Source organism: Chitiniphilus eburneus, from assembly GCF_005048205.1.
Classification (GTDB): Bacteria; Pseudomonadota; Gammaproteobacteria; order Burkholderiales; family Chitinibacteraceae; genus Chitiniphilus; species Chitiniphilus eburneus.
The window spans coordinates 1-56,640 of record NZ_SUMF01000007.1 but is presented as its reverse complement, the minus strand read 5'-3'; the positions used below and the strand labels follow the sequence as shown (position 1 = coordinate 56,640).

Genomic DNA, 56,640 nt, shown 5'->3' with positions numbered 1-56,640 from the left:
TCAGGCGCCCACTTCCACCCGGTTCTTGCCGGCCTGCTTGGCCCGATACATTGCTTCGTCGGCGCGGGTGATGACCTTGAAGCGGTCCTCGCCCGGTTTGGCGAGCGTCACGCCCGCGCTGAAGGTGATCAGCAGCTTGCGGTTTTCGTGCAGGAAAAAGCGACGCGTCAGCTCGCGTTGCAGGCGTTGCAACACCTGTACGGCGGCGTCGAGGTCGGTATCGGGCAGCAACAGCACGAATTCCTCGCCACCATAACGTGCCACGATATCGGTGGGGCGTAGCATGTCGGTGATGACGCGCACCAGGTGCACCAGCGCGCTGTCGCCCGCTGCGTGGCCCTGTACGTCGTTGAGCTGCTTGAAGTTGTCCAGATCCAGCAACGCCACCGCGAGCGGGCTGCCGGTGCGCTCGATGCGCGCAGCCTCCACTTCGAAGCTCTCCTCCAGGCCACGCCGGTTCAGGGCGCCGGTCAACTGGTCGGCGCGGACCTGCTCGCTGATCCGGCGCAGTTCACGCTCCAGTTCCTTGGCGCGTGCCTCCGATTGATCCGCCTGCTGCCGGGCCAGCAACAGTTCGTCCCGGCTGCGCTGCACGTCCAGTTGCATCGAGCGGGTATCCTGGATCAGATGCTCCATCACGTTGCGCAGGCTGGAGAGATTCTTGGCCTGCTGGATTTCTTCGGCATAGCCGCTGATACGGCTGTGGTACTGGCTGGTGGAATCGGAAAGAAACCCCAGCCGATCGACGAAGGTGGCGATCATGCTCTTGAGCGCGCTTTGGGCTTCCAGCAGGTTCTGCTTGAGCAGGCTCTGCTTGTAGATCACTTCCTTCAACCCGATTTCGGCGTCGTAGATCAGGTTCATGTCGAGCGGGCGGGCCATGATGTGCTGCAACACCGCGATCTGGCCCCGCAGCCAGTCATCCTCGACCACCAGTTCGCCCATGTTGTCGGCCAGCAGCCGCAACAGGCTGAGCAGGCCATCGCACAGGCGTTGCTCCTGATCGTTGGCCAGTTCCAGCCGCAACCAGAATTTCTTCAGCCGCGGTAACAGCAATTGCAGGTCGGCCTCGCTGGCCACGGCGCGGTTTTCGTTGGCCAGGGTCAGCGTTTCGGCTGCGAGATCGGGATAGGCGGTCAGCCGGCCGGCTACGCCGATTTCCAGCGTACCCGCCAGGGCATCGCGCCAGTCCGCCCAGGCAATGCTGCCTTCGGGCACCATGTCGGCGCCACCGCCCATCATGGGGCCACCCAGCGCCTCGGAAAAACTGCTGTCCGGGGTAGACTGGCTCCAGGCCTGAACCAGGCTATCCAGCTTTTCGTTCAAATCCTCGGCGTTGTTACTGAAGTTGATCAGCACCCGTTGCAGCGACTCGCGCTTCTGCCCGAGCGTATAGCCCCCGCTGCGCGCATCCCATTGCCGGATCAGTTCACGGATCAGATCCGCCCACCCCCGTGCCAGATGCGCTTGCCCATTCTGCTGCTGCATGGCGCGAAGCAGCAGTTCGGGCACCTTGTCCCAGTTGCCTTCGCGAGTGGCTTCGCGCATTGCGTCCATGCAGCGCCGCAGTTCGGGCGTCTGGCGGGGCAGGGCGAGCAGCATTTTCTCCAGCGAAGGCAGCAAGGGATGCAGCCGTTCCGCTTCCGGGGTGCCGGCGATCGCGTGGTAGATCTCCCCGTAATGATCCGGCGTGGGCACCATGCGACGCATCGCAAGCTGCTTGAGCGTCTCGCGGGCGATTTCGGTTGGATTGCTTTGTGTAGGCATTGCGGGCGGCGATGTGGGATTTTTGATGCTTTAGCCGTTGATTATAGGGCCGTGGCGTCGCGCTGCCGCGTGCGTCAATAAAAAAACGGAGGAGTCCAGGGACTCCTCCGTTTCGGGTGGTGCAGCAGCGATAACCGATCTGGATCAGGCTTCGCCAACCACCACCACGCGCACTTCGACGTTGACGTCGTGATGCAGCGACAGGGTGATGTTGTATTCGCCGATGGCCTTCAGCGGGCCTTCGGGCAAACGCACTTCGAACTTCTTCACGGCCACGCCGGACGCGGTCACTGCTTCGGCGATGTCGGCGGTGGTCACCGAGCCGAACAGACGGCCATCGACACCCGCTTTTTGCGAAATGGTGATCTCGGCGTCCTGCAGCTTTTCAGCACGGGCCTGGGCAGCAGCGAGGATATCGCCCTGACGGGCTTCCAGCTCGGCGCGGCGAGCTTCGAATTCCTTCAGGTTGGCTTCGTTGGCACGCTTGGCCTTGCCTTGGGGGATCAGGAAGTTGCGGGCAAAGCCGTCCTTGACCTTGACCACGTCGCCCAGGGAACCCAGGTTGGCTACTTTCTCGAGCAGAATGATTTGCATGTTCTTGTTCTCCCCGGATCAGTGCAGGTCGGTGTACGGCAGCAGGGCCAGGAAACGGGCGCGCTTGATGGCGGCGGAAAGCTGGCGCTGATAGCGAGCCTTGGTGCCGGTGATGCGGGCCGGGATGATCTTGCCGTTTTCAGCAATGAAATCCTTCAGGATACCGATGTCCTTGTAGTCGATTTCCTTGATGCCTTCGGCGGTGAAGCGGCAGAATTTTTTCCGCTTGAAGAGATTGCGAGACATGGTAATTACCTCAATTCAACAATTCGTATTCGTCGATGTGCAACACGATACGGTCCGGGTAGCGCTGGCTGAATGCGGCCAGAAAGCCTTTCACGACCAATGCCTGACCTGGTTTCAGACGACTGAGCGCCATGCCCGTCTGTCCGACCGCTACAGCCTTTACCGTTGCCAGAACCCGGCGCTCGGCGCCGTTTTCCTGCTGCTGCGATTCATGGCTGATCGCCAGTTCCTGGATCGCAACGCCGGCCGGGGTATAACGCAGGGCAGGCAAATCGCTCAGCGTGCCGCCCAGAACCACTCGGTTGCGTGACAGCACTTAGGCCGCGACCTGACCTTCCAGGGCCGGGGACGTCAGCGACTTGGACTTTTCTTCCTTCATCATCGGGGACGCGTCGGTCACGGCGTGTTCCATCTTGATGGTCAGGTGGCGAAGTACTGCGTCGTTGAACTTGAATGCGTGTTCGAGTTCGTCCAGGGTTTCCTGGCCGATCTCGATGTTCATCAGCACGTAATGGGCCTTGTGGATCTTCTGGATCGGGTAGGCCAGTTGGCGGCGGCCCCAGTCTTCCAGGCGATGCACGCTGCCGTTGCCGGCGGTGATGATGGCCTTGTAGCGATCGATCATGGCGGGCACTTGCTCGCTTTGATCGGGGTGTACGATGAACACGATTTCGTAATGTCGCATGGATGCTCCTTGTGGGTTACAGCCTGCCGTCAGCGACGCCGGTCAGGCAAGGGAAGTAAGCCCGCGAGTATAGTACGTTTTCGCGAGCCGCCTCAAGTGGGGGCCAGATTCATGGCGCGGTGCCGTGGCCCGGGGCGGTTTGCCGGCGGGATCAGCGTTCCACCAGGTGAATCTTGCCGGTCACCCCCGACCATTCCTCGTGGTCGGCGAGCGGATCCTTCTTCTCGACGATGGTGGGCCATTCCTTGGCAAGCTCGGCGTTCAGCGGGATATAGTCGAGCATGTTCTCAGGCACGTCGTCCTCCGCGTAGATCGCCTCGACCGGGCATTCCGCGACGCACAGCGTGCAATCGATGCATTCGTCCGGATCGATCACCAGAAAATTGGGGCCTTCGTGAAAGCAATCGACGGGACAGACATCCACGCAATCGGTGTACTTGCACTTCACACAGGCGTCGGTGACTACGTAGGTCATGAAGGAAATCCTTTCTGAAGAACGGGCGAATGCCGGAAAATAGCCCGCTATTTTATCAAAGCCTGCCGCAACAAGAGTAACAACGTGGGAGCCAGTTCCGTTTCGAGTCACATGCCGCGCTATCGAGGCCGTTTTGCGCCCAGTCCCACCGGTGCACTGCATCTTGGTTCGCTGATGGCCGCGGTCGCCAGTTATCTGGAGGCAAAGGTGCGAGGGGGCGATTGGTTGCTGCGCATCGAGGACCTCGATCCGCCCAGGATGATGGCGGGTGCCGCGGCCGGCATCATCGCCGTGCTGGAGCAGTATGGCTTTCAGTGGGATGAGGAGCCCATCCGGCAAAGCGACCGCATTGATCGATACGAAGCGGCGCTGGCACGCCTGATGGCATCCGGGGCCGTGTATCCATGCAGTTGCTCGCGCAAGGAGGTGGCGGCGATTGCCCATGCCGGCATAGAGGGGCCGGTCTATCCTGGCACCTGTCGTACCGGGATGGCGCCAGGCCGGCCATTGCGGGCCTGGCGGGTGCGGGTCGACGACGAGCCGGTCGTTTTCCCCGATGCGGTGCAGGGCGAATGCGGCCAGCGTCTGCAAAGCGATGTCGGGGATTTCGTCGTACGCCGCGGCGATGGACTGTTTGCCTATCAATTGGCAGTGGTGGTCGATGATGCCGAGCAGGGAGTCAACGCCGTGGTGCGGGGTGCCGATCTGCTGGATTCCACGCCGCGACAAATCCACTTGCAGCGTCTGCTGGGTTTCCCGCAGCCGCACTATGCGCATATCCCCGTGCTGGTCAATGAAGCCGGTGAGAAACTCAGCAAGCAGACCCTGGCTGCACCTTTGGACCCGGATCGGGTGAGCGAGACGCTATATAGAGTGTTGGTGCTGCTGGGGCAGCGACCGCCGGTTACGTTGATACGGGCAAGTGCCGCCGACTGCTGGGACTGGGCGTTTTCCCACTGGCAACTGCAATCTGTTCCTTCCCGACGGCAAATTGAATGCTAATTAGCAGATGTTCGGTATTCTTTTCGGATTGGTCGTGCTTGACTAAGTAATTGTTGTGTTGTTGGGGGTTGCCCTGTCGAAATTGAGGGTCTTTGCCATATCTGCAACACCGCGCGCCGAGCCCTTGCTCTGCCTTGCGTGGCCGTTGTGGCAGATGATATGTTCACCACCCGATGTAAGCTGCGTATATCGGCCGTAATAAATGAGCCAACTGGGGGAAATCGTGCTGAGCAAACCAAAGATCAAGGCCTGCGTTTTGGCCATGATGCTGGCCACGCCGTTTTATTTGAATGCGGCAGGGCTGGGTCGGCTGAACGTGCAGTCCGGCCTGGGGCAGCCGTTTCGTGGGGAAATCGACCTCGTGTCCGTTGCGGCTGAAGAGGCCGACTCGCTGGTCGTCAGCCTGGCTTCGCCGGCGGCATTTTCCACCGCTCAGATCCAGTACCCGCCACCATCGCTGGGCCTGCGCCTGAATATCGAAAAGCGGGCGGGTGGACAGTACTACGTTGCGGTCAGCTCGGCTCAACCCATCAGCGAGCCGTTCCTGGACCTGCTGGTGGAGCTCAATTGGGCCAACGGGCATATCCAGCGTGAATACACCGCGCTGATCGACCCGGTCGATTACAGCGCCGCGCGTGCCACCGCGCCGACCGCGTTGCCCGGCCGATTGTCCGGCAAGGCCGGTGCAACTCCCGCACCTGCGGCCGCCGCGCGCCCCGCCGCAGAGCCCACCCGCTCCTCGCGCGCCACTGCGGCGCCGCAAGCCAGTGCCGGCGAGCAGGCAGGCGCCGACCAATATCGCGTCAAGGCCGGGGATACCTTGTCGTCGATCGCCGGCGCGGTCCGCCCCGAGGGCGTCAACCTCGATCAGGTGCTAGTCGCGCTCTACCGCAATAATCAGGATGCTTTTGCCGGCAACATGAATCGGCTCAAGCGCGGGAAGATCCTGCGCGTGCCGGGCCGCGAAGAGATCGAGGCCGTTCCCCGCGCCGAAGCCGCGAAGGAAATCCGGTTGCAGGCCGAAAACTGGCGCGCCTATCGCCAGCGCGTCGCCGATGCCGCAACCACCGGCCCGAGCGCCGAGCAAGGCCAGAGCGCATCGGGCAAGATTTCCGCCCAGGTCGAAGACAAGGGCGCCGCCCAGGCCGAAAATCGCGACACCTTGCGGCTTTCGAAGGGGGTCGACAAGGGTGGCAAGGGCGATGCCCAGGCCCGCATCCGCAGTCTTGAAGAAGAGGCCGTGGCAAGGCAGAAGGCCTTGACCGAGGCCAATCAGCGCGTTGGCGAACTGGAAAAGACGGTTCGCGACATGGAGAAGATGCTGGCGCTGAAGGGCCAGGGCAAGGCAGTGTCGACACCGGCTGCCGCCAAACCGACTCCGACCCCGACGTCTGTGCCAACGCCGACACCGACTGCTGTCCCGACCCCCGAGCCGACGCCGGTGGTGGCATCCAGCGCTGCGGCAGTGACCGCGTCGGCCGCTTCGGCAGCCGTCGTGGCCCCGGTGGCAAGCGAGCCCGCCTCGGCGCCGAAGAAGCGACGCCGCGCCCCGGTGCAGATCGAGGCGCCGGCGGAAGAGGAATCCTTCCTCGACAGCCTGCTGAGCAACTCGATGCTGCTGGTGGGCGGCATTGCCGTGCTGGCGCTCGGTGTTGGTGGCCTGATCTGGGCACGCCGCCGTCGTCCGGCGGTGTTCGAGGACAGCATCATCACCGGTGGCGACCTCAAGCCGAACACGGTGCTGGGCAATACCGGCGGCGCGGTGATCAGCACCCAGCCGACCGAGAATTCCTTCCTGACCGACTTCAGCCGCCAGGGTTTGGGCACCATCGATACCGATGAGGTCGACCCGATTGCCGAGGCCGAGGTCTACATGGCCTATGGTCGCGATACCCAGGCGGAGGAAATCCTCAAAGATGCGTTGTCCAAGGATCCGTCGCGCAACGAAATCCGCATGAAGCTGCTGGAAATCTACTCCGCGCGCAAGGATCGGACCTCGTTCGAGGAAATCGCCGCCGATCTGTTTGCCAATACCAATGGCCATGGCCCGGTCTGGGAGCAAGCGTCTTACCTGGGTCGCAACATCGATCCGGAAAACCCGCTCTATGCCCGCAAGGACGGCCATGGCGGGGCGGATGCACAGGGCTTTGTCGATACCACGCCTGCTGCCAGCTTTGCGCCGGCAGCAGCGGGGACAGCCGCTGCCGCCGCATCGGCGGCAGCGCTGGATCTGGACCTGGGCTTCGACGAACCCGCGCAGCCACAGCAGGTTGCCGCGCCAGAGCCGGCGCCCGCGAAGGCTGCCGATCTCGACTTCGATCTGGATGCCTTCGTGGTGCCGGAGGTGGCCGCGCCGGCCGCACCGGAAGCACAATTCGCTCCGGATGCGCTGGAGGAGCCGCTGGATCTGGCCGCCCCGGCTCCGGAGCCCGCCGCCGAGCCGGATGCATTCAACGACCTTGACTTCAACCTGGACCTGGATCGTCCGACGTTGGCCGACCCGGTGGCCGAAACAGCCGCTGCGCCGGCCACGGCTGGCGACTTCGATCTGGATCTTTCCGCCTTGTCCCCCGTTGAGCAGGCGCCGGCAGGCAGCGAAGGCATCGACCTCGACTTTGATTTCAACCTGGACGATACCTCCGTGCCGACTGCTACCCAAACGCCAGCACCCACACCGATCAACCTGGATCAGGATACGGTCAACGAACTCGACTTCTCGGCCGAGGACCCGGTTCAGACCAAGATCGATCTGGCGCGCGCCTATATCGACATGGGCGATGTGGAAGGCGCACGGGAAATCCTTCAGGAAGCGCTGGCGGAAGGAAATGCAATGCAGCAAGGGGAGGCCCGCAGCCTGCTCGATTCGCTGTGATGAAAAGCGGCGGCGCCTGGGCCCATCCGGCCCAGCGCATGCTGTGCTGGTTCTGGGTGGCGTGTGGCGTGCAGTGGATGCGGCCCACGCCACTTTGCTTTGGGGTCGCAGCCTGTGCGGCGTGGCTGGCATGGCGTTCACCGCATCGGCTGCTGCACGCGTTGCGTCGAATGCGGATGCTGCTGCTCGCGCTGGTCCTGGTGTATGGCTGGAGTGTGCCAGGCCAGTATCTGTGGCCTCATGGCTGGTCGCCGACGCAGGAAGGGTTGCTGGCCGGGGGTATCCAGGCATTGCGCCTGGTGGGTATCGTGCTCAGCCTGCAATGGCTGCTTGGTGGGATGGCGCGAGAGGCCTTGTTCGAAGGCATGCATGTTCTGGCCGCGCCATTGTCGTTTCTGGGGTTGGATCGGCGCCGGGCCGCGTTGCGGCTGGCGCTCACGCTGGCGTATGCCGACCGCTTCCTCGACGAACGCCCGGGGTGGCGTCGCTTGTGGCGGGCATTGTCCGACGACCGGGAGTGGGACGCCGGAGTGCCCCTTGCCTTACAATGGCCGCCTTCCGCCCTCGGGCCCCGGCAACGCGCGCTGCTGAGCGCGATCCTGCTGGGGGTGATTGCCACGCTGGTCTTGATGCTGCGCTAGTCCAAACAGATGAAATACGCGATCGCCATCGAATACGATGGTCGTGCTTTTGCCGGCTGGCAGATTCAGCCGGATCAGCCCACGGTTCAGATCGCGCTGGAGGGTGCATTGTCGCGCATGGCAGGGCATGCGGTGCGGTTGCATGCGGCGGGGCGTACCGATGCCGGCGTGCACGCCACCCGCCAGATCGCCCACTTCGAAACCGATGCTTCGCGACCGTTGACAGCCTGGGTGCGTGGCGTGAACAGCTTTCTGCCGCCGGCGGTGGCGGTGCTGTGGGCAAGGGAAGTCCCGGATTCGTTCCATGCCCGTTTTTCCGCCATGGCACGCCATTATCGCTATCTGTTGCTGAATCATCCGGTGCGGCCCGCGCTGATGGCCGGGCGTGTCGGCTGGACACATCAGGCGCTGGATCTGGAGGCCATGCGCGAGGCCGCGCAGCGCTTGTTGGGAACCCACGATTTTTCCAGCTTCCGTGCCGCGGAATGCCAGGCCAGGACGCCGGTCAAGACATTGCACAAGCTCGACCTCCATGCCGACGGGCGGATGGTGGTACTGGATTTCTCCGCCAATGCTTTCCTGCACCACATGGTGCGCAATATCATGGGCGCGCTGCTCCACGTGGCAAAAGGCAATCGTCCGCCGCAATGGATGGACGAACTGCTTGCCGCGCGTGATCGCAGTATCGCGCCACCCACCTTCATGCCCGACGGCCTCTATCTGGCCGGGGTGAGCTACCCCGCCGAGTTTGGCTTGCCGGGCGAGCCCGATCCCCGTCACGGCATGATCTGATCCAGCTCCGGACCCCTCATGACTGCACGAATCAAGATTTGCGGCCTGCGTGATGCCGCCACGGCGCGCCAGGCCGCCCGACTGGGCGCCGATGCGATCGGGCTGGTGTTCTATGGCCCCAGCCCCCGCAATGTCGATATCGCCACCGCGGCGGCGGTATGCGCCGCCTTGCCGCCTTTCGTCAGTAGCGTGGGGCTGTTCGTGAATGCCGAACCGGCCTTCGTGCGCGAGGTGCTGGCGAGCGTCCCGCTGGATTTGCTGCAGTTTCATGGCGACGAAGCGCCCGCTTACTGCCGCGCGTTCTCGCGACCGTACCTGAAAGCCGTGCGGGTAAAACCGGATGTAAATTTGTTAGAATACGCGGCTCGCTATGCCGATGCGCGTGGTCTGCTGGTCGATGCCTTCGTGGACGGCGTGCCCGGCGGTACCGGCGAAGCCTTCGACTGGCGGTTGTTGCCCCCCGATCTACCGCTGCCGCTGGTGCTCTCCGGCGGTCTTGATCCCGACAATGTGCGCAATGCGGTCAACCGCGTGAGCCCATGGGCCGTGGACGTTTCCAGCGGTGTGGAGTCGGCGAAGGGTGTCAAGGATTTGGAACGGATTGCGGCGTTCATCGATGCGGTGCGCGCGGCCTGATGGAGTGAAAGACATGAACGATTTCCTGCGTTACGACCAGCCGGACCCGCGTGGCCACTTTGGCCAGTTCGGCGGCATCTACGTGGCCGAGACGCTGATGCCCGCGCTCGACGAGCTGCGCATCGAATACGAAAAGGCCATCAACGACGCGGATTTCATGGCGGAGTTCCGCTACGAACTCAAGCATTACGTCGGCCGCCCCAGCCCGATCTATCACGCCAAGCGCTGGTCCGAAGAGATCGGCGGCGCGCAGATCTATCTGAAGCGCGAAGACCTCAACCACACTGGCGCGCACAAGGTGAACAACACCATTGGCCAGGCGCTGCTGGCGCGCCGCATGGGCAAGAAGCGGGTGATCGCCGAAACGGGTGCCGGCCAGCATGGCGTGGCATCCGCCACCGTGGCGGCGCGCTACGGCCTGGAATGCGTGGTCTACATGGGCGCGGAAGACGTGGCGCGGCAATCGCCCAATGTGTTCCGCATGAAGCTGCTGGGCGCGCAGGTCGTCGCCGTGTCGTCGGGTTCCAAGACCTTGAAGGATGCGATGAACGAGGCGATGCGCGACTGGGTGACCAATGTCGACAGCACCTACTACATCATCGGCACGTGTGCCGGGCCGCACCCGTATCCCATGCTGGTGCGCGATTTCCAGTGCGTGATCGGCGAAGAATGCAAGACGCAGATGATCGACCTGATCGGTCGCCAGCCGGATGCCGTCGTGGCATGTGTCGGCGGTGGCTCGAATGCCATCGGCATCTTCCATCCCTACATCGATGTTCCGGGTGTGCGGCTGATCGGCGTCGAAGCCGGTGGCGACGGGCTGGAAACCGGCCGCCATGCCGCTCCACTGACCGCCAATGCCAAGCCGGGCGTGCTGCACGGCAACCGTACCTACCTGATGCAGGACCCGGACGGCCAGATCATCGAAACCCATTCCATCTCCGCCGGCCTGGATTACCCCGGCGTGGGCCCGGAGCACAGCTACCTCAAGGACATCGAGCGCGCCGAGTACGTGGCGGCAACCGATGCCGAGGCACTCGCGGCTTTCCATGACCTGTGCCGCTACGAGGGCATCATTCCCGCGCTGGAATCCAGCCACGCCCTGGCGCATGCCAGCAAGCTGGCGGCCACGTTGCCGAGCGATCAGATCATCCTGGTCAACCTGTCCGGTCGTGGCGACAAGGACATTCCCACCATCGCGCGCATGGAAGGCATCCAGCTCTAATCAATCGGACGGAGGGCGCATGCGCCCTCGTCGCATATCAGAACCAGACCCATGTCCAGAATCCAGAAAGTCTTTTCGCAGTTGGCGTCGCAGCAGCGCCAGGCGCTGATCCCGTTCATCACCGCGGGCGACCCCCGCCCGGGGCTGACCGTGGCACTGATGCACGCGTTGGTCGCCGGCGGTGCCGACATCCTTGAACTTGGGGTGCCGTTTTCCGATCCGATGGCCGATGGCCCGGTGATCCAGCGCGCCAGCGAACGTGCGCTCGCGCACAAGGTGTCGCTGCGTCAGGTGCTGGCCATGGTGGCCGAGTTCCGCCAGCGCGACGCCGATACCCCGGTGGTGCTGATGGGTTACGCCAACCCGGTCGAGGCGATGGGCTACGAGGCGTTTGCCGTCGCGGCGAAGGCGGCCGGGGTCGATGGCGTGCTGACCGTGGATCTGCCGCCCGAAGAGGCCGAGGAATGCAGCGGCGTGCTGCGCGCGCATGGGCTGGACCAGATTTTCCTGCTGGCGCCGACCACGCCGGAGTCGCGCCTCAAGGCCGCGGCGCGGCTGGCCAGCGGTTATGTGTATTACGTATCGCTCAAGGGCGTCACCGGTTCGGCCAACCTGGATATCGACAGCGTGGCGAGCAAGCTGGCCATGCTCAAGCAGCATCTGTCGCTGCCGATCGGCGTGGGCTTCGGTATTCGCGATGCCGATTCGGCGCGCCGCGTGGCCCAGGTGGCCGACGCCGTGGTGATCGGCTCGCGGCTGGTGCAGGAAGTGGAAGCGGGCGAGGAGGGCCTGGCCGAGCGCCTGACCGCCTTCCTGGCCAGCGTACGCGCCGCGATGGATACCGCGCGCGCCTGATTCGGTTCATCCTGCATGCGTTGGCACGCAGGCGCTGAACAGCGGCGCGACCGGGCCATGCGGCCATCGCGACGCCAAGACCCAACAAGACAGGCTCCAAGGAGAGAACCATGAGCTGGTTGCAAAAATTGCTGCCGCCCAAGATCAAAAGTCGTGAGCCGGGAACCAAGTCCGCCGTGCCGGAAGGCCTGTGGCACAAGTGTTCCGCTTGCGGCTCGGTGCTGTATCGCACCGATCTGGAAAACAACCTCGACGTCTGTCCGAAGTGCAATTTCCACAACCGCATCTCCGCGCGTCGCCGCCTGGATCTGATGCTGGACGCGGAAGGGCGTTTCGAGATCGGCGCGGAAGTGCGGCCGGTGGACATCCTCAAGTTCAAGGCCGTCAAGCGCTATAGCGACCAGCTCGACAGCTTCAAGGAAAGCGTCGGCGAAGACGACGCCATGGTGGTGATGCAGGGCGCCATCCACTCGGTGCCGGTGGTGGTGGCGGTCTTCGAGTACGGCTTCGTCAACGGCTCGATGGGGTCCGTGGTGGGCGAGCGCTTCGTGCGCGGCGTGCAGGTCGCCATCGAGAACGGCGTGCCCTTCATCTGTGTCTCGGCCTCTGGCGGCGCGCGGATGCAGGAAGGCCTGACCTCGCTGATGCAGATGGCCAAGACCAGTGCCATCCTGACCAAGCTGGCGGAGAAACGCCTGCCGTTCATTTCGTTGCTCACCGATCCCACCATGGGCGGCGTCTCGGCATCGTTTGCCTTCCTGGGCGACGTGGTCATGGGCGAACCCGGTGCGTTGATCGGCTTTGCCGGCCCGCGCGTGATCGAGCAGACCGTGCGCGAAACGCTGCCGGAAGGCTTCCAGCGTGCCGAGTTCCTGCTGGAGAAGGGCGCCATCGACATGGTGGTGGACCGCCGCGAGTTACGCCTGCAGATCGCCCAGTTGCTCACGCTGCTGATCAAACAGCCCGCCGTTTCCGTCTGAGTTTTCCATCGATGTTTTCCGCCGACACGCTCGACGAATGGCTGCGCCATCTCGAGCAACTCCACCCCAGCGCGATCGACATGGGGCTGGAGCGCGTGGCCCGCGTGCGTGACGCGCTGGGCCTGCTTCCCACTTTTCCCGTCCTCACCGTAGGCGGCACCAACGGCAAGGGGTCGGTATGCGCCATGCTTACCGCCATGCTGCGCGCGGCCGGCTTCAAAGTGGGTACCTACACCTCGCCGCACCTGCTGCATTACAACGAGCGCGTGCGTATCGACCTGATCCCCGCGGCCGATGCCGACATCGTTGCCGCGTTGGCCGCCGTCGAAGCGGCGCGGGGCGAGGTATCGCTGACGTATTTCGAGTTCGGCACGCTGGCCGCGATGAAGCAATTCATCGACGCCGGCGTGGATGTCGCTGTGATGGAGGTGGGGTTGGGCGGGCGACTGGATGCGGTCAATGTCTTTGCTCCGGACGTTGCCGCCGTCGTCAATGTCGATCTCGACCACCAATCCTATCTGGGTAACACCCGTGAAAAAATCGCGTTTGAGAAAGCTGGGATCTTCCGGCCAGGCAAGCCTGCGCTCTGTGCAGACCCAAACCCGCCGCAGGCGTTACTGGATGTGGCTGCGCAGCAGGGAGCAGACCTCCAGCTGATCGGGCGCGATTTCGAATGGCAGAAGGAAGGCGAGGGCAACCAGTGGATGTGCGCCACGCGCACGGGCAAGCGCCATGCGCTGCCATTGCCGGCCCTGCGTGGCCCTTACCAGTTGGGTAACGCGGCATTGGCCATCGCCATGCTGGACAACCTCCGCGAGCGCCTGCCGGTCGGCCTGGGGCACATCAAGCGCGGCTTGCTGGAGGTGGAGTGGCCGGCGCGTTGCCAGGTGCTGCCGGGACGACCGCAGACGGTGCTGGATGTCGCGCACAACCCGCATGCCGCTCGCGCGCTGCGCCAGGCGCTCGACGGCATGGGTTATGCCGCCGACACCCATGCGGTGTTCGGCGCCATGGCCGACAAGGATATCGCCGGCGTGGTGGCCATCCTGGCCGATCGCATCGACCACTGGCATCTGGCCGCGCCGGACATCGCCCGCGCCGCCAGTGCCGACGTTCTGGCAGAGACGGTGCGCCAGGCCGCGCCCCGTGCCCGGACCTCTTCCTATTCGACCGTCGGCGACGCCTACCGTACCGCCTGTGAGGCAGCGGGTGAAGCTGATAGAATCCTGGTCTTCGGATCCTTCTACACCGTGGCTGAGGTCATGGCTGCGCGTGAACGGTGAGCATGGCACGAGATAACGTCAGCGAAGAATTGCTGGAGCTGCGTAAACGCGCGCGGCGCCGCTTGGTGGGGGCCATTGCATTGGTCCTGTTCGCACTCATCGTCCTGTGGACGGTGATGGATGCGGCCCCCCCGCAGAATCTGGTGCAGGCCAGCCAGCCGGTGGTGATCGAGGCCAGCGCGCCCAGCGTTGCCTCTGGCAAGCCCGCCGCCGCTCCCGCGCCGACCACGGCCAGTGCCGCACTGGCCGCCTTGCCGGGCAAGCTGGTGAACCAGCAGGTCGAACGCGAGCCCATCCCGCCGGCCGCCGCGCCGACGCCCGTGCCGCAGGCGGAGCCGGCCGCGACACCGCGCCCCGAACCAACGCCCAGGCCAACCCCGACGCCCAAGCCCAGGCCCACCCCCGATCCCAAGCGTATCCTCGAAGGCTTCGACGATGCCGAGGCCCAGCCTGCGGCAGCCAGCACCCATCCGGTTTATGTCCAGATCGGCGCCTATGGCGATGCGGCCAAGGCGGCCGAGATCGTCGGCAAGCTCAAGGCCGCTGGCCTTGCGGCGCGCGGCGAGCCGGTGAACGTCAAGGGCGTGGCATTGACGCGGGTGCGGATCGGCCCCATGTCGGAAGGGCAGGCGCAAACCGTACGCAAGAAAGCCACGGAGCTGGGTTATGCGCCGCAGCTGGTGAGCAAGTGACCGCATTCGATTACGTCGTACTCGTGATCCTGGGGTTGTCGGTGCTGTTGTCGGTGATGCGGGGGTTGGCCCAGGAACTGATGGCGTTGATCGCCTGGATCATCGCGGCCTGGGTCGCGCTGAACTATGCCGATGAAGCCGCCGCCTATGTGCCCGCTGGCCTGCCCACCGCCGAGCTACGCTATCTGGCTGCATTCGCCGGCCTGTTTTTCGCGGTGTGGCTGCTGGCCACGCTGTTGCGCATTACGTTGAATCAATTCCTGAAAGCCACCGGCCTCAAGCCGCTGGACCGTGTATTCGGCGGCGCCTTTGGTCTGGTGCGCGGCCTGTTGTTCGTCATGCTGATCGTGATCGGCGCCGGTTTGACCCCGGTGCCCAAGAGTCGCGCCTGGCAGGATGCGATGTTCAGCCCGTTGTTCGAAGCCTCCGCCCGCCTGGTTTTGCCCTGGCTGCCGAAGGCCTTGTCGGAACGCGTGCGCTACGAATAGTGATTGTCTTTGTTGATGTTCTGAGTCGAGAGGCTAGCTTCGATGTGTGGCATTGTCGGCGTTGTCGCCAAAACCCCCGTTAACCAACTGCTCTACGATGGGCTGCTGGTCCTGCAACACCGTGGCCAGGACGCCGCAGGCATCGTCACCGGGGAGGGGCTGGTCTTCCATATGCACAAGGGCCAGGGGCTGGTGCGCGATGTCTTTCGCACCCGCAACATGCGCTCGCTGCTCGGCAATGCCGGGATCGGCCATGTGCGCTATCCCACCGCCGGCTCGGCTTCCAGCCTGGCCGAATCGCAGCCGTTCTACGTCAACAGCCCGTTCGGCATCGTGCTGGCGCACAACGGCAACCTGACCAACGACAAGCAACTGAAGAGCGAGATGTACCGCACCGACCTGCGGCACATCAACACCAACAGCGATTCCGAAGCGCTGCTCAACGTGCTGGCGCACGAACTGAGCCGTCGTGTCCAGGGCCCCCGCCTGACACCGGAAATCGTGTTCGACGCCGTGACCGCCGTGCACCAGCGCGTGCGTGGCGCCTACGCCGTGGTGGCGATGATCGCCGGCTTCGGCATGGTGGCGTTCCGCGATCCTCACGGCATCCGCCCGCTGGCGCTGGGTACGCACGAAACCCCCGAAGGCACCGAGTACCTCGTTGCCAGCGAATCGGTGGTGGTGGATACGATGGGCTTCAAGCTGGAGCGCGACGTTGCGCCGGGCGAGGCCATCTACGTCACCTTCGAGGGCGAGTTCCATAATCGCCAATGCCATCCGGACGCCAAGCTGGCACCCTGTATCTTCGAACACGTCTACTTTGCCCGGCCCGACAGCGTGATCGACGGCATCTCGGTACACGAAGCACGGCTGAACATGGGCGAGCGCCTGGCTGACAAGGTGCGCAGCATGGTGCCCGCGCTCGATATCGATGTGGTGATCCCTATCCCGGACACCAGCCGCGACTCGGCGCTGCAACTGGCCAACGTGCTGGGGCTGCCGTACCGCGAGGGCTTCATCAAGAATCGCTACATCGGCCGCACCTTCATCATGCCGGGGCAGGCCAGCCGCAAGAAATCGGTACGGCAGAAGCTCAACCCCATCGCGGTCGAGTTCCGTGGCAAGAATGTGCTGCTGGTGGACGACTCCATCGTGCGCGGCACCACCTCGCAACAGATCGTGCAGATGGTGCGCGACTGCGGCGCACGTAAGGTATATCTCGCATCCGCCGCGCCACCGGTGAAGTTCCCGCACGTCTACGGCATCGACATGCCGACGCGTGCCGAACTGATCGCCACCGGACGCACCGATGCCGACATCGCGGAGGAGATCGGCGCCGATGCGGTGATCTACCAGGAGCTGGATGCACTGAAGGCGGCCTGCACCGACGCCAGCGGCGGGCGCATCGTCGAATTCGAAACCTCCTGCTTCGACGGCAACTACATCACCGGCGACATCACCGACGCCTACCTGGACGAGCTGGAAGCCAAGCGCCTGTCGCCGCTGTCCAACAAGTTCAAGGATCCGGATGGCGATGCACGGTTGCTGGACATGAATATCGGCGTGGCGGAGCAAAACCTCATCTAGCCCGGATCGACATGGGGGCGCCTGAGCGAAGGTCTGGACACCGAAAGCCAATTTGACGGTGGATAGGCATCTGCCCTCATGATTTTTACAGACAGGAACGGTACGGTGTCATCCAGGGGCTGGTGCTTTGGGCCGGGGCAGGGCAGATACGCTGGCTGACAATGCCTCGGTTTCCGGGAAGGGTCTCATGCCCCGGGGGCACTGAAGCGGTGGTGCCGTCGCGCCTTGTCGGCCGGTGTTGCCGCATGGCAAGTCACATCGTGGCGAGGTCGATCCAGGTGCTGCTTGGCCAGACCTGGGCGGTTTTGCCGTCTTGCGACAGTTCCTGATCCTCCCGCCCTTGAGTCCGGCCCGCTTCTACGGCTGCACCGCCTGGAGCAGCGCGCTTTCCAGTTGCAGCGAGGCCTGTTCGTCGTCCAGCAGGTCGCCGCTGACCAGGAAGTTGTCTTCCGCACGCTCGCCCAGCGTCATGATCTTGGCGGAGTGGATGTCGATATGATGCGCGGCCAGCACCCGTGCGATGCTGGACAGCAGGCCGGTGCGATCGCCTGCCGTGATCGCCAGCACGTGGCGTCCGCGCTCGTCGGCGCGGATCAGTACGTGCGGGGTCACCGGGAAATGCCGTTGCTGGCGCGAGATACGCGCTTGGGTCGGCGGCGTTTGCGGGCTGCTCTGGGCGATGGCGGCCGCGAGTTCGTATTCCACGAAGCCGGTCAGGTCGCGATAGCTGCCTACGCGCTCGTCGGGGATGTAGACATAGAAGCTGTCCAGCGCGTAACCGTGCCGCGTCGAGTGCAGGTGGGCATCGAAGATGGTGTAGCCGGCGCGCTCGAAAAAGCCGCAGATCCGCGCGAACAGGTCGGGCACGTCGCGGGCGTAGACCAGTACCTGCAAGCCTTCACCCGAATCCGACAGCTTGGCGCGCACCACCGGATGGGGCGTGTTGACCCGTCCATAGAGCTGACGCGTGTGCCATGCGATCTCCCGCGCTTCGTGCCGCAGGAAATACACCGTGTCGAATTGCTGCCATAGCGCTTCGTGCGCGTCGGGGCGCAGGCCGTAGAGGCGCAGCAGGCGCAGCGCCTCTTCCTTGCGTTCTCCCAGCCAGGAGCGGGCATCGACATTCTGTTCCCGCAGGGACCGCAGCGTGGCGTGATACAGGTCTTCCAGCAGCTTGGCCTTCCAGGCGTTCCATACCTTGGGGCTGGTGCCACGGATATCGGCCACGGTCAGCAGGTACAACGCCGACAGGCGCCGCACGTTGCCGACCAGCGCGGCGAATTCCATCACGACCGCCGGGTCGTAGACGTCCTGCTTCTGCGCGACGTGTGACATGGTCAGGTGGTGCATGACCAGCCAGGGCACCAGTTCGACGTCGTCGGGGTGTAGCGGGTGGTTCGTGCAGAAGCGCGTGGCGATCTCGGCACCCAGCTTTGAATGGTCGCCGCCGCGTCCCTTGCCGATGTCATGGAACAGCGCGGCGAGGTAGAGCGCTTCCGGGCGCTCGAATTCCTCGATCAGGCGCGAGCACAGCGGGTATTCGTGGGTGAAGGCGGGCACTGCGAAGCGTCGCATGTTGCGCAACACCATCAGCGTATGTTCGTCCACGGTGTAGACGTGGAACAGGTCGTGCTGCATCCGCCCCACCACCTGGCCGAACTCGGGGATATAGCGTCCGAGCACGCCGTACTGGTTCATCCGCCGCAGGGCGCGCGTCAGGCCGCGCGGTTCCTGGAACATCTGGATGAACAGCGCGTGGTTGTGCGGATCGTTGCGGAAGGCTTCGTCGATCAGCGGCCGCGCATGCCACAGCGCGCGCAGGGTCTCCGGTGCGATATCGGTGATGGCGCGCTCGCGCTCGGTGAGCAGGAACAACTCCAGGATGGCGGACGGCTGGCGCTGGAACAGATCGGGCGTGGCGATTTCCAGTACGCTGCCACGCAGGTTGAAGCGGGGGTTCAGCGCCACCAGCTCGATGCCTACCTGCGAGTAGATGCGCGCGCGCAGCGCCTGCACCAGCAATGGCACCAGTTGCCCGACCACACGTGCCGCGCGGTAGTAGTGCGCCATCAATTGTTCGCTGGCGCGGTTGAAGTGATCGTCGCTGAAGCCGAAATCGCTGGCGAGCCGGTTCTGGTAGTCGAACAGGATGCGATCCTCGCGGCGGCGCGCCAGCCGGTGCAACTGGATACGCATCGTGCGCAGCACGCGTTCCGCGCGGCGCAGCTTGTGGCTTTCCTCGCGGGTGAGCATGCCCTGCGCCGCCAGTGCGCGCCAATCGTGCCCCAGCCCCAGCGCGGCGGCGATCCAGCCCACCAGGTGCAGATCGCGCAAGCCGCCCGGTGCTTCCTTGATGTGCGGTTCCAGCTTGTAGGTGGCGTTCTGAAACCGGCCATAGCGCGCCTGTTGCTCCAGCAGCTTGGCTTCGAAGAAATCCTTGGGATCGACGTGCTGGAACACCGCGGCCTGGAATCCGGCGAAGCGCTCGGCATCGCCGGCCAGCCGCCGTGCTTCGATCAGCGCGGTCTGTACCGTGATGTCCTTCGCTTCGGCCAGGCATTCGGCGATGGTGCGGACCGCGTGGCCCACTTCCAGGCCGATGTCCCACAGTTCGCCGATCAGTGCCTCCAGTTGCGACAGCAACGCGGGTGGCGCGTCGTCGGGCAACAGGATCAGCAGATCGATGTCGGAATACGGGTACAACTCGCCCCGGCCGTAGCCACCCACGGCGACCAGCAGCGTGTCGTCGGGGAAGTCATGTTGCGCCCACAGCGCTTGCAGCGTGCGGTCGGTCAGCCTTGCCAGCCGGCGCAGCAGCGGTGCCGACAGGCGCGGATTGGCACAGCTATCCAGCAAGGCCTGCTTGCCTTCCGCATGGGTGGTACGCAGGGCGGCGAGCGGGCTGGACGGGTGGGCGGGCGAGGTCGGCATCGGGTTTCCCGGGCGGGCCGTCAGGACAAAAGGGCCAGGCTGGCGCCCGGCCCGTGGCAATCAACCGAGCAGCCAGCTTTCGGGGCGCGGCGGCGTGCCTTCCGACAGGGTCAGGATCTCGTAGCCGGTTTCGGTGACCAGCACGGTGTGCTCCCACTGCGCGGACAACGAGCGATCCTTGGTGACGATGGTCCAGCCATCCGCCAGGCCTTTGATCTCGCGGCGACCGGCGTTGATCATCGGCTCGATGGTGAAGATCATGCCCGGCTTCAGTTCCGGCCCGGTGCCGGCGCGGCCATAGTGCAGCACCTGTGGTTCTTCGTGGAATACCTGGCCGATGCCGTGGCCGCAGAACTCGCGCACCACCGAGTAGCCGGCGTTCTCTGCGTACTTCTGGATGGCGGCGCCGATGTCGCCCAGATGGGCGCCCGGCTTCACCTGGTCGATGCCGATCCACATGCAGTCGAAGGTAACGCGCGCCAGGCGTTTGGCGTGGTTGGCCACTTCGCCGATATTGAACATGCGGCTGGTATCGCCGTGGTAGCCGTCCTTGATCACCGTGACATCGATGTTCAGCACGTCGCCGGTCTTGAGCGGCTTGTCGCTGGGGATACCGTGGCACACCACCTGGTTGACCGAGGTGCAGACCGCCGCTGGATAGGGCGTGTAGCCCGGCGGGGCATAGTTGAGCGGCGCGGGAACAGTGCCCTGTACGTTGATCATGTAATCGTGGCACAGGCGGTTGAGTTCGGCGGTGGTGACACCGGGCACGACGTGCGGCGTGATGTAGTCGAGCACTTCGGAGGCCAGCCGGCCGGCGATGCGCATCTTGGCAATATCTTCGTTGGTCTTGATCGTGATGGGCATGAGGCTCCCCGAAAATGACAAAGAGAGGCTGCGCCTCTCTTTGGATCTATGCAGTCAGTCAGGATTTTAACGCTTTGCCGCTTCAGGCAAAACGATATTCACTTCCAGTACTTCGAAGTCGTCCTTCTTGTCGAGCTGCACCTTGATGTCGTCCGGATTGATGGCGACGTATTTGGAGATCACTTCGATCAGTTCTTTCTGCAACTGCGGCAGGTAATCCGGGGTGTGCCGGCCGGCGCGCTCGTGGGCGAGGATGATCTGCAGGCGCTCGCGGGCAACCGACGCGCTCTTTTTCTTTTCACCAAAAAAGTAATTCAGAATAGACATGGATCAGCCTCCGAACAGCCGCTTCCATAACGGCTGCTTCGGCGCTTCGATGAAGCGCAGGGGTTTTTCTTCGCCGAGGAACCGGGCCACGACATCCTTGTAGGCCTCCGACACATCGCTGTTGGCGAGGTGAATGGCCGGGGTACCGGAGTTCGATGCCTGGAGCACCGTTTCCGATTCGGGCACGACACCGATCAGCGGGATGCGCAGCAGGTGCTGTACGTCGTCCAGCGACAGCATCTCGCCGGTATCGACGCGCTTGGGCGAATAACGGGTGATCAGCAGGTGGGTCTTCACCGTGCCGCCTTCCTCGGCCTTGCGCGACTTGGCGTCGAGAATGCCGATGATGCGGTCCGAATCGCGAACCGAACTGACTTCGGGGTTGGTGACGACGATGGCCTCGTCGGCGAAATAGGCGGCCATCAGCGCGCCGGTCTCGATGCCGGCCGGGCTGTCGCACACGATGTAGTCGAAGCCGTCGTGGATCAGGTCCTTGATCACCTTTTCCACGCCTTCGCGGCTGAGCGCATCCTTGTCGCGCGTTTGCGAGGCGGGAAGGATGAACAGGTTGTCGCAGTGCTTGTCCTTGATCAGCGCCTGCTTCAGCGACGCTTCGCCGTGGATCACGTTGACGAAGTCGTAGACCACGCGCCGCTCGCAGCCCATGATCAGGTCCAGATTGCGCAGGCCGACGTCGAAGTCGATCACGGCGGTCTTGAAGCCGCGCAGGGCCAGGCCGGATGCGAAGCTCGCGCTGGTGGTGGTCTTGCCGACGCCACCCTTGCCCGAAGTTACGACGATGATTTTCGCCACTTGATGAATCCCCTAGGTTCTTGGATTGGTCGGCGCCCATCGGGCGCCGCCGCGTGAGATCAGCCGGCCAGAGCTTCGATCACCAGTTTTTCCTGGTCGAGCAGCACTTGCGCGGGCTTGGATTTGAGCGATGTCGGCAATGCGTCGTCGAGCGTACGGTACACACCGCCGATGGAGACCAGTTCAGCCTCCAGACAGGTGGTGAAGATCCGGGCACTGACGTCGCCGCGCGCGCCGGCCAGGGCGCGGCCGCGCAACGGCGCGTAAACATGGATGTTACCGTCCGCGATCACCTCGGCGCCGGCCGAGACCAGCGCCAGCACCACCAGGTCGCCACCGCGCGCATAGACCTGCTGGCCGGTACGGACCGGCCGGCTCACGATCATTGCCGGGACCGGCTTTTCCACCTGTTTGGCGGGCGGCACCACGGCCGTCGCTTCGTCGGACAACACCACCAGCCCGGCTTCGCGCGCGGCGGCCTGCTGGTCGTCGTTGCCGCCGCGGGCGGCGACCGGCTTCAGGCCGAACTGGCGCAGCAACTGCATCAGTGCTGCGATCTCCATTGCGCTGGGCAGCGTGGGCAGGCTGTCGAAATCGATGGCGAGCTGCTCGCCGCTGAGCATGTGTTCGCCATCGCCCAGCTTGTCGCGCAGCGCCGCTTCCAGGCGCGCGGCGTCCAGCGTGGCGGGCACGAACGACAGCAGCTTGAGCGACAGGCTCTTGAATTCGAACGCGACCGGCGTATCGGCGGGAATTTGAAGCGACATTGGATCGGCGGAACGCGGGAGCAAAACCGGCAGTTTACAGGCTGGCAAGGGGCGACGAAAGCGCCGCCAGGGCGTCGGCGCGCAGTTTCAGTACACCCGCCGCTTCATGCCGGTGCGATGCATGATGGTGGTCGCCAGTTCTTCGATCGACAGGGTGGTGGTGTTCAGGAACGGAATGCCGGCCTGGCGCATCAGCGATTCGGCCTCTTCCACCTCGCGTCGGCAGATGTCCAGCGATGCATACTGGCTATCGGGCTTGCGCGCATGGCGGATCTGCGCCAGCCGCTCGGGGCCGATCGAAATGCCGAACAGCCTGTTGCGATGCGGCATCAGCGCGCGCGGCAGCGTGTGCGCGGCGAAGTCCTCGGGCGTGATCGGATAATTGGCGGCCTTGATGCCGTATTGCAGTGCCAGGTAAAGGCAGGTGGGCGTTTTGCCGGCGCGCGATACCCCGATCAGGATGATGTCGGCATCGCCCAGGTTGCGGGAGATGCCGCCGTCGTCGTGGCTCATCGAGTAATTCACCGCGTCCAGCCGGTTCTGGTATTCCTCGAAATTGCTGATGCGGTGCGCGCGCCCGGCAGTATGTGACGATTGCACGCCCAGGCCGTCTTCCAGCGGCTGGATGAACGATTCGAACATGTCCAGCGTGATTGCCTCGGGGATGAAGAAGCGCTTGCGCGTCTCTTCATTGATGAAGGTGGAAAACACCACGGGTTTGCAACCGTCGGTCCGCGCCTGCTCGCGAATCTGCGCCAGCGCGGTTTCCACTTTTTCCGGCGTATCGATGTAGGGAATGGTGATGCGGCGGAAATTCACTTCGTCGTCGAACTGGCTGATCAGGCTATGGCCGAGCATCTCGGCGGTGATACCGGTACGACCGGAAACGAAGAACGCGGTGCGGGGCATGTAACCACTCCAGTGAAGGACAACCGCAGGCCTGTCTGTGGTGCAGTTGTCCGGAATTCAGTTGTCTTTTAAACCGCTTCCCATGAACCACCGCGCCGCGCAAGGCGAAGCGTGCGGCCTGGCCGCTGGCCGGCTTGCAGATGGCCTTCGATCGATGCTTGATGGGCCATCCGGCGCTCAATAATTCCGGCGGGTCAGCCCCGCGCGATGCATGATCGTGGTCGCCAGTTCCTCGATCGAACGCGTGGTCGAGGCCAGGTAGGGCACGCCCACGTGCCGCATCAGCGCTTCGGCTTCGTTCACCTCGAACTGGCAGTTGTCGAGCGATGCATACTTGCTGCCCGGTTTGCGTTCCTCGCGGATCTGCGCCAGACGCTCGGGGTCGATGGTCAGGCCGAAGAGCTTGTTGCGATAGGGCAGCAGCAGGCGTGGCAGTGTGTGCTGGCCGAAGTCTTCCGGCGTCAGCGGGTAATTGGCGGCCTTGATGCCGTATTGCAGCGCCAGGTAAAGACAGGTGGGCGTCTTGGCGGCGCGCGATACGCCGATCAGGATGATGTCGGCATCGCTCAGGTCGCGCGGCATCACGCCGTCGTCATGGATCATGGCGTAATTCACCGCATCGATCCGCGTCTTGTATTCCTCGAAATTGGCGATGCCGTGCGACTTGCCCACGGTGTGCGACGATTTGCGCCTCAGTTCGTGTTCCAGCGGGCCGATGAAGGCCTCGAAGAAATTCAGGGTGAAGGCTTCTTCGATCTGGAAGGCCGCGCGCAGGTCCTCGTCGATCATGGTGCAGAACACCAGTGGGCGGCACTGGTCCAGCCTTGCCTGCTGGCGGATCTGCTCCACGGCCTCGCGCGCCTTGTCCAGCGTATCGACGAAGGGTAGCGTCACGCGGTGGAATTGCACGTCCTCGAACTGGGTGAGCAGGGTATGGCCCAGCATTTCCGACGTGATGCCGGTTCGGTCGGAGACAAAGAAGGCGGTGCGAGGCATGCGTCACTCCGTGCGTGTTTGCGCTGCACAATCGCGGCAGCATAAAGGGGTGGTCGCGGGGCTGCCAATAGCGGGAAATCCCCGATCCTACCGTTTGGGCCGGGTATCGCCCGCGTGAACGATTCACCTTTGGCGCGGATTGCCGGAAAAGGGTGTGCGCTATTCCGGTCGTCACCGCGCAATGGCGCGCCGGTACTGGTTTTGCGCGATGCGCTCAAATTCCGTGATCTGCTTCGATTCATAGAGGATTACCCCACTATGCGCTCCCCGTTCACCGCCTAGAATGGGGTAACCATCTTTTTGCAACGCAACAGAGGCCCTGTAATGAGCCCGACACTCAGCGAACAATACGTAATCGAATTTTCCCACCTGCGCATGACCGATGTGGAGCGCGTCGGGGGCAAGAATGCTTCCCTGGGCGAGATGATTTCCCAGCTCGACGCCAAGGGCGTGCGGGTGCCTGGTGGCTTTGCCACCACGGCGGACGGCTATCGCGAGTTCCTGGCCCACGGCAACCTGGCGCGCCGGATCGACGACGTCCTGTCCAATCTGGACGTCGAAGACGTAAAGGCGCTGGCGCAGGCCGGCCGGCTGATTCGCGAGCAGATCGTCGCTACGCCGTTTCCACCCGCGCTGGAGGCGGAAATCCGCGCGCACTATGCGTTGCTGGGCGGCGATTCCACCGTGGCGGTGCGCTCGTCGGCGACTGCCGAGGATCTGCCGGACGCTTCGTTCGCCGGCCAGCAGGAAACCTTCCTCAACATCGTCGGCATCGAGAATGTGCTGCACGCGATCAAGGAAGTATTCGCCTCGCTCTACAACGACCGTGCCATCGCCTACCGGGTGCACAAGGGTTTCGATCACAAGCTGGTGGCGCTGTCGGCCGGTGTGCAGCGCATGGTGCGCTCCGACCTGGGCGCGGCCGGCGTGATGTTCTCGATGGATACAGAAACCGGCTTCGACCAGGTGGTGTTCGTCACTGCTTCGTACGGCCTGGGCGAGACGGTGGTGCAGGGCGCCGTCAACCCGGATGAGTTCTACGTACACAAGCCCACGCTCGAGGCGGGCCGGCCGGCACTGGTGCGCAAGCACCTGGGCGGCAAGGCGCTCAAGATGGAGTTCGATACCGAGGCGCGTGCCGGGCGGTCGGTCAGGACAGTGGACGTGCCGCTGGATCAGCGCCGGCAGTTCTCGATCACCGACGCCGAGGTCGAGGAGCTGGCGCGCTATGCGCTGATCATCGAGGCGCACTACCAGCGCCCGATGGACATCGAATGGGGCCGCGACGGCGTCGATGGCAAGCTCTACATCCTGCAGGCGCGGCCGGAAACGGTGAAGTCACAGGAAAGCTCGGCCGAGAAATTGTCCAAGTTCCGCCTGAAGGAACGCGGCGACGTGCTGACCACCGGCCGTGCCATCGGCCAGAAGATCGGCCAGGGCAAGGTGCGGGTGATCCGCGACGTGTCGGAAATGGACAAGGTGGCCCCTGGCGACGTGCTGGTGTCCGACATGACCGACCCCGACTGGGAGCCGGTGATGAAGCGCGCGTCGGCCATCGTCACCAATCGCGGTGGACGTACCTGCCACGCGGCCATCATCGCGCGGGAGCTGGGCATCCCGGCGGTGGTCGGCTGTGGCGACGCCACCCGCCTGCTGCATGACGGCCAGGAAGTCACCGTGTCGTGCGCCGAGGGCGATACCGGCAATGTGTATGCGGGGCTGCTGGCGTTCGAGCGCCAGGATGTGGCGCTGGAAAAGATGCCGCCGTCGCCGGTCAAGCTGATGATGAACGTCGGCAACCCGGAACTGGCGTTCGAGTTCTGCCAGTTGCCCAGCGAGGGCGTGGGGCTGGCGCGGCTGGAATTCATCATCAACCGCATGATTGGCGTCCACCCCAAGGCGTTGCTGGCGTATCCGAACTTGCCGGCCGAGCTGAAGGGCCAGGTCGAGGACCGCATGGCGGGGTATCGCTCGGCGGTCGATTTCTATGTCGACAAGCTGGCCGAGGGCATTGCCACGCTGGCGGCCGCATTCTGGCCCAAGAAGGTGATCGTGCGGCTGTCGGACTTCAAGTCGAACGAGTACGCCAACCTGCTGGGCGGGCCGATGTACGAGCCGCATGAGGAGAACCCCATGATCGGGTTCCGTGGCGCTTCGCGATACGTGGATGCCAGCTTCCGCGACTGCTTCGAACTGGAATGCCGCGCCATGAAAAAAGTGCGCGACGGCATGGGGCTGGTCAACGTGGAGGTGATGATCCCGTTCGTGCGCACCGTGAAAGAAGCGTCCGACGTGATCGACCTGCTGGCGGCCAATGGTCTGAAGCGGGGCGAAAACGGCCTGCGCGTGATCATGATGTGCGAGATTCCCGCCAACGCGGTGCTGGCCGAGCAGTTCCTGCAACACTTCGACGGCTTCTCGATCGGCTCCAACGACATGACACAACTCACGCTGGGGATCGACCGCGATTCCGGCGGCCCGGTGTCGGTCAGCTTCGATGAGCGCAACGATGCGGTGAAGGCCATGCTGTCGATGTCGATCCGCGCCTGCCGCGCCCAGGGCAAATACATCGGCATCTGCGGCCAGGGGCCGAGCGATCATCCCGATTTTGCGCAATGGCTGGTGGAAGAGGGCATCGAGACCATCTCGCTCAACCCCGACACCGTGGTGGAAACCTGGCTGTACCTGGCCGGCCAGTCGCGCTGATCCGGTGACGGCTTCGTGGCGGACCGGCGCGCAGGCTCCGGTCCGTTTTCACGTTCGGCCCCGGCGTGCGCCGCCACAGGCCGCCGAACGCAGGGCGGATGCGATATCCAGCGCGCCAGCCTTGTTTTAAGATTCGGGTTTTCCGACCGCCCGCCCAGAAAGGACCCGCAATGTCGCTCTCCCGCTCCGATTTCGATCAGTACATGGTGCCCAACTACGCTCCCGCCGCCTTCGTGCCGGTGCGTGGCGCGGGCAGCCGCGTCTGGGACCAGGAGGGGCGCGAGTACATCGACCTGGCGGGCGGCATCGCCGTCAACGCGCTGGGGCATTGCCATCCGGTGCTGGTCAAGGCGCTGACCGAGCAAGGCAATACCCTGTGGCACGTGTCCAACGTGTTCACCAACGAGCCGGCGCTGGCGCTGGCGGAGCAACTGGTCGATGCCACCTTCGCCGAGCGCGCGTTCTTCTGCAATTCCGGCGCCGAAGCCAACGAGGCCGCGCTCAAGCTGGCGCGCCGCGCCGCCATCGAACTGCATGGCGAGCGCAAGCACAAGGTGCTATCCGCCTATAACAGCTTCCATGGCCGTACCTTCTTCACCGTGTGCGTCGGCGGCCAGCCCAAGTATTCCGATGGCTTCGGCCCGCGCCCGGCCGGTATCGAGCATTTCGACTACAACGACCTCGACAGCCTGGCCGCGCTGATCGACGACGACACCGCCGCGGTCATCATCGAGCCGATCCAGGGCGAAAGCGGCGTGCTGCCGGCCTCGCGCGAGTTCCTGCTCGGTGCGCGCCAGTTGTGCGACAAGCACGGTGCCTACCTGATTTTCGACGAGGTGCAGACCGGCATGGGGCGCACCGGCCACCTGTATGCTTACATGGAATACGGCGTGGTGCCGGACATCCTGACCAGTGCCAAGAGTCTGGGCGGGGGCTTCCCGATCGGCGCCATGCTTACCACGAGCGCGCTGGCCAAATACCTGGCGGTGGGCACGCACGGCACCACCTATGGCGGCAACCCGCTGGCGTGCGCCGTGGCCAGCGCGGCGGTGGCCACCATCAACACCCCCGAGGTGCTCGGCGGCGTGCTGCGCCAGCATGACCGGGTGATCGCGGGCCTGGAGGCCATCAACGCCCGTCATGGCGTATTTGCCGAAATGCGTGGCCGGGGGCTGCTGATCGGCGCCGAACTCAAGGCGGAATACGCCGGGCAGGCGCGCGAAATCCTGGCCCAGGCCGCCTTGCAGGGCTTGATGGTGCTGATGGCTGGCCCCAACGTGATCCGGCTGGCGCCGTCGCTGGTGGTGACGGATGCCGACATGGACGAAGGCCTGGCGCGGCTGGATCGCGCCGTCGCCGCTTTCCTCGCGGCACGCGGCTGATGCCGCTGGCCTTGATCGCCGCCGTGGGCAGCAACCGCGTCATCGGGGTGGACAACCGCCTGCCGTGGCGCCTGCCGGACGACCTGAAGCGCTTCAAGGCGCTGACCATGGGCTCGCCGATGCTGATGGGGCGCAAGACCTTCGAATCGCTGCCGGGCCTGCTGCCCGGCCGGCGCCATCTGGTGGTCAGCCGCAATCCCGGCTGGTCGGCGCCGGGGGCGGAAGTGTTTCCCGATATTGCCGCCGCGCTGGCGGCGGCGGGCGATGGCATGGTCTTCGTGATCGGCGGCGGTGAAATCTATCGCCAGGCATTGCCGCTGGCCGATACCTTGCATCTCACCGAAGTCGAACTCGCTCCCGAAGGCGATGCCTGGTTTCCGGAGTTCTCCACCCGCGAGTGGCACGAGGAAAGTCGCGAAGCGCATCAGCAGCCCGACGGCGTGCGCTATGCCTTCGTCACCTATCGGCGGCAGCCCGCCTGATGGTCTCCCGATCGCCGCGTGGTCGTTGAAATCGGCCGCGTCGCGCGCATCTGACCGATACGCCCCCGGTGTCGGCATCGTCATTGGCGCGCCGCCCGTCCGTCATCCCGATTTCCGCCGCGCCCGGCCCTGGCCGGCGCGCACCCGGCCAGGAGCCGCCATGATCCCGTTTTCCGTTCTCGACCTTGCCCCCATCGTTGCCGGGGGCGATGCCGCCCAGGCATTCCGCAACACGCTGGACTTGGCGCGCCATGTGGAAAGTCTGGGTTACCGGCGCTTCTGGCTGGCCGAGCACCACAATATGAGCGGCATCGGCAGTTCGGCCACCGCGGTGCTGATCGGTCACGTGGCGGGTGGCACATCCACCATCCGCGTCGGCTCGGGTGGCGTGATGCTGCCCAACCACGCGCCGCTGGTGGTGGCCGAGCAATTCGGCACGCTGGCGTCGTTGTACCCCGGCCGGATCGATCTGGGCCTGGGCCGCGCGCCCGGCACCGACCAGCGTACCGCGCGTGCGCTGCGCCGCGAAATGACGATGAGCGCGGAGACGTTTCCGCAGGATGTGCTGGAGTTGCAGGGTTATTTCGCGCCGGCCGCGCCGGGGCAGGCGGTGCGCGCCGTACCCGGGGCCGGGCTGGACGTGCCGATCTGGCTGCTCGGCTCCAGCCTGTTCAGCGCGCAGCTTGCCGCATCGCTCGGGATGCCGTTCGCTTTTGCCTCGCACTTTGCACCGGACTACCTGATGGCGGCGATCGACATGTATCGTGGCCAGTTCCGGCCCTCCGCCGCGTGGCCGAAGCCCCATGTGATGCTGGGCATCAACGTGTTCGCCGCCGACAGTGACGACGAGGCGCAACGGTTGTTCCTGTCGCTGCAACAGCAGTTCATCAACCTGCGGCGCGGCCAGCCGGGCCCGCTGCGGGCACCGTCCGACTGCGATCCCGCCGACTGGTCGGAGGCCGAACGCGCCGGCGTGGCGCACGCGCTGGCCTGCGCCGTGGTCGGCTCGCCGGAGACGGTCCGCCAGGGTCTGGCCGATTTCATCGCCGACACCGGCGCCGACGAGTTGATGGTCACTGGCCAGATCCACGATCACGCGGCGCGGCTGCGCTCGTTCGAGATTGTTGCCGAGGCGCGCGAGCAACTGGCTGGAACACCGCGACCGTTTGCTTTCTGAGGCCGGACCTAGGGCGAATCGACCTTTAAACGTGGGTGCAAAGGAAGAAGGCCGGATGCAGGGCAAGGCGTGCCGAGGGAAGTGGGGTGATCCCCACGAGCGAGGCACAACGCAGCGCTGCGCCGGCCTTCTTCCTTCCCTTCGGGTTGGCCCGTGGGCCGATGTCTGCTTTGTCGCACGGCTTGCAGAGAGGAAGGCTCTCTGCGGCACCGCGCTTCGTGCAGCCACCCGGCCCACTAACCAACGCATCCCATGTTTGAAGGTCGATTCGCCCTAGGTGCGTGGCGTCGCTGGCAGGCGGCGTTCGGGGCTAAGGCAGGTGAGGGACTGGCGCGGTGGTTTACCGCGCCTTTTGCCCCCCGGGGATGGATGAGCCAACCGGCTCAATCGATGAATTCCAGCACTTCCGAGAAGAAACGGATCACGTGATCCGCGCCCATCTCGTGCACGTCCTGGCCGTAGCCGTAGCTGACCAGCACCGAGGGTGCGCCCGCAGCCTTGGCGGCCAGCACGTCGTTCTTCGAATCGCCCACCATCAGTAACTGCGCGGGCGCCAGGCCCAGCTTGTCCAGCACGTGTTGCAACGGCAGCGGCGATGGCTTTTTCTCCGCCAGCGTGTCGCCGGCGACGATCACGTCGAAGCGCTCGGAAATACCCAGCTCGCGCAACAGCGGCAGGGTGTAGCGCTCCGGCTTGTTGGTCACGATGGCCAGCGGGTATTCCAGCTCGTGCAGCGAATGCAGCGTTTCCTGCACTTCGGGATAGAAACGGGTGGCGATGGTCAGGCCGGCCTTGTAGTGCACGTCGAAACGTTCCATCGCCTGCTGTTGTTGTGGCGTGCCGTGCCAGTTGGCATCGTGCTCGCCGGCCAGCGTCCGCGCGACCAGGCTGGCGGCGCCGTCGCCGACGAAGCCCTGGACGACTTCCTCGGCCAGCGGTGGCAGCCCCAGGTCGGCGCGGGCGGCGTTGGCGGCACGGGCAAGGTCGGCAATCGAATCGACAAGGGTGCCATCGAGGTCGAAGGCAAAGGCGCGGATGGTCATGGTGGGGTTCCGTGGGGCGACAGTCGCCATGATAGCGGATGCGCGCAACAAGGCTTGCGCGGTGTGCAAGTGGGCGGCTTTTTCCGGCAGCATGGGCGCATTGGTCAGGTGTTCTACATCCAGGCATGGAGCAGCAGGCCGATGCTCCAGAGCGCTGCCTGTACGGCGCACAGCACCATGAAGCGCCGGATCAGCCGGCGCGTGCCGTGCCAGCGTTCGGCGAGGGGGCGCACGCCGGATTCGGGCAGCGGCCGGCCGAACAGCTCGGCCAGCGCCTGATCGAATATCGCCGCATCCGCTTCGGGCCGATACAGGGCGCGGAACAGCCGGGCGTCGAGGGCAAGGCGTGCCGCCAGATACTGGGCACCCAGGCCAAGCACCAGCACCACGCTCATTGTGCCGCGCAACGGGCCGGGCGTTGCCGTGCCCAGCAGCCAGCCGGCGTGCAGGGTCAACGCCAGCGTCAGCCAGCCTAGCCGGGCGCAGGTGGCCAGCAGCGCGATCAGCACCTGGCCGGCGGTGGGATGCGCCTGGGCGGCATCGTTCATGCGATATCTCGTGCGGCGATGGCCGGCGTGGCCTGTTCCAGCACGCCGAGGTGGGTGGGATGGAGTACGACGGCGGGATGGCAGGCGCGCAAGTCGCGTACCGCTTGCGTGATGTTGGCGGCGCGGCCGCTGGCCACCAGCCATGCCGCCACCACCGTGGCACTGCGCGATAGCCCGAGCGCGCAATGGACCAGTACCGGACCCTGCGCCTGTCGCATCCGTTCGAGCTGGGCCACTGCCTGCGCCAGTTCGGCCGGGTTGGGCGGCAACAGGTCGAGCAGCGGCACGGCGGCGTATGGCCGACCGGCCACGGCGCGGCTGCGTGACAGTTCGCCGCACACGTCGAGTACGCTGCCGGCCTGGGCCAGCGCGGCGGCGTCGGGGTGGCAGCCGAGCCAGACATCGTCGGTGACGCGCGCCAGCCGTGTCAGGCGGGGCCGATACAGGCGGAACGACAGCCAGGCGGCCAGCCGGTGCGGTGTCAGCAGCAGCCACGCCGCCAGCGTCTGGCACCCATTCGCATCCTTCTGGAATATCGCCGGGCCGGCGTGCAGATAGCCCGCTGCCAGCAACGCCAGCGCCAGCGAAGGCCAGGACAGCAGCCAGTTCCAGCCGCCCCAGAGCAGCGCGGGCAGGCACAGCACCGCCGCGCCACCGGCATAGCAGGCGCCCAGCAGGCGCGCCCGGGCGACGTCGGCGCTCTGCCAGCGCGGCCAGCCATGCGGCACCATCGGCAGGGCATAGGCAATGATCACGCCGACGACCAGCCCGCTGACCACGTCGATGAAGTGATGTTGCCAGGTGGTCAGCACCGATAGCCCGATCAGGAAGAACCAGCCATGCAGCAACGGTCGCCAGCGCGCCGGGGTGTGTGCGGCATAGCGCAGCCACAACAGCCAGAGCAGCGAGATATGCAGCGACGGTGCCTGGTTGTACGGCAGATCGAACGTGGCCAGTGAGTCGAACAGTGCGCCGAATACCCCGTGGGTATCGGGGCGGACAAAGGAGAAGCGCAGCGGAAACAGCAGGAAGCCGGCCACCGACACGGCGGTCGCCGCCGCCAGCCGCAGCGCGTGGGTATCGAGTTCGCGCCGGTCCAGGCACAGGAATAGCGAAGCCGCATACAGCAGGTCGATGCTCCAGTACGGCACGATGGTCCACGGCCAGAACGGGATATGCCGCTCCCAGCCGTAGACCAGGCTGGATACCTGCGGCAATTGCGCGGTGTACCAGTTGGCAAAGCCATAGGCGCCGAAAAAGAACGGCCCGAGGAACAGCAGCCACAACAACGCACGCCGCCACTGCCGGGCAGCGGCCGATGCCGCAAGCGGCGGGGTTTGCATCAACGGATCAGCAGACATGGATCGGATATGTCCCGGCAAAGCGCATCCTCTTCGCGATGGTAAGAGCGGAGTCAGTGGAATCGATCAGGAAGCCCCATTGCATGCACAGCACCGTTTTACCTCCGCCTTCGCCATGGCCTGTTCTGGATGGCTCATGTATCAGCCATGGGCTCATTCCGAACCCCCGAGCAAAGCGAGGCTCCCTCGCGGCGGCGAGGGCGGGGGGAGTGGGATGAAACAAGCAGCGCCGGAGCCGGCATTCCACGGATGCCGAGCACCCGGCTTTGCCGGGGGCTTGCTCCAGATGGCCTACCGGCAATGGTTGCTCATCCTTGCCGGCGCGCGCGGGGGGAGTGGGATGAAACAAGGAGCGCCGGAGCCGGCATTCCACGGATGCCGAGCACCCGGCTTTGCCGGGGGCTTGCTCCAGATGGCCTACCGGCAATGGTTGCCCATCCTTGCCGGCGCGTGCGGGGGGAGTGGGATGAAACAAGGAGCGCCGGTGCCGGCATTCCAAGGATGCCGAGCACCCGGCTTTGCCGGGGGCTTGCTCCAAGTGGCTTGTCATGTGTGGGTATTCAGGCACTAGGCGCGCTGCGCCAGCGCCACGCTGAAAATCCCCCACTGGTCGATACGCTGGGCCAGCTTGCGAAAGCCGGCGGCCTCCACCAGTGCATCCATCTCGGCCTGCGTGCGGCGGCGCATGATCCAGGGCTTGCCGTCGCGGTGGCTGGTCAGCGCGCGGGCGATCATTTCCAGTTGCGGGTGCCACGGCTGGTTGGTGTAGACCAGGTAACCGCCCGGTGGCACGGCGTCGGCCAGGCCCTTGAGCGAGGCCAGGATCGGCGGATTGTCGGGGAACAGCTCATACAGGCCGGAAACGATGGCCAGCGTGGGGCGCGGCGCCAGCGTGGACAGGCTGGCGCGATCGAACGCATCGCCCTGAACGAAGCTGACCTTGTGCCCCAGCCCGCGCTCGGCGATCAGCCGGCCACCGGCTTCGACGTTGATCGGGCTGTAGTCGCGCAGCAGGATCTGCTCTGCATCGGGCACTTTCGCCAGCGCATCCAGTACGTAGCGGCCGTGCCCGGCGGCGATGTCCACCACGCGGATCGATTCGCCGCTTTCCTTCAGCCGCGCGGCGGCGTCCTGGATCAGTTGCTCCAGGTGCTGCTTGCGCACGCGGATGCCGCGCCAGCCGATGCTGTCCAGGTAGATACGGTCCGCCAGCCGGCCCAGCGGTGTGTGGCCCTGCACCTGGTTGCGATACACATAATCCAGCGTGCTGCCGGAATCGAAGCCGGTTTCCAGCCCCAGTTTGATGCCATGCGACAGGCTGCCCAGCGAGCGCATGTTGAGCCGGGTCAGGCCGTAGTAGATCGCCTTGGGCGACAGCGGCGGCAAGGTCTGTTGCAGCGTGCGGTATTCGTGCGCGGTATAGCCGTGGCGGTCGGCGATTGCGTAGTCCGGTTGCGGCGCGGGGGTGGCGTAGAGCCGGTCCAGGAAGCCACGGATCAGATCGAACGCTTGCTTGCGGTCCAGTTCGCCCAGCGTGTCATGGTAGAAGCCTTCCAGTACGTGCTTTTCCTTGACTGCGCTGCCCAGGCGGTCGAAGAACGCGTGCTGCGGCGCGTGGTGTACCACCCAGTCGGCGCCGGAGATGAGCAGTTGCGTCGGTACGGTGATCGCGCCCGCGTCGGCCACCACGCGCTCGGCGGCTTCGTACAGCGCCAGCAGGATGTGCGATGCGATGGGCCGCGTAATCAGCGGATCGCTGTCGTAGGAGGCGATGCGTTCCGGGTCGTGCGTGAGGAATTTCGCCTTGACGTAGCTGTTGACGAAGAACCGGCCGCGCAGCTTTTCCAGCGCCCTCAGGCCGGGGCGCGCCAGCGGCACGTACAGCTTGACCTGGAACGCCGGCGACGCCAGCACCATGCCGCGTATCTTCGGCGCGTAATCGTGCACCCAGGCGGAAACCAGCACCGCGCCCACGCTCTGCGCGATCACCGTGATCTGGTCGATGGGGACGCCGGATACCTCGGACGCATGGCGCACGAAGTCGTCCACATCGCGTACCGATGCCGCCAGGCTGGGGCTGAAGCCACGTTCGCCCGGCGAGCGGCCATGGCCGCGGGCATCCCAGGCGAACATCGGCACCCCTGGCAGTTCCAGTTCGTCCACCACGTGCTGCAAGCGACCGGAATGCTCGTGGCCCCGGTGGAACAGCACGATGGCGCGGCTGGGCACCGTGCCAGGTGTGGCCGGCCAGTGGCGATAGAACAGGGTCTGCTGGTCGAAGGTCTGGAACTGACGTTCTTCGGCTTGGCGCATGGATCGACTCCTTGGCGTGGATTTCACGCAGCATCAAATCGCCGGCGCATCGTGCCGGCAAGGGGGCACATCACTTGCCATGCGCCGCATTGTGGCGCACGGGTGCGGCTGGCTATGGGGTGGGATCGTCGTCGGCAAGCCCGGCCGCTTTCTTTTGCAGCACCGCAAAACGGCGCTGCACGCCGGCCTTGAACGCGGCCTTGTCTTCCTGCCACGGCAAGGGCCGGTCGATATGGACATCGACGAAAAACGGCACCGGTATCCGCGCGCCCTTGCCCATGGACCGGCCCAGGCCATGCATGTAGACCGGCACGATCGGCACCTCGGGAAAGCGGCGGCCCAGGAACCACAGTCCGGATTTGACCTCGGACAGCCGCTCCGGCTCGCCACGCGTGCCTTCGGGAAACAGCACCAGAATCCGCCCGGCGGCCAGCGCGTCGTAGCAACCGGCGAGCGGGTCCACACTCTTGCTGGCACCGCCGCGAATCACCGGGATGATGCCGACCACGCGGGTGGCGAACCACGCCATGGCTCGGTTGCGCAGGAAGTAATCCGCCGCCGCGGCCGGACGCACGTTCAGTACCTGCGACAACGGGAACAGGGTGTACAGCGTGAGGATGTCCAGATGGCTGTTGTGGTTGGCCACGACGATGGCCGGCCCGCGCAACGGCAACCGCTCGCGATGACGGATCGCCAGCCCCAGCCACACCAGCGTCACCGGCCACGCAACGCCAACCACGAAGGCCAGCCGCAACAGCGCGTGCCACAGACGCAACAAAGGTGAAGGCCGGTCAGCCATGCGTGCTTCCCGACAAGCCCCACAGCCAGCAACCCGGCAGGCTGGAAGCTTGTTTTCCTTGCCCGATCCACAACAGCCTGCGCGGCGAACCGTTGTTGCGAGCAAAGCGAGGCTCCCTCGCGGCGGCGAGGGCGGGGGGAGTGGGATGAATCAGGGAGCGCCGGTGCCGGCATTCCACGGATGCTGGACACCCGGTTTTGCCGGGGGCCTGCTTCCACTTATCCGTCTGCAACGCGCGCATATAAACCCGGCACTCAATAGTAGAGGTAACGCAGGTAATGGAAGAACAGCGGCGCGGTATAGGTCAGCGAATCCAGCCGGTCCAGGATGCCGCCGTGACCGGGCAGCAGATCGCCACTGTCCTTGACGCCCAGGTCGCGCTTGACGGCGGACATCACCACGTCGCCGACAAAGCCGGTCACGCCGATCAACAGCCCGGCCAGTGCCGCGTGCGCCGGGTTCATTGGCGTCAGCACCGGCCCCAGCAACCAGCCGAGCAGCGTGGTGGTGGCTACGCCGCCGAGAAAGCCGGCCACCGTCTTGTTTGGGCTGACCTTGGGAATCACCTTGACCCGGCCCAGGCTCTTGCCCCACAGGTACTGCGCCACGTCGTTGAACTGGGTGAGCACCACCAGGAACAACACCAGCAGCGCGCCGTCGCCCTTCATGCTGCCGGTGACGTCACTGGGCAATACCAGCAGATAGGCCATGTGCGACAGGCTGAACACCGTGGTCATCAGGCCCCAGTGCAGCGTGGACGCGGCGCGCAGGAAGCCCTGCGTATCGCCCACCAGCACCATGCGCATCGGCAGGAACAGGAAGGCGTAGACCGGGATGAAGATGATGAACATGCCGTACCAGCCATCCCAGATCCAGTAGTACTGGATGGGAATCGCCAGGTAGGCCCACAGCAGCGGCAGGTGATCGGCGCGGCGTGTCGGCACCAGGGTGAGGTATTCCTTGAACGCCAGGAAGCTGACGAAACCGAGCACCAGCAGCGATACGGTGTGATTGAACGAGATCGCCAGGACGAACACTGCGACGATCCACCACCAGGTGCGTACACGCTGGCGCAGCTCCAGCCAGTCTTTCTGTGGAAAGCGCCAGCCCAGAAGCGCTACGCTGGCGCTGGCGAAGAGCAGCACCAACAGGATGACCGACAACGCATAGAACAGCGTGTCGGTGATGGGGAAGGGGTTCATCGCGATTCCTTCAGTGCGCGGCGGACGCGATTGAGGCAGGTCAGGGCGGAGAGCGCGGCCAGCACCCAGAACAGCCAGGCGCTCCAGGCCAGCGCGGGTGCGTACAGGCCGACCGCCAGGGCATAGGCGCCGAGTACGAACGCGCGGTCGCTCTTGCCCAGCGGGCCGTCGTAGCGACGACCGGCGCCGATGGCCTGGGTGGTGACGCCGACGAACTCGGTGAGGTTGGCCAGCAGCACCATCACCACCACCGCCATCGGGTCGGCGCCGGGCAGCAGCGCGAACGGCAGGTAGAGCGCGGCGTCGGATACGACGTCGCCCACCTCGTTCAGCACGGCGCCCAGGCGCGATTGCTGGTTGAATTCACGGGCGAGCAGGCCGTCGATGGCGTTGAGCGCCATGCGGATGAACAGGAACGGGGGCAGCAGCAGGAACAGCAGGGGGCTGGGATGCAACACCAGGGCCAGCCCCAGCGCCAGCGAGAGCAGCAATGCCAGCAAGGTCACCTGATTGGCGGTCAAGCCCGCATGGGCCAGCCCGCGCAGCACGGGGCGCAATAGCGCCTGGAAGCGGGGCTTGAGATCGTAGAGCGTCATGATGGCGGGACTGTTATTGGTTTTGTTGTCGGAGGAAGTATGCGGATGGTGTGACCAATCGTGCTTTGGTGCAAGTTTTTATTTGAATTTAGTAAGCTTCAAAACAAAAAGCCGGCCACGAAGGCCGGCTTTCGCTATGCGCGTGGCGCTCAGATCGCCTTGGCGATCTCCTCGCGCATCTGGTCGATGATGACCTTGTAGTCCGGGTGGCCAAAGATGGCCGAGCCGGCGACAAAGGTATCGACCCCGGCGGCGGCGATCTCGCCGATGTTCTCCACCTTCACGCCACCGTCGATTTCCAGGTGGATGTGGCGGCCGGTCCTTTCCTTGTAGGCGTCCAGCCGGGCGCGGCAGGCGCGGGCCTTGTCCAGCATCGCGGGGATGAACGATTGACCGCCGAAGCCGGGGTTCACCGACATCAGCAGCACCATGTCCACCTTGTCCAGCACGTAGTCCAGGTAATCGAGCGGCGTGGCCGGGTTGAAGACCAGCCCGGCCTGGCAGCCGTGATCGCGGATCAGGCCCAGTGTGCGGTCCACATGCTCGGAGGCTTCGGGGTGGAAGGTGATGATGCTGGCGCCGGCCTTGGCGAAATCGGGGGCGATACGGTCCACCGGCTTCACCATCAGGTGCACGTCGATGGGTACGGTGGCGTAGGGCTTGATCGCCTCGCAGACCAGCGGGCCGATGGTCAGGTTGGGCACGTAATGGTTGTCCATCACGTCGAAGTGGATCAGGTCGGCGCCCGCGGCGATCACGTTTTTCACTTCGTCGCCCAGGCGGGCGAAGTCGGCGGAGAGGATGCTGGGGGCGATGCGATGGCTATGCATGGGCGTTCCCGAAGGTTGGCGATCCCTGGATTGTAGCCGCTGTGGCCGGGCGGTTGCGGGCACCGCCTGTTAAGATTGCGCAGACTCAAACACCGGAGGCGCTGGCGATGGCAGGCGAGGACGAAGAACTGGAAAAGTATCGCGTGGCGGTGGACCCGCGTGCGATGTATATGGCCGAGCAATCGGACGAAGAGGGCGACCGCTACGTTTTCGCCTATCACATCACCATCACCAATGTCGGCAGTGCTACGGTGCAACTAGTCTCGCGCCACTGGGTGATCCGCGACATGCACGACAAGGTGCAGGAAGTGCGCGGCCTGGGCGTGATCGGCGAGCAGCCGGTGCTGGAGCCGGGCCAGTCGTTCGAATACATGAGCGGCGCCACCCTCGAAACGCCGGTGGGCATCATGCGCGGCAGCTACCAGATGCGCGCGGTGGATGGCACCGAGTTCGAAACCGATATCCCCGAGTTTGTCCTTTCCATTCCGCGCACGCTGCACTGAGCGCATCCCCGTGATGTATCCAGGGTGACCGTTGCACGCGATGCGACGGCTTGCAATGTGCGCATCGCGACCACATCTTAGGGCGTGTCGTCACTTGTATCGCGACAGCGTTCGGCGCAGTTCGGGATGCCGCGCCAGGAGCTGGACGCGCGGCGGTATGAATACCGCAAGCGGCCTGCGACGCTGCGCGGCGCCTGAAATGCACCGAACCCGCAGGGCTGGGCCGAAAAAACACCCTCCACTGCGTTGCGCTCCTTGCTAACTAATAACTGGTTATTGGTTGCGTCGCGCGCCTGATGGCGGGTGCTTTTTCGGCCCCGCGCTGCCGCGATACAGGTGACGACACGCCCTGGGCAGCCTGTTCGAACGCTCTCGCGAGCCGCACCTGGACAGGCGCCCCTCCCGATTCCCCCGACGGACCCCACTCATGGCCGAAGCCCCCGCCCGCCGCAACGACTGGAACACGCTGCGCACGCTGTTTCCCTATCTGTGGCGTTACAAGAACCGTGTCCTGCTGGCGCTGTCGCTGCTGATCGCGGCCAAGTTCGCCAATGTGGCGGTGCCGCTGGTGCTCAAGGATATCGTCGATGCCCTGGACGGCAGCAAGGGCGCGCTGGTGCTGCCGCTGGCGCTGGTGCTGGCCTACGGCGCGTTGCGCATGTTCTCGTCGGTGTTCGGCGAATTGCGCGATGCGGTATTTGCCAAGGTATCGCAGGGGGCGATCCGCAAGGTGGCGCTGGAGGTCTTCGAGCACCTGCACGCGCTCAGCCTGCGCTTCCACCTGGAGCGACAGACCGGGGGCATGAGCCGCGACATCGACCGTGGCACCAAGGGCATTTCCTTCCTGTTGAACTTCATGCTGTTCAACATCCTGCCGACGCTGGTGGAAATCGTGCTGGTGGCGGTGATCCTGCTGCAACGCTACGACTGGTACTTCGCCGCGATCACCTTCGGCACCATCGTGATCTACATCGGCTTCACGCTGGGTGTGACCGAATGGCGCATGGCGTTCCGGCGGGAAATGAACGACATGGATTCCAAGGCCAATACCAAGGCCATCGACAGCCTGCTCAACTACGAGACGGTGAAGTATTTCGGCAACGAGCGCTGGGAATCCGAGCGTTTCGACGCCAGCATGGCGCAATACGAGGCGGCGGCGGTGAAGAACCAGGTATCGCTGTCGCTGCTGAACGCGGGGCAGGCGGTGATCATCGCCGCCGGGGTGACGGCGCTGGTCTGGCTGGCGGCCCATCAGGTGGTGACCGGGCGGATGACGCTGGGCGATCTGGTGCTGGTGAACGCGTTCCTGCTGCAACTGTATGCGCCGCTCAACTTCCTGGGTTTCGTCTACCGCGAGATCAAGCATTCGCTGGCCGACATGGAGCGCATGTTCACGTTGCTGCACCAGCATGCCGAAGTTCGCGACGAACCGGGCGCGCAGGCGCTGCATGCCGCCGAGGCGCAGGTAGCGTTCGAGCACGTCGATTTCGGCTATGACCGCAACCGCCAGATCCTGCACGACGTGAGCTTCACCATTCCGGCCGGGCGTACGCTGGCGGTGGTGGGGGCGAGCGGCGCGGGCAAATCGACGCTGTCGCGGCTGATGTTCCGCTTCTACGACGCGTGGAGCGGCCGCATCACCATCAATGGGCAGGATCTGCGGCAGGTGACGCAGGAGTCGCTGCGCGCCCATATCGGCATCGTGCCGCAGGATACGGTGCTGTTCAACGACACCATCTATTACAACATCGCCTACGGCCAGCCGGGCGCCACACGCGAGGAGGTGATCGAGGCGGCCAGGTCGGCGCATATCTACGACTTCGTGATGCGCCTGCCCGATGGTTTCGATACCACGGTCGGCGAGCGTGGGCTGAAGTTGTCCGGCGGTGAGAAGCAGCGGGTGGCGATTGCGCGCACCATCCTGAAGAACCCGCCGATCCTGATCTTCGACGAGGCCACCAGCGCGCTCGACTCCCGCACCGAAAAGGCCATCCAGGCCGAGCTGCGGGAAATCTCGGCCAACCGCACCACGCTGGTCATCGCGCACCGGTTGTCCACGGTGGCCGATGCCGACGAGATCATCGTGCTGGATGGCGGGCGCGTGGTGGAGCGCGGCACGCATCGCGCGTTGCTGGCCGCCGAGGGTGCCTATGCGCGATTGTGGGCGCTGCAATTGCACGAACAGCGCGATGACGATGCGTCGCCGTTGCCGGATTTGCCCACCTGACAGCCATCGGGCGGCACCGTTTCCAGGGGCGCCGCCTGGCGCCGACAACCGCGCGGAATCGCTTGAAGCAAGGGTTTTGCGCAGCGGCTATAACGGCAGACAGCACCGTGGAATTACGGTAGATTCGCAAAGTCATTCATCCATCCAAGGAGTAACGGGGCCACCCTTGTCCCCGCATATGAGTCAACCTCGATCTTGCCGCTATGACGCGCAACCCGGGCGTCAGCCCGCCTCCGCCCGCGATCACGCGGCCATTCCGTCCGTGATCCCCTGCCCGATAGCGACCTGGTTCCTCCCGCTACGCGGCGCTCGCCCAACCCATGGGGAGTCGTCGTGGAAATCCTGATTCTTCTTGGCCTGATCCTGCTCAATGGCGTGTTCGCCATGTCCGAGATCGCGCTGGTCACCGCCCGCCGCGCCCGTCTGGCCAAGCTGGCGGAAAACGGCGACGTGTCGGCCGCCGCCGCCATCAAACTGGGCGAAGACCCCACCCGTTTCCTTTCCACCATCCAGATCGGCATCACCTCCATCGGCGTGCTGTCCGGGATCATGGGCGAGGCCGCGCTGGCCCAGCCCTTTGCTGTCTGGCTGGAATCGCTGGGCGTATCCGCCCGGATCAGCGAAACCGGCGCCACGGTGATCGTGGTGGCGGTGGTGACGTATTTCTCCATCGTACTGGGCGAACTGGTGCCCAAGCGCGTCGGCCAGATCAACCCGGAGGCGATCGCGCGGCTGGTGTCGCGGCCGATGGAAGGGCTAGCGTTCCTGGCCCGGCCGTTCGTGATCCTGCTGACGTTCTCCACCAAAACCGTCCTGCGCGCGCTCGGTGTGAAGAACACGGGTGGCCCGTCGGTGACCGAGGACGAAATCCACGCCATGCTGGAGGAAGGCTCCGAAGCCGGTGTGATCGAACAGAACGAACACGCGCTGTTGCGCAACGTGTTCCGCCTGGACGACCGTCAGATCGCCTCGCTGATGATCCCGCGCTCCGACATGGTCTACCTCGACCTGGAGGACGATCCGTCGATCAACCTGGCCAAGGTGGCCGAGGCCGATTACACCCGCTTCCCTGTCTGCCGGGGCGGGCTGAGCAATGTGCTGGGGATCGTCAGCGCCAAGGATCTGCTGCAACAGACGCTGGGCGGCAAGCCGTTCGACCTGACCGTGATGCCGCTGCGCCCGGCGGTGTTCGTGCCGGAAACGCTGACCGGCATGGAGCTGCTGGAGCAGATTCGCGCGTCGGGCGTGGAAATGATCTTCGTCGTCGACGAATACGGTGAGGTGCAGGGCCTGGTGACCTTGCAGGACGTACTGGAAGTGATCACCGGCGAATTCATGCCGCACGACACCGAGAACGCCTGGGCGGTGGAACGCGAGGATGGCTCATGGCTGCTCGACGGCCTGATCCCCATTCCCGAGCTGAAGGACAAGCTGGAACTCGATACCGTGCCCGAGGAAGACAAGGGTCGCTATCACACGCTGTCCGGGATGATGATGCTGCTGCTCGGCCGGCTGCCGCATACCGCGGATATCGCCACCTGGGAAAACTGGCGCCTGGAAGTGGTCGACATGGATGGCAAGCGCATCGACAAGGTGCTCGCCAGCCGCATCGTGCTCGCCACCGATGAACCACCCGCGGGCGAGTCGGTCACAGGCTCCTAGGGTGTAGGTGACAACACACCCTGGGACGGCTTGATATCCAGCCCCGGGGCGGTGGCGATTCCGCTTCCGCCCCGGGGTGAGCCACCTTGACGGCCCCCCTTGAATTCATGCCGTGTATCCATACATCCATCCAGACGCGGGCAATCGCGTGCACCTTCGATAAAGACGAGAGAGGATCATGAAACGAGTCGTTCTGTTCATTGCCACCAACCTTGCGGTGATGCTGGTGCTCAGCATCGTGGCCAGCCTGCTGGGGGTGAACCGCTATCTCACCGCCAATGGCCTGAACCTGGGCGCGCTGCTGGTGCTGGCCGGCATTTTCGGCTTCGGCGGTGCCTTCATCTCGCTGTTCATGTCCAAGATGATGGCCAAGTGGAGCACCGGCGCGCAGGTGATCAAAACCCCTGGCAACCCCACTGAGCGCTGGCTGGTCGATACCGTGGCCAAACTGGCGCAACGCGCTCAGATCGCGATGCCCGAAGTGGCCATCTACGACGGCGCGCCCAATGCCTTCGCCACCGGCCCCAGCAAGAACAACTCGCTGGTCGCCGTTTCCACCGGCCTGTTGCAGACCATGAACAAGGAGGAAGTGGAGGCGGTGCTGGCGCACGAGGTGGCGCACGTCGCCAATGGTGACATGGTTACGCTGACGCTGATCCAGGGCGTGGTGAACACCTTCGTGTTCTTCCTGGCGCGCGTGGTCGGCTACTTCGTCGATTCCTTTCTCAAGCGCAACGACGACAACGCGCAACCGGGGCAGGGCATTGGTTTCTTCCTGACCGTGATCGTCTGTGAAATCGTGTTCGGTATCCTGGCCAGCGTCATCGTCGCGTTCTTTTCGCGCCATCGCGAATACCGGGCCGACGAGGGCGCCGCGCGTTACCTGAACACGCCGCAGCCGATGATCAACGCGCTGCGCCGTCTGGGCGGCCTGGAGGCGGGTGCATTGCCGTCCAATATGGCTGCTTCGGGCATTGCCGGTGGCGCGCATGGCCTGATGGCCCTGTTCGCCAGCCACCCCAGCATCAAACAGCGCATCGAAGCGCTGCAGACTGGCGCACGCTGAGCGACGCCGACCCCGACAAAAAGCCCCGGCATGGCCGGGGCTTTTTGTCGGGGTGACTCAGCGACGATCGATGTAACGATGGTTCACCCGATCCCAGGAGGCCTGCGCCGCGCTGCGCGCCCGCTCCCAGTCCAGCGACGAACCGCCGCGATTGCGCTCGTAGTCCACCCGCAGCACCGGCTCCGCTTCGTCGAACTCCTGATTCAGCAGCCGGGCACGGCCTTCATAGCCGGTGCGATAGGCGCCTTCGTAATCCTGGTACTGGCGGCCGGCCTCGTAGTACGACTGATTGGCGTAGTTTTCGCGCCAGTAGGCGTCTTCCTCGGTCGGGTTGTATTCCTCGGCCAGCGCCTTGCCGGCCAGGCCACCCAGGACGGCGCCGATGGCGGCACCGGCCACGGTACCCACCGGCCCCGCCGCCGTGCCGAGCGCCGCGCCCGTGGCCACGGCAGCGCCGATACCCGCCGCGCCGCCCAGTACCGCGCCGGTACCGGTGCCTGCCGGATGGAATTCCTTTTCCCCGGTGATGGGGTCGCGGTTTTCGGATGTGATTTCGCGTTCGTCGGACATGTGCATTCCTCCTGGCGTTATGCCATCGCGGGCAATGGCCGCGATTTCCAGGGTTCATGCTAACCAGTGGCTGGACGCCGATATGTAGGCGGAATGGCCATCCGCGCGCAGGAAGGTGGTGGTTTCTTCGCGTGCTATTTCAGACAGTGCTCATCACCGGTGTTGATCTTCTCCTGCAAGGCTTTCAGGGCACGGTAGTCGGTGCGTTTCACGCCCTGGCCCAGCTTGCCCAGGTTGGCGTCATTCCATGCCTCGAAATCGGACAGCCGCAGCGTCAGGTCGGCAATTGCCGCGCGGGCCGAGGCGCTGTCCCGGGCTGGATGGATCGCCAGGTGGCTGATGCCCGCCGGCAGTTGCGCGAACAATCCGTCGTAACCGGCATACCGCTTGCCTTCGTGCCGCTGTGCCGGCTTGTACTGCATGAAGAAAGCGTCCGGAGTGAGCGCGCCGCCGCCCTGGAGTTCGCGGGCCGCCGCCATCTGCTTGTCCAGGGGCATGAAGTTGCCCTGCATCACCACGGGAATGCCGGTCTCGGCGGGCAGGCCGACATAGAGCCAGAGCAGTTCGGGGCTTGCCCCCCAGAACACCATGTGCGCATCGAGATGGGTGATGGTCAGCCCCGCGGCGCGGGCCCGGGCGATCTGGGCCAGCAGTTCCTTCTTCGCCTCTTCGGGCTTGGCATGGCGCGCCACTTCCTGCGTGGTCGCCCATAGCCGGCCTTGCGGGTTGTAAAGCGACGGCACTTCGGATTGCGGCAGCACCGCGCCCCAGGGCTGTGCCGCCTGCCATTCGTTGGTCAGCGTCAGGTGCACGCCGACCGGCAGCTTGCGTGCCACGGCCATCTGCGCCGCTTGCTTGAAATTGGGGGTGGGCGGCATCAGCGACAGCGACTGGATCTTCTTGCCGTCGATCAGCGCGAAGGCGGCGCGGTCCAGGTCGGGATGCATGCCGACATCATCGGCGTTGACCACCAGCACCTTGTCGTCGGGCTTGAAGCCCAGGCAGATGCTCAGATCGCTGGCGACGACGGATGAGGCCAGCAGCGCGGTTGCGACGGCCAGCATTCGAAGCGGTGTGCGGGCGGGCTTCATTTGGCTTTCTTCCATTTGCCGGAGGTCCTGGCGGGTTTCTTCGGCGCGGGCGGCGGGGCCAGATCGACGCCGTTTTCATAGGCGCCACGGATCGCCGAGGCCAGTTCGAACACGGCGGTCGCATAGTGCTTGCTGCGGTTGTAGCGGGTGACGACGTAGAAGTTGGTCAGGCCCAGGTAATAGCGTTCCACGCCCGGCTCGGTTTCCAGCGTGAACAGCACGGCAGGTTGCGCGGTGTCGAGTTCCTCCAGCGGCATGGCGCCGCGCTGCATCAGCTCCGCCACGCTGTGGGTGAGATCGAACGGTTTTTCCATCACCTCGGCCAGCGTGTTGTCCTCGCGCACGTTCACCGGCTGGTAGCTGTCGCCATGCCGCTGCCAGCCGTGCAGTTCCAGGTAGTGCGCCACGCTGGCGATCACGTCTTCGGGTGTACCCCAGATGTCGCGATGGTGGTCGCCGTTCCAGTCCACCGCATAGGCACGGAAACTGGAAGGCATGAATTGCGGCCAGCCCATTGCGCCGGCATAGGACCCCATGAAGCTGAGCGGGTCGCTTTCCTCCTCGCGTGCCAGCAGCAGGAACTCGGTGAGTTCCTTGCGGAAGAAGTCGGCGCGACGCGGGTAGTCGAACGCCATGGTGGTCAGCACGTCCAGGACCCGGTAGTTGCCGGTGAGGCGGCCGTAGTTGGTCTCCACGCCGACGATGGCGGTGATCAGCTCCGCCGGCACGCCATAGCGCTGTTGCACGGCATCCAGGATTTCGGGGTAGCGCCGCATGAAGCGCGCGCCGCCGACGATGCGGGAATCGGAAAGAAAACCCTCGCGGAACTGGTACCACGGCCGGCTGGTGCCGGGACGGTCGAAGATCGGCAGGATCGCCGGCTGCGGCGTCACACGCAGGAACAATGCATCCAGTGCGGCGCGATCCATGTTCTGCTCGACGGCCACCGTATCCAGGTACTGGCGCACGTCGTCGCGCTGGAGCAGCGCTTCATCGGCATGGGCGGCGGGGGCGAGCAGGGCGAGGCAGAGCAGGAGCGGGCGGATCGAAGGCATGCGGAGTCCGGTTGGGCGCGGGCGAACCCGCGTGGGATGAAAAGGCTGTTGGAACGGGATTCGGCGATTTGATTCAATGGGTGCGGTCAGGCACGTCCATCCGGAGGTGGGTGAGGTTAAGCATCGACGTCGCAGGCGGCCGCTAGGACGACAGCGCGTTGGACAACAGACGCGCCGTGACATCGACGATGGGAATGACGCGTTCGTAAGCCATGCGGGTGGGGCCGATCACGCCCAGGGTGCCGACCACCTGGCCGTCCAGGTGATAGGGCGCGGTGATGACCGAGCATTCGTCCAGCGGTGCCAGGCCGGATTCGCCGCCGATGAAGATCTGCACGCCTTCGGCGGCGCAGCCGCTTTCCAGCAGTTGCAGCAGCGAGGCCTTGCGTTCGAACAGCTCGAACAGTTGCTTCAGGCGCCCCATGTTGGCGGCCAGTTCGGCGCTCCCCAACAGATGGTGTTCACCGGAAATCAGCACACCGGCGCCTTCGTCGCCGGGCGACTGGGCCAGCGCGGCATTCAGCAACCCGACCAGCTCGCCGCGCAACTGGTGGATTTCGGCTTCCACGATGCCGCGCAGCGAGCCGAGCGTGCGGCCGGCGCAATGCGCATTCAGGAAGTTGGACGCCTCCAGCAACTGGCCGGCGTCCAGGTCGGTATCGATATGGAGGATGCGGTTCTGCACATCGCCGTCGGTGGTGACCAGGATCAGCAGCACGCGCTTGTCCGACAGCTTGAGGAACTCCACCTGCTTGAGACGCACGTCCTGCCGCTTGGGCGACAGCACCACGCCGGCGAAGTTGGTCAGTTGCGACAGTAGTTGCGACGCCGACATCACCGCGCGCTGCGGGTTGTCGGACAGCATGCTGCCGGGGTGCGCGCGCAGGATGTCGTCGGTGGACAGGCGTTCCAGCGGGTTGACCGACAGATAGCTGTCCACGAAGAACCGGTAGCCGCGCGCGGTGGGAATCCGCCCGGCCGACGTATGCGGGCTGGCGACAAAACCCAGCTCTTCCAGATCCGCCATGACATTGCGGATGGTGGCTGAACTGACGTCCAGCCCGGAGTAGTGGGTCAATGCCTTGGAGCCGACAGGCTGGCCGTCGGCGATATAACGCTCGACCAGTGTTCGAAGCAGGATTTGCGCGCGTTCGCTTAACATGGGCCGATTGTAGCGTGCGTGCCGCGTCGTGCGCACCCCGCGCGGCGTATGGTTAAATGCGAATCGAAGCGCGACCGATGGTTGCGCGCCGCCTTTCGGAAAGCCCATGCCCAGCCTGTTCAAGACCATTGCCCTGGTCCCGCGCCATAACACCCCAGCCATCGGCGAGCCCATCAGGCGCCTGGCGAAGATGCTGGTCGACGAAGGCGTGCGCGTGATGATCGAGACCGAGTCGGCAAAAGAGCACGGCCTGGACGGCTTCGACCTGGTGGATCGCGAGGACATCGGCAAGGTGGCCGATCTTGCCATCGTGCTGGGGGGCGATGGCACCATGCTGGGCGTCGCGCGCCTGCTGGCGCCCTATCGCACGCCGCTGATCGGCGTGAACCAGGGCAAGCTGGGCTTTCTCACCGACCTGCCGCTGGGCGAAATGGAGCGGATGGTGCGCGAGATGCTGGGCGGCGCGTTCGAGCCCGAGGAGCGCATCCTGCTGGAGACCTCCGTCTGGCGCGATAACGTCGAGATCGCGCAGGCGCTGGCGTTCAACGACGTGGTGTTCAGCCGGGGCTCCACCGGCGCGATGGTGGAGTTCGAAGTGTTCATCGACCGCAAGTTTGTCTACAGCCAGCGCTCGGATGGCCTGATCGTCTCCACGCCGACCGGATCCACCGCGTATTCGCTGGCATCGGGCGGCCCGATCATGCATCCCAGCCTGCCGGCGCTGGCGCTGGTGCCGATCTGCCCGCAGTCGCTGTCCAACCGCCCCATCGTGATCAACGATACCTGTGAGATCGAGTTCTTCCTCACTCGTGGTCACGACGCGCGCGTCTATTTCGACAACCAGTCCGACTGCGAACTGCGCGAGCAGGACCGGGTGCTGATCCGCCGCTACCGCAACACGCTGCGTATCCTGCATCCCACCGGTTACGACTATTACGACACCCTGCGCCTCAAGCTGCACTGGGGCGCGCGCCTGCATTGAGCGCCCACGCCGATCCATTCGACGGGACCAGAATCCACCCATGCTCAGCACCCTACGCCTCAAGAACTTCGTCATCGTGGACGAGCTTGCCCTGGCCTTTGGCGACGGCCTGTCGGTGCTTACCGGCGAAACCGGCGCGGGTAAATCCATCGTGCTCGACGCGCTGGGCCTGCTGCTGGGCGATCGCGCCGACGCCGCGATGTTGCGCCACGGCACCGATCGTGCCGAACTGGCCGCCGAGTTCGACCTGAGCGCGGTGCCCGCCGCGTGCGAGTGGCTGGTGGAAAACGAACTGCAAGGCGACGATGCCGAGGCGCTGATCCTGCGTCGCACGCTGGATGCCGCCGGCAAGAGCAAGGCGTTCATCAATGGCGCGCCCGCCACGCTGGCGCAACTGAAGGCGCTGGGCGAAACGCTGGTGGATATCCACGGTCAGCACGCCCATCAGCAGTTGCTGCGGCCGGAAACCCAACGTGCGTTGCTCGACGATTACGCTGGCGCCGCCGAACTGGCGGGGCAGGTGGCGCTGGCCTGGCGCGGCTGGCGTGCCGCCGCCGCGGAGCTGGACGACGCGGAACGCAATGCCGCCGCCTATGCCGCCGAGGCCGAACGGTTGCAATGGCAGGTGGATGAGGTTGCGGCCTTGTCGTTTGCCGCCGAGGAATGGCCGACCCTCTCTGCCGAGCATGCGCGGTTGCACCACGCCGCCGGGCTGATCGACGGCGTGCAACGCGCGCTGCTGGCGTTGTCCGAAGGCGACGACAACCTCCAGGGATGGTTGTCTGGCGTGATCAGCCGCGTGGGTGAACTGATCGATTACGACGCGGCACTGGGCGAGGTCGGCGAATTGCTCGGCGCGGCGGAGGCCAGCCTGTCCGAAGCGGTGCACGCGCTGCAACGTTATGCCGACCGGCTGGAACTGGACCCGGCGCGGCTGGCCGAGGTCGAGGCGCGGATGGACGCCATCTGGCGTACCGCGCGCAAGTACCGGGTGGAGCCGGAACGGCTGCCGCAACTCTTGGGCGACTGGCAGGAGCGGCTGGAATCCATCGCCGGTGGCGGCGGCCTGGCTGCGTTGCGCCAGCGCGTGGCGACGGCGGAAGGGTTGTACCGGACGGCTGCCGAGGCGCTGTCCGCCCGACGTGGTGCGCACGCCGCCAGGCTGGCTGATGCCGTGACGCAGGAGATGCGGCCGCTGGCGCTGGCGGACAGCCGCTTCGACATCGCGCTGATTCCCGGCGATGCCGGCGCGCACGGGCTGGAAAGCGTGGAATTCCGCGTCGCGCATGGCGCCGCGCCGGCGCGCGACATGGCAAGGATCGTTTCCGGGGGCGAGCTGTCGCGCATCAGCCTGGCCTTGCAGGTGATCGTGAGCAACCTGTCGGGCGTGCCCACGCTGGTATTCGACGAAGTGGACGTCGGCATCGGCGGGCGCGTGGCGGAGATCGTCGGCCGGTTGCTGGCCGGGCTGGGTCAATCACGCCAGGTGTTGTGCATCACCCATCTGCCCCAAGTCGCCGCCTGCGGCAGTCACCACTTTGTGGTCAGCAAGCACAACGGCGCCGATGGCATCGTCAGCGCTGTCACTCCGCTGGCGCCCGCGCAGCGGGTCGAGGAAATCGCCCGCATGCTGGGCGGCGTGGAAATCACCGAGACGACGCGCCGCCACGCGGCGGAACTGCTGGGCCATGACTGATCCGGCGATGCCGCCCGAGTGGCGGGAAGAGGAATACCGTTTCATGCGGGTGGCGCTGCAACTGGCCGCGCGCGCCGCATCGCGTGGCGAGGTGCCGGTGGGCGCGGTGGTGGTGCATCAGGGCCTGATCGTGGGACGCGGCTGCAATGCGCCGATCGCGCGGCACGATCCCAGCGCGCATGCCGAAATGCTGGCCTTGCGCCAGGCCGCCCGCCGCCTGGGCAACTATCGCCTGCCCGAATGCGCGCTCTACGTCACGCTGGAGCCCTGCATCATGTGCGCCGGGGCGATGATGCACGCCCGGGTGGCCCGGCTGGTCTACGCCACGCGTGACCCCAAGACTGGCGCGGCCGGCAGCGTGATCGATCCGTTCGCGGATCGTCGCCTCAATCATCACACCGCCGTGGTGGGCGGGCTGCTGGCCGATGAAGCGGCCGCCCAGCTTTCAGGCTTCTTTGCCGAACGGCGAAGGCAGCAAAAGCAGCAAAAAGGCGGCTGACTCGCCACAATCCAGGACAAATCGAAAGCGGCAAAATGCTGCTAGCATGGCCGTTCACCGATACCGGTGCATTCCATAACACGAGAGGAGATTTCCATGCGCAAGCACCTTCTGGCCGCATCGCTGGCTGCCAGCCTGATGCCACTGCTCGGCCATGCCGCCGACGCCGCCGCAGAGGCCAAGCCCGTGGCTGCCACGCCCCAGGCCAGCAAACCCTACCGCGTGGTGGCGTATTACATTTCCTGGGGCGCTTACGGCCGCTCCTATTTCCCGTCCGACATCGACTACAGCAAGGTCACCCATATCAATTACGCCTTCGCCAATATCAAGGATGGTCGCGTGGTGGTGGGGGATTCCGGCGTGGATGATGGCGGCAAGAACAACTTTGCCGCGCTGCGCAAGGCCAAGAAGAAGAACCCGCATGTGCGTACCTTGATCTCGGTGGGTGGCTGGAGCTGGTCCAGCGGCTTCTCGGATGCGGCGGCCACGCCCGGGTCGCGCAAGGTCTTCGCCGACAGCGCGGTGGAATTCATCCGCGATCACGGCTTCGACGGCGTGGACATCGATTGGGAATTCCCGGTGGAAGGCGGCGCGGAAAACATGAAGCACCGCCCCGAGGACAAGCAGAACTACACGCTGCTGACCGCCGCGCTGCGCCAGGCGCTGGACGCGGCAGGCAAGGCCGATGGCAAGTACTACGAACTGACCACGGCGGTCTGGGGCAACGACAAGTTCGTCGCCAACACCGAGATGGACAAGGTGAGCCGCGATTTCGACTTCATCAACGTGATGACATACGACTTCAACGGCACCTGGAACAAGTTCTCCGGCCATAACGCGCCGTTTGCCAACGATCCGGCCTACGACAAGCCGGGCATCGCCAAGACTTTCAACGTGGTGTCGTCGGTCGAGGCCTATCTGAAGGCAGGGGTGCCGGCGGACAAGCTGGTGGTGGGCGTGCCGTTGTATGGCTATAGCTGGAAAGGTTGCGCCGCCGGCGACAGCAACGGCGAATACCAGGATTGCAACGGCAAGGGGCGTGGCACCTGGGAAGACGGCAACCTGGATTTCCGTGATATCGAAAAGAACCTGCTCGACAAGAAAGGGTTCAAGCGGTACTGGAACGATACCGCCAAGGCCGCCTTCCTTTACAACGCCGAGAGCGGGGAGTTCGTGACCTATGAAGACCCGCAGGCCCTGAAGATCAAGCTGGATTACATCAAATCCAAGGGGCTGGGCGGCGCGATGTACTGGGAAATTACCGCCGATCGTAAGCAAACCCTGATCAATCTCATCGCGGCCGAATTGCTGACCAAGTCAGAGAAATAAATCGCCATTTTGCAGGCGTTGCGGGGTGCCTCGCCCGGATGGCGGGCCAACCGCTGCCGCAAACCCTGAAACGGCCGGCGCTGCATTGCACGCCGGCCGTTGCGCGTCTGGCACGACCGCTGCAAGACGCCTGACAGCGCCGGAGCGCCATGCTATATACGATGCTTGGCGCGGCGAAGCACGTGTGGATGGATCGTCGCCGGTGCTGATAACAACATCGGTCATTCCGACCGGTGCCCAGGAGGAAAAAAGATGAAGAAGCTGTTCCTGCCCCTGCTGTTGGTGGCGGCATTCGCCCATGCCGACAAGGTGGTCGTGGATGAAAAATTCGATGGCGACCTGAATACCCTCTGGGTTGGCCAGAACGGCGACGGTACCGTGCCGATGAATGCCACCATCGTCGACGACCCGCTGCGCCCCGGCAACAAGGTATTGCGTTTCGACAAGCCGGTCTTCGGCGGCGATATCTTCACCAAGGAAAAATTCCCCGAAGGCAAGTACAAGCTCACCTTCGACTACCTGGGCACCTGCAAGAGCAACTGCGGCGGCGTGATCGGCATTACCGCCGAGTTCCCCGGCCGCGACTACTGGGTGGCCGGCACGGCCAGTTCCGGCTTCCCGGAGCGTATCAAGGACACCGGCAAGTGGCAGTCCTATGACTTCGACTTCAAGGGCCGCTTCGACTTCCACCTCGCGCTCGAGCAATGGGTGCAATCCAACGGCGCCGGTGGCGACGTCTATTTCGACAACATCAAGCTGATCCAGAAGGGTGATGGCGACGGCAAGCTGAAGGAAGCCGCCGCGCCGGTGATCGCCACCGTGGCGGCGGGCGACGCGCCGGCCGGCAAGGGCCCGCAGATGGTTTACTACTTCACCAGTTGGGGCAACAGCCGTGGCTACTGGGTGAAGAACATCGAAACCAGCGGCACCGCCGACAAGGCCACCGTCATCCAGTATGCCTTCGGCAACGTGGTCGACAACAAGTGCTCGGTGGGCGTGGAGAAGGAAGGTGTCGGTAGCGCCGGCCTCGACTACTGGAACCCGATCCCGACCGAGCACACGCTCGACGGCAAGGAAGACAAGGGTGACAACGGTCTGTTCGGGCACTGGAACCAGATCAAGCAACTGAAGAAGAAGCACCCCAACCTGAAGTTCGTCATCAGCCTGGGCGGCTGGACATGGTCGAAGAACTTCTCCGATGCCGCGCTGCCGGCCAATCGCGAAGCCTTCGTCAAGTCGTGCATCGATGCCTACATCAAGGGCAACGTGCCGGACAAGAACGGCAAGGTGGTGCCGGGCCTGGCCGCTGGTGTGTTCGACGGCGTCGATATCGACTGGGAATACCCTGCCAGCCAGGGCGCGCCGGGCAATATCGTCCGCCCAGAGGACAAGCAGAACTTCACCGCGCTGTTGAACGAGTTCCGCAAGCAATTGGATGCCGCCAAGCCGGGTTACCTGCTGACGATCGCATCGGGCGCGCCGTCCAATATCCTGGCCGGCATGGAGCTGGACAAGATCCACAAGCCGCTGAACTGGATCAGCGTGATGACCTATGACTTCAACGGCCCGTGGTCGAACAAGTCCGGTCACCTGGCCACGTTGTATGGCTCGTCCGCCGAAGTGACCACCGCCGGTGCGCTCAAGGAGTTCGTGGAAGGGGGCGTGCCGCCGCAGAAGCTGCTGGTCGGTGTGCCGTTCTACGGCTACGGCTGGGTTCTGAGCAAGACCGACAACAACGGCATGGGCCAGCCGGTCAAGGGCAAGGCCAAGGGCACCTATGACGAGGGCGCGGCCGGTTATACCGACATCAAGGCCATGCCGGGCAAGGTGTTCCGCGACGAGAAGTCCCGCGCGGTGTGGAAGCTGGACGGCGACGTGATGTGGGTATACGACGACGTGCAGGCCATCAAGGACAAGGTTGAGTTCGTCAAGAAGCAGAACCTGGGCGGCATCATGGCCTGGGATCTGGTGGGCGACACCGAAGGTGAACTGGTCGATACCGTTTACCAGGGCCTGACCAAGAAGTAAGCGTCCGGGCACCACAGGGAAGGGCAGCCGGCTGGCTGCCCTTTTTTTGCGCCAGATCAAACAAAAGGGCCGTCTGGTGTACCGCGGTACAATGGCCTGGTTATCGCCGTGCTCATAAATTGTTAACAACCGTCATTGGTTGCATGCAGGAGCACGATCATGGCCACACCCGCTCAAGCCACCATCGTCCATGTCCTGGGCGATGCTTACCTGCGTGATGCTACCGGCAAGCTCACCGCGCTCAAGCCGGGCGATCACGTCAATGAAAACCAGGTTGTCGTCACCGGTCCTGATGGCAGCATGGTCTTGCAACTACCGAATGGCGAACAGGTCGCCATCGGCGAGGACCGATCGCTGTTGATCGACGCGGCCTTCCTCGGCACCACGCCGGCCGATCCGCTGGATGCGGCGCTGGCCCAGGTAGACCAGGAAACCGCGCAGGTGGCGCAGGTGCTTGCCGATGGCGGCGACATTTCTGAACTGCTCGACCCTGCGGCGGCCGGTCTGACCGGTGGTGGCGAGGAATCCGGGCACTCGTTCATACGACTGATGCGCGTGGTCGAATCGGTTGAGCCGGCTGCGTTCAACTTCGGCCTGAATACCTCTGAAATACCACCGGACATTGACTTGACCGGCGCGACGCTGGGCGTTGCCGATACATTGGCCAACGCGCCACCCGTGGGCACGGACGCGCACCACGTCATCGAAGAAGATACTTCCGTCACCGGGCACATCGTCGCCCGCGACCCCAATGGCGATCCGCTGAGCTATACGCTGGTGAGCCAGGGCATGCCGACCCATGGCACGGTGTTGCTCAGCCCGGACGGCACCTATGTCTACACCCCGAACCAGGACTACAACGGCAGCGACCGCTTCCTGGTCGAAGTGTCCGACGGGCGTGGCGGCACCACCACGGTGGTGATCACCATCGATATCACTCCCGTGCAGGATCCTGCCATCATCACCGGGCAGGATAGCGGCGCGGTGAAGGAAGACGTCACGCTGGCCGCGTCCGGCAAGCTGGAGATCACCGACCCGGACGAAGGCGAAGCGATGTTCACCGCCGGCACCATCCAGGATGGCGTGTACGGTTCGCTGACCATCGACGCGGCCGGTAACTGGACCTATACCCTGAACAACGACGATCCGGCGGTGCAGGTGCTCAAGGAAGGCGAGAGCCTGGTGCGGTCGATCACCGTGACCAGTGTCGATGGCACCACCCACGTCATCACCGTGACCATTGCCGGTACCGACGAAACGGCAACCACCGGCACCGGCACGGTGCAGGAAGATACGACGCTGACGGCGGACGGCACGCTGGTCGCCACCGGGGTCGCCACCTTCGTGCCGACCACGCAGAACGGCACCTACGGCTCGCTGAGCGTCGATGCCAACGGCCACTGGACCTACACGCTGAACAACGCGGACCCGGTGGTGCAGGCGCTGGTGACGGGCGAGACCAAGGTGGAGACATTCACTGTCACCCTGGACGATGGCGTCACCACTACCGTGACCATCAACGTGCTGGGCCTGGATGACGGCGCGATCATCGTGCCGCACACCCCGGGCGCGGATGCGGGGCTGGTGAAGGAAGACGTCATCCTGACCGTGGGCGGCAAGCTGGACGTGACCGACCCGGATGCGGGGCAGGCGGTATTCAACGCCGGCACCATCCAGGATGGCGTGTATGGCTCGCTGACCATCGATGCGGCCGGTAACTGGACCTACACCCTGAACAACGCCGATCCGGCGGTGCAGGTGCTCAAGGAAGGCGAAAGCCTGGTGCGGCCGATCACCGTGACCAGCGCGGACGGCACCACCCATGTCATCACCGTGACCATTGCCGGTACCAATGAAACGGCAACCACCGGCACCGGCACGGTGCAGGAAGATACGACGCT

Annotated in this window: 51 protein-coding genes; 26 read left to right on the top strand and 25 right to left on the bottom strand. The window is 64.7% G+C overall.

What is annotated here, in order from left to right:
• The 6 genes from FAZ21_RS08655 to fdxA form a co-directional block, all read right to left on the bottom strand.
• Entirely contained in the window at positions 1-1,767 is a 1,767-nt protein-coding gene (locus FAZ21_RS08655; RefSeq protein ID WP_136772985.1) for a GGDEF domain-containing protein, read from the bottom strand.
• A 144-nt stretch (positions 1,768-1,911) separates the two neighbouring features.
• A complete protein-coding gene (gene rplI / locus FAZ21_RS08650) occupies positions 1,912-2,361 on the bottom strand; it encodes a 50S ribosomal protein L9 (protein WP_136772984.1) in 450 nt (149 codons plus the stop codon).
• 18 nt (positions 2,362-2,379) lie between these two features.
• Complete coding sequence (gene rpsR / locus FAZ21_RS08645; protein WP_018747972.1) at positions 2,380-2,607, bottom strand: 30S ribosomal protein S18; 228 nt, start codon at positions 2,605-2,607, stop codon at positions 2,380-2,382.
• 10 nt (positions 2,608-2,617) lie between these two features.
• A complete protein-coding gene (gene priB / locus FAZ21_RS08640) occupies positions 2,618-2,923 on the bottom strand; it encodes a primosomal replication protein N (protein WP_136772982.1) in 306 nt (101 codons plus the stop codon).
• A complete protein-coding gene (gene rpsF, locus FAZ21_RS08635; protein WP_136772980.1) occupies positions 2,924-3,292 on the bottom strand; it encodes a 30S ribosomal protein S6 in 369 nt (122 codons plus the stop codon).
• A gap of 151 nt (positions 3,293-3,443) precedes the next feature.
• Entirely contained in the window at positions 3,444-3,767 is a 324-nt protein-coding gene (gene fdxA, locus FAZ21_RS08630; protein WP_136772978.1) for a ferredoxin FdxA, read from the bottom strand.
• 111 nt (positions 3,768-3,878) lie between these two features.
• Here fdxA and gluQRS point away from each other — a divergent pair, with 111 nt between their 5' ends.
• The 12 genes from gluQRS (at position 3,879) to purF (ending at position 16,820) form a co-directional block, all read left to right on the top strand.
• The gene (gluQRS, locus tag FAZ21_RS08625; protein WP_136772976.1) at positions 3,879-4,769 is read left to right on the top strand and encodes a tRNA glutamyl-Q(34) synthetase GluQRS; all 891 of its coding nucleotides are present in this window, start codon (positions 3,879-3,881) and stop codon (positions 4,767-4,769) included.
• Between the two features lie 202 nt (positions 4,770-4,971).
• Positions 4,972-7,641: a motility hub landmark protein FimV gene (locus tag FAZ21_RS08620; RefSeq protein WP_136772974.1), complete on the top strand. Its 2,670-nt coding sequence runs from the start codon at positions 4,972-4,974 to the stop codon at positions 7,639-7,641.
• A gap of 176 nt (positions 7,642-7,817) precedes the next feature.
• Positions 7,818-8,282, top strand: coding sequence for a hypothetical protein (locus FAZ21_RS08615; protein WP_136772973.1), 465 nt, complete (start codon positions 7,818-7,820; stop codon positions 8,280-8,282).
• A gap of 9 nt (positions 8,283-8,291) precedes the next feature.
• Complete coding sequence (truA, locus tag FAZ21_RS08610; protein WP_136772971.1) at positions 8,292-9,074, top strand: tRNA pseudouridine(38-40) synthase TruA; 783 nt, start codon at positions 8,292-8,294, stop codon at positions 9,072-9,074.
• Positions 9,075-9,092: 18 nt separating this feature from the next.
• A complete protein-coding gene (locus FAZ21_RS08605) occupies positions 9,093-9,710 on the top strand; it encodes a phosphoribosylanthranilate isomerase (protein WP_136772969.1) in 618 nt (205 codons plus the stop codon).
• A gap of 13 nt (positions 9,711-9,723) precedes the next feature.
• Positions 9,724-10,935 (top strand): tryptophan synthase subunit beta, encoded by a 1,212-nt coding sequence (gene trpB, locus FAZ21_RS08600; protein ID WP_136772967.1) that lies wholly within the window; start codon positions 9,724-9,726, stop codon positions 10,933-10,935.
• 51 nt (positions 10,936-10,986) lie between these two features.
• Positions 10,987-11,790, top strand: coding sequence for a tryptophan synthase subunit alpha (gene trpA / locus FAZ21_RS08595; RefSeq protein ID WP_136772965.1), 804 nt, complete (start codon positions 10,987-10,989; stop codon positions 11,788-11,790).
• A gap of 110 nt (positions 11,791-11,900) precedes the next feature.
• Complete coding sequence (gene accD / locus FAZ21_RS08590; RefSeq protein WP_136772963.1) at positions 11,901-12,770, top strand: acetyl-CoA carboxylase, carboxyltransferase subunit beta; 870 nt, start codon at positions 11,901-11,903, stop codon at positions 12,768-12,770.
• Positions 12,771-12,781: 11 nt separating this feature from the next.
• Positions 12,782-14,053, top strand: coding sequence for a bifunctional tetrahydrofolate synthase/dihydrofolate synthase (gene folC / locus FAZ21_RS08585; protein WP_136772961.1), 1,272 nt, complete (start codon positions 12,782-12,784; stop codon positions 14,051-14,053).
• A gap of 2 nt (positions 14,054-14,055) precedes the next feature.
• Positions 14,056-14,745, top strand: coding sequence for an SPOR domain-containing protein (locus FAZ21_RS08580; protein ID WP_136772959.1), 690 nt, complete (start codon positions 14,056-14,058; stop codon positions 14,743-14,745).
• Positions 14,742-15,233 (top strand): CvpA family protein, encoded by a 492-nt coding sequence (locus FAZ21_RS08575; RefSeq protein ID WP_136772957.1) that lies wholly within the window; start codon positions 14,742-14,744, stop codon positions 15,231-15,233. The genes FAZ21_RS08580 and FAZ21_RS08575 overlap by 4 nt, the downstream gene beginning before the upstream one ends.
• Before the next feature lie 42 nt (positions 15,234-15,275).
• Positions 15,276-16,820 carry an amidophosphoribosyltransferase gene (purF, locus tag FAZ21_RS08570; protein WP_136772955.1) on the top strand — a complete coding sequence of 515 codons (1,545 nt, stop codon included), beginning with the start codon at positions 15,276-15,278 and terminating at the stop codon, positions 16,818-16,820.
• Between the two features lie 357 nt (positions 16,821-17,177).
• Here purF and FAZ21_RS08565 read toward each other — a convergent pair whose 3' ends face one another.
• From FAZ21_RS08565 to ppsR (FAZ21_RS08535), 7 genes are all read right to left on the bottom strand, one after another.
• Positions 17,178-19,751 carry a [protein-PII] uridylyltransferase gene (locus tag FAZ21_RS08565; protein ID WP_136772953.1) on the bottom strand — a complete coding sequence of 858 codons (2,574 nt, stop codon included), beginning with the start codon at positions 19,749-19,751 and terminating at the stop codon, positions 17,178-17,180.
• 60 nt (positions 19,752-19,811) lie between these two features.
• On the bottom strand, positions 19,812-20,618 hold the full coding sequence (gene map, locus FAZ21_RS08560) for a type I methionyl aminopeptidase (RefSeq protein ID WP_136772951.1): 807 nt from the start codon (positions 20,616-20,618) through the stop codon (positions 19,812-19,814).
• 66 nt (positions 20,619-20,684) lie between these two features.
• Positions 20,685-20,945: a cell division topological specificity factor MinE gene (gene minE, locus FAZ21_RS08555; protein WP_136772949.1), complete on the bottom strand. Its 261-nt coding sequence runs from the start codon at positions 20,943-20,945 to the stop codon at positions 20,685-20,687.
• A 3-nt stretch (positions 20,946-20,948) separates the two neighbouring features.
• Entirely contained in the window at positions 20,949-21,758 is an 810-nt protein-coding gene (gene minD, locus FAZ21_RS08550; protein ID WP_136772947.1) for a septum site-determining protein MinD, read from the bottom strand.
• Between the two features lie 59 nt (positions 21,759-21,817).
• Entirely contained in the window at positions 21,818-22,525 is a 708-nt protein-coding gene (gene minC, locus FAZ21_RS08545; RefSeq protein WP_136772945.1) for a septum site-determining protein MinC, read from the bottom strand.
• An 87-nt stretch (positions 22,526-22,612) separates the two neighbouring features.
• Positions 22,613-23,434: a posphoenolpyruvate synthetase regulatory kinase/phosphorylase PpsR gene (gene ppsR, locus FAZ21_RS08540; RefSeq protein WP_136772943.1), complete on the bottom strand. Its 822-nt coding sequence runs from the start codon at positions 23,432-23,434 to the stop codon at positions 22,613-22,615.
• 177 nt (positions 23,435-23,611) lie between these two features.
• Complete coding sequence (gene ppsR / locus FAZ21_RS08535; RefSeq protein WP_136772941.1) at positions 23,612-24,430, bottom strand: posphoenolpyruvate synthetase regulatory kinase/phosphorylase PpsR; 819 nt, start codon at positions 24,428-24,430, stop codon at positions 23,612-23,614.
• 324 nt (positions 24,431-24,754) lie between these two features.
• On the opposite strand from ppsR (FAZ21_RS08535), the gene ppsA reads away from it, so the two are divergent.
• From ppsA to FAZ21_RS08515, 4 genes are all read left to right on the top strand, one after another.
• The gene (gene ppsA / locus FAZ21_RS08530) at positions 24,755-27,136 is read left to right on the top strand and encodes a phosphoenolpyruvate synthase (RefSeq protein WP_136772939.1); all 2,382 of its coding nucleotides are present in this window, start codon (positions 24,755-24,757) and stop codon (positions 27,134-27,136) included.
• A 170-nt stretch (positions 27,137-27,306) separates the two neighbouring features.
• The gene (locus FAZ21_RS08525; RefSeq protein WP_136772937.1) at positions 27,307-28,518 is read left to right on the top strand and encodes an acetylornithine/succinyldiaminopimelate transaminase; all 1,212 of its coding nucleotides are present in this window, start codon (positions 27,307-27,309) and stop codon (positions 28,516-28,518) included.
• Positions 28,518-29,000: a dihydrofolate reductase gene (locus FAZ21_RS08520; RefSeq protein WP_136772936.1), complete on the top strand. Its 483-nt coding sequence runs from the start codon at positions 28,518-28,520 to the stop codon at positions 28,998-29,000. The genes FAZ21_RS08525 and FAZ21_RS08520 overlap by 1 nt, the downstream gene beginning before the upstream one ends.
• Before the next feature lie 160 nt (positions 29,001-29,160).
• Positions 29,161-30,177, top strand: coding sequence for an LLM class flavin-dependent oxidoreductase (locus FAZ21_RS08515; protein WP_136772934.1), 1,017 nt, complete (start codon positions 29,161-29,163; stop codon positions 30,175-30,177).
• Between the two features lie 383 nt (positions 30,178-30,560).
• Here FAZ21_RS08515 and FAZ21_RS08510 read toward each other — a convergent pair whose 3' ends face one another.
• The 8 genes from FAZ21_RS08510 to rpe form a co-directional block, all read right to left on the bottom strand.
• Complete coding sequence (locus FAZ21_RS08510) at positions 30,561-31,220, bottom strand: phosphoglycolate phosphatase (protein ID WP_136772932.1); 660 nt, start codon at positions 31,218-31,220, stop codon at positions 30,561-30,563.
• Between the two features lie 113 nt (positions 31,221-31,333).
• A complete protein-coding gene (locus FAZ21_RS08505) occupies positions 31,334-31,768 on the bottom strand; it encodes a hypothetical protein (RefSeq protein ID WP_136772930.1) in 435 nt (144 codons plus the stop codon).
• A complete protein-coding gene (locus FAZ21_RS08500; RefSeq protein ID WP_136772928.1) occupies positions 31,765-33,111 on the bottom strand; it encodes a phosphatase PAP2/dual specificity phosphatase family protein in 1,347 nt (448 codons plus the stop codon). The genes FAZ21_RS08505 and FAZ21_RS08500 overlap by 4 nt, the downstream gene beginning before the upstream one ends.
• A 585-nt stretch (positions 33,112-33,696) precedes the next feature.
• Positions 33,697-35,442 (bottom strand): bifunctional alpha/beta hydrolase/class I SAM-dependent methyltransferase, encoded by a 1,746-nt coding sequence (locus tag FAZ21_RS08495; protein WP_136772926.1) that lies wholly within the window; start codon positions 35,440-35,442, stop codon positions 33,697-33,699.
• Positions 35,443-35,554: 112 nt separating this feature from the next.
• Positions 35,555-36,241 carry a lysophospholipid acyltransferase family protein gene (locus FAZ21_RS08490; RefSeq protein ID WP_136772924.1) on the bottom strand — a complete coding sequence of 229 codons (687 nt, stop codon included), beginning with the start codon at positions 36,239-36,241 and terminating at the stop codon, positions 35,555-35,557.
• 254 nt (positions 36,242-36,495) lie between these two features.
• Entirely contained in the window at positions 36,496-37,443 is a 948-nt protein-coding gene (locus tag FAZ21_RS08485) for a phosphatidate cytidylyltransferase (protein WP_136772922.1), read from the bottom strand.
• On the bottom strand, positions 37,440-38,039 hold the full coding sequence (locus tag FAZ21_RS08480; protein WP_136772921.1) for a CDP-alcohol phosphatidyltransferase family protein: 600 nt from the start codon (positions 38,037-38,039) through the stop codon (positions 37,440-37,442). Before FAZ21_RS08480 ends, FAZ21_RS08485 begins: the two co-directional genes overlap by 4 nt.
• A gap of 149 nt (positions 38,040-38,188) precedes the next feature.
• Positions 38,189-38,869 carry a ribulose-phosphate 3-epimerase gene (gene rpe, locus FAZ21_RS08475; protein ID WP_136772919.1) on the bottom strand — a complete coding sequence of 227 codons (681 nt, stop codon included), beginning with the start codon at positions 38,867-38,869 and terminating at the stop codon, positions 38,189-38,191.
• A 107-nt stretch (positions 38,870-38,976) separates the two neighbouring features.
• Here rpe and apaG point away from each other — a divergent pair, with 107 nt between their 5' ends.
• From apaG to htpX, 4 genes are all read left to right on the top strand, one after another.
• Positions 38,977-39,372 carry a Co2+/Mg2+ efflux facilitator ApaG/CorD gene (gene apaG, locus FAZ21_RS08470; RefSeq protein ID WP_136772917.1) on the top strand — a complete coding sequence of 132 codons (396 nt, stop codon included), beginning with the start codon at positions 38,977-38,979 and terminating at the stop codon, positions 39,370-39,372.
• Between the two features lie 427 nt (positions 39,373-39,799).
• Entirely contained in the window at positions 39,800-41,599 is a 1,800-nt protein-coding gene (locus tag FAZ21_RS08465; RefSeq protein ID WP_136772914.1) for an ABCB family ABC transporter ATP-binding protein/permease, read from the top strand.
• A gap of 333 nt (positions 41,600-41,932) precedes the next feature.
• On the top strand, positions 41,933-43,261 hold the full coding sequence (locus FAZ21_RS08460; protein ID WP_136772911.1) for a hemolysin family protein: 1,329 nt from the start codon (positions 41,933-41,935) through the stop codon (positions 43,259-43,261).
• A gap of 178 nt (positions 43,262-43,439) precedes the next feature.
• Positions 43,440-44,327, top strand: a complete 888-nt coding sequence (htpX, locus tag FAZ21_RS08455; protein ID WP_136772909.1) for a protease HtpX — start codon at positions 43,440-43,442, stop codon at positions 44,325-44,327.
• A 57-nt stretch (positions 44,328-44,384) separates the two neighbouring features.
• Here htpX and FAZ21_RS08450 read toward each other — a convergent pair whose 3' ends face one another.
• From FAZ21_RS08450 to hrcA, 4 genes are all read right to left on the bottom strand, one after another.
• The gene (locus FAZ21_RS08450; protein WP_136772906.1) at positions 44,385-44,897 is read right to left on the bottom strand and encodes a hypothetical protein; all 513 of its coding nucleotides are present in this window, start codon (positions 44,895-44,897) and stop codon (positions 44,385-44,387) included.
• A gap of 134 nt (positions 44,898-45,031) precedes the next feature.
• Complete coding sequence (locus tag FAZ21_RS08445; protein WP_246038560.1) at positions 45,032-45,988, bottom strand: ChbG/HpnK family deacetylase; 957 nt, start codon at positions 45,986-45,988, stop codon at positions 45,032-45,034.
• Positions 45,985-47,043 carry a lytic murein transglycosylase B gene (mltB, locus tag FAZ21_RS08440; protein ID WP_136772903.1) on the bottom strand — a complete coding sequence of 353 codons (1,059 nt, stop codon included), beginning with the start codon at positions 47,041-47,043 and terminating at the stop codon, positions 45,985-45,987. Before mltB ends, FAZ21_RS08445 begins: the two co-directional genes overlap by 4 nt.
• 142 nt (positions 47,044-47,185) lie before the next feature.
• Positions 47,186-48,205 (bottom strand): heat-inducible transcriptional repressor HrcA, encoded by a 1,020-nt coding sequence (gene hrcA / locus FAZ21_RS08435; RefSeq protein WP_136772902.1) that lies wholly within the window; start codon positions 48,203-48,205, stop codon positions 47,186-47,188.
• Positions 48,206-48,311: 106 nt separating this feature from the next.
• Here hrcA and FAZ21_RS08430 point away from each other — a divergent pair, with 106 nt between their 5' ends.
• The 6 genes from FAZ21_RS08430 to FAZ21_RS08405 all read left to right on the top strand — a co-directional run.
• On the top strand, positions 48,312-49,187 hold the full coding sequence (locus FAZ21_RS08430) for an NAD kinase (RefSeq protein WP_136772900.1): 876 nt from the start codon (positions 48,312-48,314) through the stop codon (positions 49,185-49,187).
• Positions 49,188-49,227: 40 nt separating this feature from the next.
• Entirely contained in the window at positions 49,228-50,883 is a 1,656-nt protein-coding gene (gene recN / locus FAZ21_RS08425; RefSeq protein WP_136772898.1) for a DNA repair protein RecN, read from the top strand.
• On the top strand, positions 50,876-51,382 hold the full coding sequence (tadA, locus tag FAZ21_RS08420) for a tRNA adenosine(34) deaminase TadA (protein ID WP_136772895.1): 507 nt from the start codon (positions 50,876-50,878) through the stop codon (positions 51,380-51,382). Before recN ends, tadA begins: the two co-directional genes overlap by 8 nt.
• Before the next feature lie 96 nt (positions 51,383-51,478).
• Positions 51,479-52,711, top strand: a complete 1,233-nt coding sequence (locus FAZ21_RS08415; RefSeq protein WP_136772893.1) for a glycoside hydrolase family 18 protein — start codon at positions 51,479-51,481, stop codon at positions 52,709-52,711.
• 252 nt (positions 52,712-52,963) lie between these two features.
• Complete coding sequence (locus tag FAZ21_RS08410; protein ID WP_136772890.1) at positions 52,964-54,739, top strand: glycoside hydrolase family 18 protein; 1,776 nt, start codon at positions 52,964-52,966, stop codon at positions 54,737-54,739.
• Positions 54,740-54,898: 159 nt separating this feature from the next.
• Positions 54,899-56,640 (top strand): retention module-containing protein (locus tag FAZ21_RS08405; protein WP_136772888.1); only part of this gene is annotated, 1,742 nt, incomplete at its 3' end.

What these genes read in the sequence shown, in the direction of transcription:
- FAZ21_RS08655 (WP_136772985.1), bottom strand. Translation starts at nt 1,767, where the DNA reads ATGCCTACACAAAGCAATCCAACCGAAATCGCCCGCGAGACGCTCAAG.
- rplI (WP_136772984.1), bottom strand. Translation starts at nt 2,361, where the DNA reads ATGCAAATCATTCTGCTCGAGAAAGTAGCCAACCTGGGTTCCCTGGGC.
- rpsR (WP_018747972.1), bottom strand. Translation starts at nt 2,607, where the DNA reads ATGTCTCGCAATCTCTTCAAGCGGAAAAAATTCTGCCGCTTCACCGCC.
- rpsF (WP_136772980.1), bottom strand. Translation starts at nt 3,292, where the DNA reads ATGCGACATTACGAAATCGTGTTCATCGTACACCCCGATCAAAGCGAG.
- fdxA (WP_136772978.1), bottom strand. Translation starts at nt 3,767, where the DNA reads ATGACCTACGTAGTCACCGACGCCTGTGTGAAGTGCAAGTACACCGAT.
- gluQRS (WP_136772976.1), top strand. Translation starts at nt 3,879, where the DNA reads ATGCCGCGCTATCGAGGCCGTTTTGCGCCCAGTCCCACCGGTGCACTG.
- FAZ21_RS08620 (WP_136772974.1), top strand. Translation starts at nt 4,972, where the DNA reads ATGAGCCAACTGGGGGAAATCGTGCTGAGCAAACCAAAGATCAAGGCC.
- FAZ21_RS08615 (WP_136772973.1), top strand. Translation starts at nt 7,818, where the DNA reads ATGCTGCTGCTCGCGCTGGTCCTGGTGTATGGCTGGAGTGTGCCAGGC.
- truA (WP_136772971.1), top strand. Translation starts at nt 8,292, where the DNA reads ATGAAATACGCGATCGCCATCGAATACGATGGTCGTGCTTTTGCCGGC.
- FAZ21_RS08605 (WP_136772969.1), top strand. Translation starts at nt 9,093, where the DNA reads ATGACTGCACGAATCAAGATTTGCGGCCTGCGTGATGCCGCCACGGCG.
- trpB (WP_136772967.1), top strand. Translation starts at nt 9,724, where the DNA reads ATGAACGATTTCCTGCGTTACGACCAGCCGGACCCGCGTGGCCACTTT.
- trpA (WP_136772965.1), top strand. Translation starts at nt 10,987, where the DNA reads ATGTCCAGAATCCAGAAAGTCTTTTCGCAGTTGGCGTCGCAGCAGCGC.
- accD (WP_136772963.1), top strand. Translation starts at nt 11,901, where the DNA reads ATGAGCTGGTTGCAAAAATTGCTGCCGCCCAAGATCAAAAGTCGTGAG.
- folC (WP_136772961.1), top strand. Translation starts at nt 12,782, where the DNA reads ATGTTTTCCGCCGACACGCTCGACGAATGGCTGCGCCATCTCGAGCAA.
- FAZ21_RS08580 (WP_136772959.1), top strand. Translation starts at nt 14,056, where the DNA reads ATGGCACGAGATAACGTCAGCGAAGAATTGCTGGAGCTGCGTAAACGC.
- purF (WP_136772955.1), top strand. Translation starts at nt 15,276, where the DNA reads ATGTGTGGCATTGTCGGCGTTGTCGCCAAAACCCCCGTTAACCAACTG.
- FAZ21_RS08565 (WP_136772953.1), bottom strand. Translation starts at nt 19,751, where the DNA reads ATGCCGACCTCGCCCGCCCACCCGTCCAGCCCGCTCGCCGCCCTGCGT.
- map (WP_136772951.1), bottom strand. Translation starts at nt 20,618, where the DNA reads ATGCCCATCACGATCAAGACCAACGAAGATATTGCCAAGATGCGCATC.
- minE (WP_136772949.1), bottom strand. Translation starts at nt 20,945, where the DNA reads ATGTCTATTCTGAATTACTTTTTTGGTGAAAAGAAAAAGAGCGCGTCG.
- minC (WP_136772945.1), bottom strand. Translation starts at nt 22,525, where the DNA reads ATGTCGCTTCAAATTCCCGCCGATACGCCGGTCGCGTTCGAATTCAAG.
- ppsR (WP_136772943.1), bottom strand. Translation starts at nt 23,434, where the DNA reads ATGCCCCGCACCGCGTTCTTCGTTTCCGGTCGTACCGGTATCACCGCC.
- ppsR (WP_136772941.1), bottom strand. Translation starts at nt 24,430, where the DNA reads ATGCCTCGCACCGCCTTCTTTGTCTCCGACCGAACCGGCATCACGTCG.
- ppsA (WP_136772939.1), top strand. Translation starts at nt 24,755, where the DNA reads ATGAGCCCGACACTCAGCGAACAATACGTAATCGAATTTTCCCACCTG.
- FAZ21_RS08525 (WP_136772937.1), top strand. Translation starts at nt 27,307, where the DNA reads ATGTCGCTCTCCCGCTCCGATTTCGATCAGTACATGGTGCCCAACTAC.
- FAZ21_RS08520 (WP_136772936.1), top strand. Translation starts at nt 28,518, where the DNA reads ATGCCGCTGGCCTTGATCGCCGCCGTGGGCAGCAACCGCGTCATCGGG.
- FAZ21_RS08515 (WP_136772934.1), top strand. Translation starts at nt 29,161, where the DNA reads ATGATCCCGTTTTCCGTTCTCGACCTTGCCCCCATCGTTGCCGGGGGC.
- FAZ21_RS08510 (WP_136772932.1), bottom strand. Translation starts at nt 31,220, where the DNA reads ATGACCATCCGCGCCTTTGCCTTCGACCTCGATGGCACCCTTGTCGAT.
- FAZ21_RS08505 (WP_136772930.1), bottom strand. Translation starts at nt 31,768, where the DNA reads ATGAACGATGCCGCCCAGGCGCATCCCACCGCCGGCCAGGTGCTGATC.
- FAZ21_RS08500 (WP_136772928.1), bottom strand. Translation starts at nt 33,111, where the DNA reads ATGCAAACCCCGCCGCTTGCGGCATCGGCCGCTGCCCGGCAGTGGCGG.
- FAZ21_RS08495 (WP_136772926.1), bottom strand. Translation starts at nt 35,442, where the DNA reads ATGCGCCAAGCCGAAGAACGTCAGTTCCAGACCTTCGACCAGCAGACC.
- FAZ21_RS08490 (WP_136772924.1), bottom strand. Translation starts at nt 36,241, where the DNA reads ATGGCTGACCGGCCTTCACCTTTGTTGCGTCTGTGGCACGCGCTGTTG.
- FAZ21_RS08485 (WP_136772922.1), bottom strand. Translation starts at nt 37,443, where the DNA reads ATGAACCCCTTCCCCATCACCGACACGCTGTTCTATGCGTTGTCGGTC.
- FAZ21_RS08480 (WP_136772921.1), bottom strand. Translation starts at nt 38,039, where the DNA reads ATGACGCTCTACGATCTCAAGCCCCGCTTCCAGGCGCTATTGCGCCCC.
- rpe (WP_136772919.1), bottom strand. Translation starts at nt 38,869, where the DNA reads ATGCATAGCCATCGCATCGCCCCCAGCATCCTCTCCGCCGACTTCGCC.
- apaG (WP_136772917.1), top strand. Translation starts at nt 38,977, where the DNA reads ATGGCAGGCGAGGACGAAGAACTGGAAAAGTATCGCGTGGCGGTGGAC.
- FAZ21_RS08465 (WP_136772914.1), top strand. Translation starts at nt 39,800, where the DNA reads ATGGCCGAAGCCCCCGCCCGCCGCAACGACTGGAACACGCTGCGCACG.
- htpX (WP_136772909.1), top strand. Translation starts at nt 43,440, where the DNA reads ATGAAACGAGTCGTTCTGTTCATTGCCACCAACCTTGCGGTGATGCTG.
- FAZ21_RS08450 (WP_136772906.1), bottom strand. Translation starts at nt 44,897, where the DNA reads ATGTCCGACGAACGCGAAATCACATCCGAAAACCGCGACCCCATCACC.
- FAZ21_RS08445 (WP_246038560.1), bottom strand. Translation starts at nt 45,988, where the DNA reads ATGAAGCCCGCCCGCACACCGCTTCGAATGCTGGCCGTCGCAACCGCG.
- mltB (WP_136772903.1), bottom strand. Translation starts at nt 47,043, where the DNA reads ATGCCTTCGATCCGCCCGCTCCTGCTCTGCCTCGCCCTGCTCGCCCCC.
- hrcA (WP_136772902.1), bottom strand. Translation starts at nt 48,205, where the DNA reads ATGTTAAGCGAACGCGCGCAAATCCTGCTTCGAACACTGGTCGAGCGT.
- FAZ21_RS08430 (WP_136772900.1), top strand. Translation starts at nt 48,312, where the DNA reads ATGCCCAGCCTGTTCAAGACCATTGCCCTGGTCCCGCGCCATAACACC.
- recN (WP_136772898.1), top strand. Translation starts at nt 49,228, where the DNA reads ATGCTCAGCACCCTACGCCTCAAGAACTTCGTCATCGTGGACGAGCTT.
- tadA (WP_136772895.1), top strand. Translation starts at nt 50,876, where the DNA reads ATGACTGATCCGGCGATGCCGCCCGAGTGGCGGGAAGAGGAATACCGT.
- FAZ21_RS08415 (WP_136772893.1), top strand. Translation starts at nt 51,479, where the DNA reads ATGCGCAAGCACCTTCTGGCCGCATCGCTGGCTGCCAGCCTGATGCCA.
- FAZ21_RS08410 (WP_136772890.1), top strand. Translation starts at nt 52,964, where the DNA reads ATGAAGAAGCTGTTCCTGCCCCTGCTGTTGGTGGCGGCATTCGCCCAT.